Annotated in this window: 57 protein-coding genes, 2 pseudogenes and 1 other annotated feature (1 of these 60 cut by a window edge); of the genes and pseudogenes, 24 read left to right on the top strand and 35 right to left on the bottom strand. The window is 56.1% G+C overall.

Annotated elements, in window-relative coordinates; all coding sequences use genetic code 11:
* From AB5Y90_RS18180 to AB5Y90_RS18160, 5 genes are all read left to right on the top strand, one after another.
* Positions 1-1,020 carry the 3' portion of a diguanylate cyclase gene (locus AB5Y90_RS18180; protein ID WP_245094816.1) on the top strand. The gene continues 597 nt to the left of window position 1, outside the view, so the window shows 1,020 of its 1,617 coding nt (coding positions 598-1,617); the start codon falls outside the window, past its left edge; the stop codon is at positions 1,018-1,020.
* Positions 1,021-1,168: 148 nt separating this feature from the next.
* On the top strand, positions 1,169-2,524 hold the full coding sequence (gene ppnN, locus AB5Y90_RS18175; RefSeq protein ID WP_019445906.1) for a nucleotide 5'-monophosphate nucleosidase PpnN: 1,356 nt from the start codon (positions 1,169-1,171) through the stop codon (positions 2,522-2,524).
* Between the two features lie 135 nt (positions 2,525-2,659).
* Positions 2,660-3,460, top strand: a complete 801-nt coding sequence (gene xni, locus AB5Y90_RS18170; RefSeq protein ID WP_368167468.1) for a flap endonuclease Xni — start codon at positions 2,660-2,662, stop codon at positions 3,458-3,460.
* A 159-nt stretch (positions 3,461-3,619) separates the two neighbouring features.
* Positions 3,620-4,627: an isocitrate dehydrogenase gene (locus AB5Y90_RS18165; protein ID WP_139477602.1), complete on the top strand. Its 1,008-nt coding sequence runs from the start codon at positions 3,620-3,622 to the stop codon at positions 4,625-4,627.
* Positions 4,628-4,744: 117 nt separating this feature from the next.
* Positions 4,745-5,203 (top strand): hypothetical protein, encoded by a 459-nt coding sequence (locus AB5Y90_RS18160; RefSeq protein WP_139477601.1) that lies wholly within the window; start codon positions 4,745-4,747, stop codon positions 5,201-5,203.
* Between the two features lie 82 nt (positions 5,204-5,285).
* Here the strand turns inward: AB5Y90_RS18160 and rlmM are convergent, their stop codons facing one another.
* From rlmM to dinB, 6 genes are all read right to left on the bottom strand, one after another.
* Complete coding sequence (rlmM, locus tag AB5Y90_RS18155) at positions 5,286-6,380, bottom strand: 23S rRNA (cytidine(2498)-2'-O)-methyltransferase RlmM (RefSeq protein WP_005338617.1); 1,095 nt, start codon at positions 6,378-6,380, stop codon at positions 5,286-5,288.
* Positions 6,373-6,759, bottom strand: a complete 387-nt coding sequence (locus tag AB5Y90_RS18150; RefSeq protein WP_064337113.1) for a DUF423 domain-containing protein — start codon at positions 6,757-6,759, stop codon at positions 6,373-6,375. Before AB5Y90_RS18150 ends, rlmM begins: the two co-directional genes overlap by 8 nt.
* A 51-nt stretch (positions 6,760-6,810) precedes the next feature.
* Complete coding sequence (locus AB5Y90_RS18145) at positions 6,811-7,440, bottom strand: alpha/beta family hydrolase (protein ID WP_064337114.1); 630 nt, start codon at positions 7,438-7,440, stop codon at positions 6,811-6,813.
* Positions 7,433-8,353 carry a transcriptional regulator GcvA gene (locus AB5Y90_RS18140; RefSeq protein WP_005338622.1) on the bottom strand — a complete coding sequence of 307 codons (921 nt, stop codon included), beginning with the start codon at positions 8,351-8,353 and terminating at the stop codon, positions 7,433-7,435. Before AB5Y90_RS18140 ends, AB5Y90_RS18145 begins: the two co-directional genes overlap by 8 nt.
* Positions 8,354-8,637: 284 nt before the next feature.
* The gene (locus AB5Y90_RS18135; protein WP_368167465.1) at positions 8,638-10,779 is read right to left on the bottom strand and encodes a methyl-accepting chemotaxis protein; all 2,142 of its coding nucleotides are present in this window, start codon (positions 10,777-10,779) and stop codon (positions 8,638-8,640) included.
* Between the two features lie 66 nt (positions 10,780-10,845).
* Complete coding sequence (gene dinB, locus AB5Y90_RS18130) at positions 10,846-11,901, bottom strand: DNA polymerase IV (RefSeq protein WP_368167489.1); 1,056 nt, start codon at positions 11,899-11,901, stop codon at positions 10,846-10,848.
* Between the two features lie 131 nt (positions 11,902-12,032).
* Here dinB and AB5Y90_RS18125 point away from each other — a divergent pair, with 131 nt between their 5' ends.
* Positions 12,033-12,239, top strand: a complete 207-nt coding sequence (locus tag AB5Y90_RS18125; RefSeq protein WP_019445898.1) for a hypothetical protein — start codon at positions 12,033-12,035, stop codon at positions 12,237-12,239.
* A 110-nt stretch (positions 12,240-12,349) separates the two neighbouring features.
* Here the strand turns inward: AB5Y90_RS18125 and AB5Y90_RS18120 are convergent, their stop codons facing one another.
* Both AB5Y90_RS18120 and AB5Y90_RS18115 read right to left on the bottom strand, forming a co-directional pair.
* The gene (locus AB5Y90_RS18120) at positions 12,350-12,910 is read right to left on the bottom strand and encodes a DJ-1 family glyoxalase III (RefSeq protein ID WP_194496556.1); all 561 of its coding nucleotides are present in this window, start codon (positions 12,908-12,910) and stop codon (positions 12,350-12,352) included.
* Between the two features lie 37 nt (positions 12,911-12,947).
* The gene (locus AB5Y90_RS18115; protein ID WP_257690592.1) at positions 12,948-13,901 is read right to left on the bottom strand and encodes a ketopantoate reductase family protein; all 954 of its coding nucleotides are present in this window, start codon (positions 13,899-13,901) and stop codon (positions 12,948-12,950) included.
* Positions 13,902-14,101: 200 nt separating this feature from the next.
* Between AB5Y90_RS18115 and AB5Y90_RS18110 the strand changes: the two genes are divergently transcribed.
* Entirely contained in the window at positions 14,102-14,584 is a 483-nt protein-coding gene (locus AB5Y90_RS18110) for a YajQ family cyclic di-GMP-binding protein (protein WP_005338634.1), read from the top strand.
* 107 nt (positions 14,585-14,691) lie between these two features.
* Here the strand turns inward: AB5Y90_RS18110 and AB5Y90_RS18105 are convergent, their stop codons facing one another.
* The 5 genes from AB5Y90_RS18105 to AB5Y90_RS18085 all read right to left on the bottom strand — a co-directional run bounded on the left by AB5Y90_RS18105 (position 14,692) and on the right by AB5Y90_RS18085 (position 19,556).
* A complete protein-coding gene (locus AB5Y90_RS18105; protein ID WP_047435495.1) occupies positions 14,692-15,522 on the bottom strand; it encodes an outer membrane protein OmpK in 831 nt (276 codons plus the stop codon).
* Positions 15,523-15,678: 156 nt separating this feature from the next.
* Positions 15,679-17,058: an MFS transporter gene (locus tag AB5Y90_RS18100; protein ID WP_041202292.1), complete on the bottom strand. Its 1,380-nt coding sequence runs from the start codon at positions 17,056-17,058 to the stop codon at positions 15,679-15,681.
* A 172-nt stretch (positions 17,059-17,230) separates the two neighbouring features.
* Entirely contained in the window at positions 17,231-17,818 is a 588-nt protein-coding gene (locus AB5Y90_RS18095) for a peptidylprolyl isomerase (protein WP_042053243.1), read from the bottom strand.
* A 2-nt stretch (positions 17,819-17,820) separates the two neighbouring features.
* Positions 17,821-18,405 (bottom strand): YajG family lipoprotein, encoded by a 585-nt coding sequence (locus AB5Y90_RS18090; RefSeq protein WP_368167487.1) that lies wholly within the window; start codon positions 18,403-18,405, stop codon positions 17,821-17,823.
* A gap of 17 nt (positions 18,406-18,422) precedes the next feature.
* Complete coding sequence (locus AB5Y90_RS18085; protein WP_270816821.1) at positions 18,423-19,556, bottom strand: methyltransferase; 1,134 nt, start codon at positions 19,554-19,556, stop codon at positions 18,423-18,425.
* A gap of 204 nt (positions 19,557-19,760) precedes the next feature.
* Between AB5Y90_RS18085 and AB5Y90_RS18080 the strand changes: the two genes are divergently transcribed.
* The 9 genes from AB5Y90_RS18080 (at position 19,761) to nqrM (ending at position 27,620) form a co-directional block, all read left to right on the top strand.
* Positions 19,761-20,075, top strand: a complete 315-nt coding sequence (locus tag AB5Y90_RS18080) for a BolA family transcriptional regulator (RefSeq protein ID WP_064337123.1) — start codon at positions 19,761-19,763, stop codon at positions 20,073-20,075.
* 434 nt (positions 20,076-20,509) lie between these two features.
* Entirely contained in the window at positions 20,510-21,853 is a 1,344-nt protein-coding gene (locus tag AB5Y90_RS18075; RefSeq protein ID WP_005349684.1) for a Na(+)-translocating NADH-quinone reductase subunit A, read from the top strand.
* A gap of 3 nt (positions 21,854-21,856) precedes the next feature.
* Positions 21,857-23,086: an NADH:ubiquinone reductase (Na(+)-transporting) subunit B gene (locus AB5Y90_RS18070; protein ID WP_005338642.1), complete on the top strand. Its 1,230-nt coding sequence runs from the start codon at positions 21,857-21,859 to the stop codon at positions 23,084-23,086.
* Positions 23,076-23,864 carry a Na(+)-translocating NADH-quinone reductase subunit C gene (locus AB5Y90_RS18065; protein ID WP_005338643.1) on the top strand — a complete coding sequence of 263 codons (789 nt, stop codon included), beginning with the start codon at positions 23,076-23,078 and terminating at the stop codon, positions 23,862-23,864. Before AB5Y90_RS18070 ends, AB5Y90_RS18065 begins: the two co-directional genes overlap by 11 nt.
* Positions 23,857-24,489, top strand: a complete 633-nt coding sequence (locus AB5Y90_RS18060) for an NADH:ubiquinone reductase (Na(+)-transporting) subunit D (protein WP_005338644.1) — start codon at positions 23,857-23,859, stop codon at positions 24,487-24,489. Before AB5Y90_RS18065 ends, AB5Y90_RS18060 begins: the two co-directional genes overlap by 8 nt.
* Before the next feature lie 3 nt (positions 24,490-24,492).
* Positions 24,493-25,089, top strand: a complete 597-nt coding sequence (gene nqrE, locus AB5Y90_RS18055) for an NADH:ubiquinone reductase (Na(+)-transporting) subunit E (protein ID WP_005338645.1) — start codon at positions 24,493-24,495, stop codon at positions 25,087-25,089.
* 32 nt (positions 25,090-25,121) lie between these two features.
* Positions 25,122-26,345 carry an NADH:ubiquinone reductase (Na(+)-transporting) subunit F gene (gene nqrF / locus AB5Y90_RS18050; RefSeq protein WP_127006376.1) on the top strand — a complete coding sequence of 408 codons (1,224 nt, stop codon included), beginning with the start codon at positions 25,122-25,124 and terminating at the stop codon, positions 26,343-26,345.
* Positions 26,346-26,348: 3 nt separating this feature from the next.
* The gene (locus AB5Y90_RS18045; RefSeq protein WP_005358608.1) at positions 26,349-27,386 is read left to right on the top strand and encodes an FAD:protein FMN transferase ApbE; all 1,038 of its coding nucleotides are present in this window, start codon (positions 26,349-26,351) and stop codon (positions 27,384-27,386) included.
* 9 nt (positions 27,387-27,395) lie between these two features.
* Positions 27,396-27,620 (top strand): (Na+)-NQR maturation NqrM, encoded by a 225-nt coding sequence (gene nqrM / locus AB5Y90_RS18040; RefSeq protein ID WP_005338668.1) that lies wholly within the window; start codon positions 27,396-27,398, stop codon positions 27,618-27,620.
* Between the two features lie 73 nt (positions 27,621-27,693).
* On the opposite strand, the gene AB5Y90_RS18035 is transcribed toward nqrM, so the two are convergent.
* The 17 genes from AB5Y90_RS18035 to AB5Y90_RS17955 form a co-directional block, all read right to left on the bottom strand.
* Positions 27,694-28,233 carry a DUF3833 domain-containing protein gene (locus AB5Y90_RS18035; protein ID WP_181497534.1) on the bottom strand — a complete coding sequence of 180 codons (540 nt, stop codon included), beginning with the start codon at positions 28,231-28,233 and terminating at the stop codon, positions 27,694-27,696.
* A gap of 14 nt (positions 28,234-28,247) precedes the next feature.
* Complete coding sequence (locus tag AB5Y90_RS18030; protein ID WP_368167461.1) at positions 28,248-28,790, bottom strand: chalcone isomerase family protein; 543 nt, start codon at positions 28,788-28,790, stop codon at positions 28,248-28,250.
* Complete coding sequence (locus tag AB5Y90_RS18025; RefSeq protein ID WP_005338671.1) at positions 28,747-28,968, bottom strand: TIGR02450 family Trp-rich protein; 222 nt, start codon at positions 28,966-28,968, stop codon at positions 28,747-28,749. Before AB5Y90_RS18025 ends, AB5Y90_RS18030 begins: the two co-directional genes overlap by 44 nt.
* On the bottom strand, positions 28,965-29,441 hold the full coding sequence (locus tag AB5Y90_RS18020) for a DUF2878 domain-containing protein (protein WP_368167460.1): 477 nt from the start codon (positions 29,439-29,441) through the stop codon (positions 28,965-28,967). Before AB5Y90_RS18020 ends, AB5Y90_RS18025 begins: the two co-directional genes overlap by 4 nt.
* A 2-nt stretch (positions 29,442-29,443) precedes the next feature.
* Entirely contained in the window at positions 29,444-30,700 is a 1,257-nt protein-coding gene (locus AB5Y90_RS18015) for a cyclopropane-fatty-acyl-phospholipid synthase family protein (RefSeq protein WP_064337129.1), read from the bottom strand.
* Complete coding sequence (locus AB5Y90_RS18010; protein WP_158112034.1) at positions 30,700-31,482, bottom strand: DUF1365 domain-containing protein; 783 nt, start codon at positions 31,480-31,482, stop codon at positions 30,700-30,702. Before AB5Y90_RS18010 ends, AB5Y90_RS18015 begins: the two co-directional genes overlap by 1 nt.
* Positions 31,479-32,738: an NAD(P)/FAD-dependent oxidoreductase gene (locus tag AB5Y90_RS18005; protein ID WP_201932758.1), complete on the bottom strand. Its 1,260-nt coding sequence runs from the start codon at positions 32,736-32,738 to the stop codon at positions 31,479-31,481. The genes AB5Y90_RS18010 and AB5Y90_RS18005 overlap by 4 nt, the downstream gene beginning before the upstream one ends.
* Positions 32,735-33,469: an SDR family NAD(P)-dependent oxidoreductase gene (locus AB5Y90_RS18000; protein WP_368167457.1), complete on the bottom strand. Its 735-nt coding sequence runs from the start codon at positions 33,467-33,469 to the stop codon at positions 32,735-32,737. Before AB5Y90_RS18000 ends, AB5Y90_RS18005 begins: the two co-directional genes overlap by 4 nt.
* Positions 33,466-33,894 carry a nuclear transport factor 2 family protein gene (locus AB5Y90_RS17995; protein WP_043819061.1) on the bottom strand — a complete coding sequence of 143 codons (429 nt, stop codon included), beginning with the start codon at positions 33,892-33,894 and terminating at the stop codon, positions 33,466-33,468. The genes AB5Y90_RS18000 and AB5Y90_RS17995 overlap by 4 nt, the downstream gene beginning before the upstream one ends.
* 1 nt (position 33,895) lies before the next feature.
* A complete protein-coding gene (phrB, locus tag AB5Y90_RS17990) occupies positions 33,896-35,317 on the bottom strand; it encodes a deoxyribodipyrimidine photo-lyase (protein WP_368167455.1) in 1,422 nt (473 codons plus the stop codon).
* Entirely contained in the window at positions 35,314-36,201 is an 888-nt protein-coding gene (locus AB5Y90_RS17985) for a MerR family transcriptional regulator (RefSeq protein WP_368167453.1), read from the bottom strand. Before AB5Y90_RS17985 ends, phrB begins: the two co-directional genes overlap by 4 nt.
* Positions 36,202-36,270: 69 nt before the next feature.
* Entirely contained in the window at positions 36,271-37,218 is a 948-nt protein-coding gene (locus AB5Y90_RS17980) for a DUF523 and DUF1722 domain-containing protein (protein ID WP_005343644.1), read from the bottom strand.
* A 179-nt stretch (positions 37,219-37,397) separates the two neighbouring features.
* Positions 37,398-38,039, bottom strand: a complete 642-nt coding sequence (locus AB5Y90_RS17975) for an autotransporter (protein ID WP_368167451.1) — start codon at positions 38,037-38,039, stop codon at positions 37,398-37,400.
* Between the two features lie 189 nt (positions 38,040-38,228).
* The gene (locus tag AB5Y90_RS17970; protein ID WP_368167449.1) at positions 38,229-38,801 is read right to left on the bottom strand and encodes a DUF3157 family protein; all 573 of its coding nucleotides are present in this window, start codon (positions 38,799-38,801) and stop codon (positions 38,229-38,231) included.
* Positions 38,802-38,907: 106 nt separating this feature from the next.
* Positions 38,908-39,744 (bottom strand): hypothetical protein, encoded by an 837-nt coding sequence (locus tag AB5Y90_RS17965; RefSeq protein WP_368167447.1) that lies wholly within the window; start codon positions 39,742-39,744, stop codon positions 38,908-38,910.
* Positions 39,745-39,823: 79 nt separating this feature from the next.
* Positions 39,824-40,102: a DUF6482 family protein gene (locus AB5Y90_RS17960; RefSeq protein ID WP_069554313.1), complete on the bottom strand. Its 279-nt coding sequence runs from the start codon at positions 40,100-40,102 to the stop codon at positions 39,824-39,826.
* Between the two features lie 18 nt (positions 40,103-40,120).
* Positions 40,121-40,732, bottom strand: a complete 612-nt coding sequence (locus tag AB5Y90_RS17955) for an HAD family phosphatase (protein ID WP_279497581.1) — start codon at positions 40,730-40,732, stop codon at positions 40,121-40,123.
* Between the two features lie 170 nt (positions 40,733-40,902).
* Positions 40,903-41,024 (top strand) — a sequence feature (Phe leader region).
* Between the two features lie 38 nt (positions 41,025-41,062).
* Here AB5Y90_RS17955 and pheA point away from each other — a divergent pair.
* Complete coding sequence (gene pheA, locus AB5Y90_RS17950; protein WP_368167445.1) at positions 41,063-42,235, top strand: prephenate dehydratase; 1,173 nt, start codon at positions 41,063-41,065, stop codon at positions 42,233-42,235.
* Between the two features lie 77 nt (positions 42,236-42,312).
* Here the strand turns inward: pheA and AB5Y90_RS17945 are convergent, their stop codons facing one another.
* Together AB5Y90_RS17945 and AB5Y90_RS17940 are read right to left on the bottom strand one after the other, a co-directional pair.
* Positions 42,313-42,738: an LPP20 family lipoprotein gene (locus tag AB5Y90_RS17945; RefSeq protein ID WP_005349622.1), complete on the bottom strand. Its 426-nt coding sequence runs from the start codon at positions 42,736-42,738 to the stop codon at positions 42,313-42,315.
* A 10-nt stretch (positions 42,739-42,748) separates the two neighbouring features.
* Positions 42,749-43,369 carry a FlgO family outer membrane protein gene (locus AB5Y90_RS17940; protein ID WP_005338718.1) on the bottom strand — a complete coding sequence of 207 codons (621 nt, stop codon included), beginning with the start codon at positions 43,367-43,369 and terminating at the stop codon, positions 42,749-42,751.
* Positions 43,370-43,575: 206 nt separating this feature from the next.
* Here AB5Y90_RS17940 and AB5Y90_RS17935 point away from each other — a divergent pair, with 206 nt between their 5' ends.
* The 3 genes from AB5Y90_RS17935 (at position 43,576) to AB5Y90_RS17925 (ending at position 47,298) form a co-directional block, all read left to right on the top strand.
* Positions 43,576-44,730, top strand: coding sequence for a flagellar assembly protein FlgT (locus AB5Y90_RS17935; RefSeq protein WP_368167443.1), 1,155 nt, complete (start codon positions 43,576-43,578; stop codon positions 44,728-44,730).
* Between the two features lie 346 nt (positions 44,731-45,076).
* Positions 45,077-46,618, top strand: a complete 1,542-nt coding sequence (locus tag AB5Y90_RS17930) for a tyrosine-type recombinase/integrase (protein WP_139473999.1) — start codon at positions 45,077-45,079, stop codon at positions 46,616-46,618.
* 227 nt (positions 46,619-46,845) lie between these two features.
* Positions 46,846-47,298 carry an antitoxin Xre/MbcA/ParS toxin-binding domain-containing protein gene (locus AB5Y90_RS17925; protein ID WP_139474000.1) on the top strand — a complete coding sequence of 151 codons (453 nt, stop codon included), beginning with the start codon at positions 46,846-46,848 and terminating at the stop codon, positions 47,296-47,298.
* A gap of 464 nt (positions 47,299-47,762) precedes the next feature.
* Here the strand turns inward: AB5Y90_RS17925 and AB5Y90_RS17920 are convergent, their stop codons facing one another.
* Entirely contained in the window at positions 47,763-48,893 is a 1,131-nt protein-coding gene (locus AB5Y90_RS17920; protein ID WP_368167441.1) for a hypothetical protein, read from the bottom strand.
* 186 nt (positions 48,894-49,079) lie between these two features.
* Between AB5Y90_RS17920 and AB5Y90_RS17915 the strand changes: the two are divergent.
* Positions 49,080-49,496 (top strand): annotated as a pseudogene (locus tag AB5Y90_RS17915) (transposase); the annotation flags it as partial.
* Positions 49,497-49,972: 476 nt separating this feature from the next.
* Positions 49,973-51,829 (top strand): metallophosphoesterase, encoded by a 1,857-nt coding sequence (locus tag AB5Y90_RS17910; RefSeq protein WP_100654370.1) that lies wholly within the window; start codon positions 49,973-49,975, stop codon positions 51,827-51,829.
* A 206-nt stretch (positions 51,830-52,035) separates the two neighbouring features.
* On the opposite strand, the pseudogene AB5Y90_RS17905 reads toward AB5Y90_RS17910, so the two are convergent.
* Together AB5Y90_RS17905 and AB5Y90_RS17900 are read right to left on the bottom strand one after the other, a co-directional pair.
* Positions 52,036-52,381: pseudogene (locus AB5Y90_RS17905) on the bottom strand (IS66 family transposase); the annotation flags it as partial.
* Positions 52,382-52,687: 306 nt separating this feature from the next.
* A complete protein-coding gene (locus AB5Y90_RS17900; protein ID WP_368167439.1) occupies positions 52,688-52,846 on the bottom strand; it encodes a PT domain-containing protein in 159 nt (52 codons plus the stop codon).
* Between the two features lie 149 nt (positions 52,847-52,995).
* On the opposite strand from AB5Y90_RS17900, the gene AB5Y90_RS17895 reads away from it, so the two are divergent.
* Both AB5Y90_RS17895 and AB5Y90_RS17890 read left to right on the top strand, forming a co-directional pair.
* Positions 52,996-54,036 carry an IS481-like element ISAs19 family transposase gene (locus AB5Y90_RS17895; protein WP_100654372.1) on the top strand — a complete coding sequence of 347 codons (1,041 nt, stop codon included), beginning with the start codon at positions 52,996-52,998 and terminating at the stop codon, positions 54,034-54,036.
* Between the two features lie 245 nt (positions 54,037-54,281).
* The coding region (locus AB5Y90_RS17890) for a methyl-accepting chemotaxis protein (RefSeq protein ID WP_368167437.1) at positions 54,282-55,699 on the top strand (1,418 nt) is incomplete at its 3' end.

The following is a 55,699-nucleotide window of genomic DNA, read 5'->3' as shown; positions in this document are numbered from 1 at the left end:
ATCGCCGATGAGCTGCAGCGGCTTATCACCGAACTCGACTTTGCCGGCGCCATCGGCGAGAGCCTGAGCGACATTCGCCGCCAACTGCTGATCGGTATCAACCCTGCCCTGCTGGCGGAAACCTGCCTGCAGGTGATCGAGCTCATCATCGAAGGCACCCGTGAGGAGCGCAAAGCCTCCCGCGCCTTTCTCAGCTCCCTCAACGAGAGCCTCTCCGCGGTACATGTCGGCTTTACCGAATCCCTCGATGAGGGGCGTGCACTGCAAAACGAAACCCGAGAGACCCGCGAGGCGCTGGTCAACGAGTTGCAGGCGATCGATCACTCCCTGGCCAGCCATAACTCCATCGATGCGCTCAAGCGCGCCATCTCCGGCCATATGGGCGCCATCAACCTGCTGCTTCAAGAACGGGAAAGTACCGCAGCACGGGAACGTCACCTGCTCACCCGCCTCTCCACCATGGAGTCCAAGCTGCGCTTGATGAAGGAGGAGACCGCCGAGTACAAGAAGCGGCTGACCATTCAAAAACACAAGCTGTTCCTCGACAGCCTGACTCAGGTACACAACCGGGCAGCCCTCGATGAACGGCTGGAGCAGGAGTACAAACGTTGGCTTCGTTACCGCACTCCGCTCTGCATGGCGATCATCGACATCGATCACTTCAAGAACATCAATGACAACTACGGCCATATGGCGGGTGACAAGGCGCTGAAAGTAGTCGCCAAGGCGCTGCAAAGCGCGCTGCGTGATACAGATTTCATCGCCCGTTTTGGTGGAGAAGAGTTCGTGGTGTTGCTGCCCAACATCAATCCGGACAAGTTCCAGAAGCCGCTGGAGACCCTGCGCCAGACCATCAAGAGCATCCCGTTCCGTTTTCGCGATGCCAAGGTGGAGATCACCATCTCCATCGGCGCAACCCTGTTCAAGGATGGGGACAACCCGTCAGATGTGTTCGAGCGGGCGGACAAGGCGCTCTACCACTCCAAGCATACCGGTCGGGATCAAGTGACTCTGGCCTGACGAGCGGTCAAAAAAACAGCGAACAGTCGTCGCCCTATTTCCCTCCACCCTCTGTTACCACTACTATCGATCTCAGGGGATGCAACATAGCGTCCCCTTTTCTCCCCAGGGAAAAACACAACGATAACAAGTGAGTAAAGGGGAACCTATGATTACGCACATCAATCCCGTCGGCAGCATGGATTTGCTGTCACAGCTCGAGGTGGATCGCCTCAAGCAGACTGCCTCCAGCGATATCTATCAACTGTTTCGCAACTGCTCGCTGGCAGTGCTCAATTCCGGTAGCCATACCGACAGCTCCAAGGAGATCCTGGAGCGCTTCAAATCGTTCGATATTCATGTGATCCGGCGCGAGCGCGGGGTCAAGCTGGAACTGTTCAATGCCCCCGAGCACGCCTTTGTCGATGGCGAGATCATTCGCGGCATTCAGGAGCACCTCTTCTCGGTGCTGCGCGACATTCTCTATGTCTCCAATCAGCTCGAGTCCAACCGCCTGGTCAATCTGACCAACTCCACTCATATTTCCAACGTGGTGTTCGCCATCCTGCGCAACGCCAAGGTGATCCTGCCCGGCGCCGATCCCAACCTGATCGTCTGCTGGGGTGGCCACTCCATCAACGAGATCGAATACCAGTACACCCGCGCCGTGGGCAGCGAGCTGGGCTTGCGTGAGCTGAACATCTGTACCGGCTGTGGCCCTGGCGCCATGGAGGGGCCGATGAAGGGGGCCGCCGTTGGCCATGCCAAACAGCGGGTGCGCAACGGCCGCTACATCGGCCTCACGGAGCCTTCCATCATTGCGGCAGAACCGCCCAACCCCATCGTCAACGAGCTGGTGATCCTGCCGGATATCGAGAAACGGCTGGAAGCCTTCGTACGCCTCGGCCACGGCATCATCATCTTCCCGGGTGGGGTCGGCACCGCCGAAGAGCTGCTCTATCTGCTCGGCATCATGATGCACCCGGCCAACGAGCGGCAGCCGATGCCCATCATCCTGACCGGCCCGAAAGAGAGTGCCGACTACTTCCGAGCCATCGACGACTTCATCAAGGCGACCCTCGGTGAACCTGCGACCAAGCTCTACCGGATCATTGTCGGCGATGCGCCGGAAGTGGCCCGGGTGATGAAAGAGGCGATGCCGAAAATCCGCGAATACCGCAAATCGGTCGGCGATGCCTACTCCTTCAACTGGTCCCTCAAGATTGAGCCGGAGTTCCAGCTCCCCTTCGAACCGGATCACGCTAGCATGGCCAGTCTGGATCTGCACCGCAACCAGCCGCCCCAGTTGCTGGCCGCCAACCTGCGTCGAGCCTTCTCCGGTATCGTCGCCGGCAACGTCAAGGAAGGGGGCATTCGCGCCATCGAGAAGAAAGGCCCCTTCAAGCTGCACGGCGACAAGGAGCTGATGCACCTGATGGACAAACTGCTGGAGAGCTTCGTCAAGCAGCAGCGGATGAAGCTGCCGGGCAGCCAGTATGTGCCCTGCTACGAAATCGTCCGCTAGGATACAGATACATCATCGACAGAGGGGCGCATCGGCGCCCCTCTTTATTGGCTCAATGCCTTCCCGACCGCCATCAATCCCCCATAAGGCGAGCGGTTTGTTACAATGGGGCGTCCCGACCGCCAAGAGTGCCCCATGTCAACTATCCGGCCACACCTGCTCATCATCGATGCCCTCAACCTCATTCGCCGTCTGCACGCGGTACAGGCCCAGCAGGCACTGACCCCAGCCCAGGCGCTGGTTGCAACCCGCGCCAACCTTATCAATACCTGCCGCAAGCTGCTGGCCAATAGCGAGCCGACCCATGTCATTGCCGTGTTTGATGGCGAGGTGCATAGCTGGCGCAAGGAGGTCTATCCGGCCTACAAGGAGGGGCGAACCCCCATGCCCCCTGAACTGCGTGAGGGGTTGGCGACCCTGCAGGATGCCTTCTGGGAGTGCGGTGTCGATGCCCTGCTCTCCGAGACAGATGAAGCGGATGACCTTATCGCCACCCTCGCCAGCGGCATCGCCAGCCACGGCCATCAGGCGACCATCATCTCCACCGACAAGGGCTTCTGCCAACTGATCTGCCCGCAGATCCGGGTGCGCGACTACTTCAACAAACGCTGGCTGGATGCGGCCTTCGTCCAGCAGCAATATGGGGTAGCCCCTGCTCAGCTGGTCGACTTCTGGGCCCTGACCGGTATCAGCGGTTCCAATATCAAGGGGGTTCCGGGGATCGGCCCCAAGACCGCCACCCAGCTGTTGCAGCAATATGGCAATCTGGCAGCCATGCTCGAGGCCTGCCAGCAAGAGGACGCCGCCAAGCCACTGATCAAACTGCGCCAACATCAGGATGAGGCCCTGCTGGCCCAGCGGCTGGTGCACTTGCAGCGAGATATTCCGCTGGGATTCAACCTGCGGGACATCCGCTACCCGCCCCAGCCGGACTAAAGTGCCGAACAAAAATGCAGGTAAGGGCGTGAACCATGACGGGACTCACCCTCGCTGTTGATAAAAGTGAGTAGAATGTAAAGGAATGTGGTTGGTTTGCTGAGTAAATGCTATAAAGCAGCCCCATCCTCCCCTATACCCTGGAAGTGGAACCCTCTCATGTCCAAAAGAAAAATTACCGTGATCCCCGGCGACGGCATCGGCCCCAGCATCATAGAATCAGCCATCCAGATCCTGACCCATGCGGGTTGTGACTTTGAGTACGAATACGCTGATGCGGGTCTGGTTGCCCTCGAGAAGCATGGCGAGCTGCTGCCCCAGGCTACCCTGGATCTGATTGAGAAGAACAAGGTGAGCCTGAAAGGGCCATTGACCACACCGGTCGGCGGCGGTTTTACCTCCATCAACGTCTCCCTGCGCAAGAAGTTCAACCTCTACGCCAACGTGCGTCCGGTCATCTCCTTCAAGGGAACCAGAAGCCGTTACGACAACATCGACATCATCACAGTGCGTGAAAACACCGAAGGGATGTACTCGGGTGCAGGTCAGAAGCGCAGCGATGACAACAAGAGTGCCGAGGCGATGAGCATCATCACCCGCGAAGGGGCCGAACGCATCGTCAAGTTTGCCTTCGAGCTGGCCCGTCAGGAAGGGCGCAAGAAGGTCACCATCATCCACAAGGCGAACATCCTTAAGTCGACCTCCGGCCTGTTCCTCGAAGTGGCACGTGAAATCGCCAGCCACTATCCGGATATCCAGAGCGAAGAGATGATCGTCGATGCCGCCTGCATGAACTTGGTGATGTACCCGGAGCGTTTCGATGTCATGGTCACCACCAACCTGTTCGGCGACATCCTCTCGGATCTTTGCGCCGGTCTGGTTGGCGGCCTTGGCATGGCGCCCGGCGCCAACATCGGCGATGGCGCGGCCATCTTCGAAGCGGTCCACGGCTCTGCCCCCGACATTGCAGGCAAGAACATTGCCAACCCGACCTCGGTGATCCTCGCCTCCATCCAGATGCTGGAGTACCTCGGCATGCAGGATAAAGCAGAGCGGATCCGCGAGGCAGTACGAGACACCATCGAATCTGGTGATCGGGTCACCCGCGATCTGGGCGGCACGGCTTCCACCAGCGAATTCACCCAGGCCATCATCGATCGTCTGTGAGTTAATTCATTGATTTTAAAAGGGAGCTTCGGCTCCCTTTTTTATATTTCCGAATCCTTTGCCACTCCCCGAACAGCAACTATGTTCAATAGAGAAGAAGAACAGGGAGTGTTTTTCATGAAGGGATACGGGTGCTATCTGGTGTCGGGTCTGATGCTGGTGTGTGGTACTGCAAGTGCCTTCGAACAGGCTCAATCAACCCAAACAGCCAAACTGCCGCAGCAGGAAAAACGGACTGCCACCGAGGTATGGCGCTCGAGCCTGAATACCAACGACCTGCTCAAGGCACCCAAACCCCTGTCGTTTGGTATTGAAGTCTCCACCGACAACTTTGGCAATCAAAAGATCACCTCCTACCCGCAGCTCAATCTGACCCCGGAAAAGAGCATCAGTCTGTCGATTGAACGCTTCAGACCCAAGGTCAAATTCAAAGCCGGTGGACTGCATACGGCAATCAGACTGAGAGGGGATGGCATCAAAATGCAGTTCAATCCGGTCGACAAAACCATCCCGCTGCAGATCGAGATCAAGGTGACTGACGACGAATCCTCCCTGCGCCTCGATTACCGTTTCTGATATTTTCCGGCAGCCGAATAGCAAAAGGCCGACAGGTTTCCCTGTCGGCCTTGGTATTTATCGTACGGGCAGAACTGCTACATCACGCCTTGGGCTCGAGTTTGGAGACCCAGTACTTGTTGTAAACATGTACGGTGATCTCTTCTCGATCGTGATAGAGCTGCTTGGCCTGGATCACGAACGCGTTGTCGATCTCCTTGAGCATCTCGCGCAATACCTCGATATTGTGCACCGACTCGGCATAACGCTTCTTCATCGGCAGCTTGAGGTTGAACATCGCCTCCTGGCAGTCGCCCTCACGGAACCAGTCCGCAATCATGTGAACGACCCGCGCCGGTTTATCGACCATATCGCACACCAGCCAGTAGGTGTTCTTCTTGCTCGGACGCCAGACGAAACCGTCATCCCGGATATGCTTGACCTGACCGGTATCCATCAGGGATTGGGCCATCATGCCGTTGTCGACCGCCGTCACCATCATGCCACGACGCACCAGCTGATAGGTCCAGCCACCCGGGCAGGCGCCCAGATCCACCGCCTTCATGCCTGAGCAGAGACGCACATCCCACTCTTCCCGCGGCACGAACACGTAAAACGCCTCCTCCAGCTTGAGGCTGGAGCGGCTCGGCGCATCGGCCGGGAAGCGCAGGCGCGGGATCCCCATGTGGAATCCGGAGTTGTTGAACGAGTAGGAGTAACCCAGCAACACGTGATCATTAGCCATGAAGAAGGCGTGGAACACCGGACGGTTCGGCGTCTCCTTCTTGGTCAGGATCTCGTTGCTGCGCAGCGCCTGACGAAGCGGCACGGTGAACTTGCGGCAGAAGGCCGACAGCTCTTTAGCTTCGTTGGTATCCGCGGTTTCGACCCGCAGATCACCGCAAATGGTGTAGTCACTCACCGCCTCAAGTATGGGGGAGATCCTGTCCGCGACATCCAGATCCTTCAGCTCATGGGTGACCACCAGCATCTGGCGGATAAAGATGAGCTCCCGGAACGGCAGCTTGCGAGCCAGCAGGTCCGCCTGCTCCTCGTCATACAGTTCGAAGATCACATAACCGCTGTCGTCCTTGACCCGGGCGAAACCGTAGCACTGCATGTTACCGGCACGCTCGGTGATCTCTGCAGCCGCCTCTTTCTCAAAACCGGGGCGGCAATAAAGCAGCAGATTATTCATTTTTTCCTCCAAGACGACAGCCAGCCCAGATCAGGGCCGCCCATCCCAACATAAAACAGAGGCCACCGGCCGGAGTAATCAACCCCAGCCCCTTGCTGCCAAGCAGCACCATGGCGTAAATACTGCCGGAGAATCCGATGATCCCCAGCACAAAAGCGGTGCCAGCCAGGTGGATCACCCTGCTGCGCACACCACACCAGCCCAGAACCAGCAGGGCCAATGCGTGAAAAAACTGATATTGCACGGCCGTACTGAACGCCGCCAGACGCTCGGGCGTAATGCCGGTCGCCGCCAATCCATGGGCGCCATAAGCCCCCAGCATGGTGGCCGTCAACCCGAAGAGACCGGCCAGTATCAGCCAATGTCGATGGATCTGCATCCTCACTCTCCCTCTTTCATCGAGGCTGGCAATAAAACCAACCCTCCCGTGCTATCCGTGCCGGACCACAAAATGGCTGATGGCCGCCGCTGCATGCTGCATATTATCCTGCTCACTCACGCCACTGGCTTTTCGCGGTTTGAAACCATGATCACCATCGGTCAACCAATGGACCGATACGGCGGGTGAGAAGGGGAAATCGGCCAGTTCGGCGCGACTACCGAAGGTATCGCGCTCCCCCTGCAACAGCAGGGTTGGCACTGCAATATGTTTGAGTACCTCGCCTCGCCAGCTGTCGGGCTTGGCCGGAGGGTGGAAAGGATACCCGAGAATGAGCAATCCTGCAGCATTCATCTCACCCTCGCCTTCACGATAGAGTTCCGCCGCCATCCGCCCGCCCATCGACTTGCCCGCCAGAAACAGCCGTGGATGGGCAAACTCACGGATCATGTCGCGCCAATGGGCGAGCAGCACAGGTGCTCTGTCCGGCGGGCGGCGCTTGCCATCCTGTGCTCGCTTGGTCATGTAGGGAAAGTTGAAGCGCACCACTTCGATGTCGGGGCCAGCCAGCAGGCGTGACAACTCGGCAAGAAAGACATGATCCATCCCCGCACCTGCCCCGTGGGCCAGCAAAATGCGAACGGGGGCATCAACAGCCCCCTCGCGGATCACATCAGGCATCGGCGAGCCTTGCCCTACGGCGGGCCTCTTCCTGCTCCACCAGCTCCAGCATCCAGTCGCGGAAGGCTACGATCTTGCCCTGATCAGACTGCTGCTCCTGACAAACCAGATAGAAGGCATTTTTGCTCACCAGCACCTGCTCGAACGGACAGATGAGGCGGCCGGCCTCAATCTCGGGCTGAGCCAGCACGCTGTGACCAAGCGCCACCCCCTGGCCGTGGATCGCCGCCTGGATCACCATGGTGGAGTGGCTAAAGATGGGCCCCTGATTGACGTTGGGTGCATCGATATCGAGCTGGCGGAACCAGGCCTTCCAGTCGCGACGGGAGGTATCGTGCAGCAGGGTATGAAGAGTCAAATCTTGCGGCGTACGCAGCGGTTTGGGCCCGGTCAGCAGCAAGGGGGAGCAGACCGGGATCAGGTATTCGGTATGCAGCTTGTCCGAGCGCAGACCCGGCCAGTTGCCGCGCCCGTAATAGATAGCCACATCCACATCATCGGTAAGCGACCCTTCGTCGAGATCGACCGCCTTGATCCGCACGTCGATATCGGGGTGGCGCTCGCTGAACTTGACCAACCGCGGCACCAGCCACTGGATGGCGAAACTCGGCTGCAAACTGACAGTCAACGCCCCCTTGGCACTGCGGGCCAGCAGCTTGTCGGTCGCCTCAGAGATGGAGGCAAAGATGTCTTTGATATCCAGGAAATAGCCCTGCCCCTCTTCGGTCAACAACAAGGAGCGATTTTTGCGGCGGAACAGCTTGATGCCAAGATACTCCTCCAGCGCCTTGATCTGGTGACTGATGGCAGCCTGAGTCACAAACAACTCTTCTGCTGCGCGGGTAAAGCTTAAGTGACGAGCCGCTGCTTCAAAGGCCTTGAGGGCATTGAGCGGGGGTAAACGACGAGACATGACACCAGCCGACGATGAGTTTTTCTAATGGGGCGCATTATAATTTGTCGGTTGCGGGTCGACCAGTGAATAAACATAATTCGCCCAGCAATCAGTCGTCATATGGCTCACATTTTCTACTACGTGTTGGTTTACATGTGTTTTTAGTGAGTCTTTCGACTGCGATTGTGGTGTTGTGTTTCTTCCTCTGCGGGAAGAGGGGCTCAAATCTCACCGGTTTGACCCAGTCTGTCATCTGAATGTGTTTGGCGCCTCCAGCTGGATGGCGCCTTTTTTCATCCCTTCTATACCTTGAACTGCCCCACCAGCTGCTGCTGTTTATCCGCCAGCGCAGAGAGCTCGCGACCATTTTCGGCGGAGGTCGCCGCCTCGGCCCGAATGGTGTGGCTCACATCGCGAATGTTGCTGACGTTGCGGTTGATCTCGTCCGCCACCCGGCTCTGCTCCTGCGCCGCCCGGGCAATCTGCTCATTCATCTGATGGATGGTGGAGACTGACTGGATAATCTGCTCCAGCACCTGCACCGAGAGATCCACCTTGGCGAGGGTCTCGTCAGCCTGTCCATGACCATCGCGGATCGCCTTGACCACGGCGCCGGTACCGGATTGCAGTTGGCTGATCAGAGTCTGGATCTCGACGATGGCATTCTGGGTGCGACCGGCCAGATTACGCACCTCATCGGCCACCACGGCAAAGCCACGGCCCTGCTCACCGGCCCGAGCCGCTTCAATAGCCGCATTCAGCGCCAGCAAGTTGGTCTGCTCGGCAATTCCCTGGATCACGGTGAGAATGTCATTGATGTTGTCGCTGTTGGCGGAGAGTCGCTCCACCACCGGCTGGGCATCGTTGATGATGGTCATCAGCTTGCGCATCGCCTCCTGGGTGTCGGCAACGACATATTTGCCCTCTTGCGCCGCGGCATCAGTGGTGTTGGCGGCAGCCACCGCCGAGCCGGCATTACCGGAGACCTGCAACGCCGTGGCGCTCAGCTCTTCAAATGCCGTCGCCACCAGATCGATCTCCTGATACTGGGCCTGCATGCCGCTGCTGGTGCGCTCGGCCACCTGCGCGGCTCGCTCGGCACTGTTACGCGTACCGGAGACAGTATCAATCACCTGACTGATGGTGGATTGCAACTTGTTGAGGAAGCTGTTGAACCACTTGGCCAGCTCGCCGATCTCGTCTTGCCGCTGGATCTCGATACGCTGGGTCAAATCCCCCTCGCCGCTGGCGATATCCTTGAGACGGGCAACTACAGCGCGGATGGGCGCCACAATCTGGCGCGCCATCAACCAGATAAAACTCAGGGCCACCAGCGAGATCAGCACCCCGATTGACAACTGCGAGAATACGCTGCGATTGGCCTCACTGGCCAGCTCATCTTGCAGTTGCTGGGCCGAGGCCAGTACTACGGCCCGTGGCAATTCAATGTAGATGCCCCATTTACGGTCGGTGCCACGCATGGATACCGGGACAAAGGTCTGCAACAAGGTGCCATCGCTGCTCCAGCGAGTCAGCTCCTGACCCTGACTGAGCCAGCCTTTCAGCTCGTTGGCCAACCCCTGGTACTTCTGATCCAGCCCGCGCCCCATGGTAACATCGAACTCATCGGCTCCCGCCACGCGCCCCTCGTGACTGACCAGCAAGATTCTGCCCTTGCCCTCATAGAGCTCCTTGTCCATGGCGCTGACCAGACTCTGCAAAGTGGCCAGCGAGATATCGACCCCGACCATCCCCAGCAAGGTCTCCTGCTCCAATAGCGGGACCGTCACCGAGGTCATCAATATCTGTTTATCGCCCACATCGTCCAGATAGGGCTCCAGCAGGCAGAGGGCACGGGTGCGAATGCTGCAGCGATACCACTCGTTTTCGATTCCACCTGCCTCGGTCGGGCTCTCATCGGCCAGTACATCCTCATTCTGCACCTCCGGCTCTATCTTGCCGTTGTCATAGGCCCAGTAACTGGAAAAACGCCCCTTGTCGTTGGAACCCAGCGCCGTTGAGCCCTGATAGTTGCTGTCTTCCCCATCCAGCTGATCAGGCTCGAACACCGCATAGACACCAAGCAGATTGGTCGATGAGGCAACGGCATCGTGCAGTTGCTGATTGACGGCGCTGCGCAGCGCCTCCGAATGGACAAAGTTCTCGGCCGCATTCTTGCGCTGGAACAACACGCTCTCCGCCAGCAAACTGGCGCGGAAATAGGCCTCATCGAGATAGCTGGTCACCTTGGCCGCCTGCTCCGAGCCCATCGCCTTCATCCAGTTCTCGGCAGACTGCTGCGCCTCGTGCATGGTGGCTTGCCGCACCTGCTGTTGCATCTTGTTCGCGTTATAAATCGAAGAGGCAACCAGAGCGGCGGCTGTCACCAACAGACAGCAACCGGCGATCAGGGTAATCCGACCCTGGACAGAAAGAGCGCTCATGCCAATATTCCTACGTCATACAGATATGGATAGATTATCGACTTTATAAACAAAAACTTCACTCTCTCACAGCAAATCCAGCGAGAGTTGATTAACTTCACCCTCTCTTGGCAAACCCACCACCAAGCCCAGCAGGCGAACCGAACGCCCTTGCGCCCGCTGTAACCCCTCTTTGAGCAGGGGAACGAACAAGGCTGGCTGATAGCCACCCTGACTGCGATAGACGGTGGTCTGGTGGAAGTCGGCAAACTTGAGTTTAATCCCCTGCCCCATCACTTGCTCGGCAGGGCACGCCAGCTGAAATCGCCGCTCCAGCTCCGGCAGCAGTTGCTGCAATACCGTCAGGCAGGCGGCTTCGTCACAAACATCGCTCGCCAAAGTGGTCTCCACCCCGATGGTTTTGCGGATCCGGTGCGCCTGCACCGGCTGTTCATCCAGCCCCCAGATCCGGGTCGTCAGCATCTCCCCCAGCTTGCCAAAACGGCTGCACAGCTCTTGTGCCGACAAGGCCCGCGCATCCTCACAGGTGTAGAGCCCCTGCGCCTCCAGCCGCTCGGCAGTCTTGCGCCCCACCCCGGGCAGTTTGCCGAGGGGCAACTGGCAGACAAATTCGGCCACTTCGTCGGGACGAATGACAAACAGACCATCAGGCTTGCGCTGCTCCGAGGCGAGCTTGGCGAGAAACTTGTTGGGGGCCACTCCGGCCGAGGCGGTCAATCCCAGTTCGGAGACGATGGCTTGCCGGATCTCTTGTGCCATCAGGGTGGCGCTACCGCCACAACAGCGACTGTGGGTCACGTCGAGGTAAGCCTCGTCCAGTGACAGCGGTTCAACCTGATCGGTATAGCGCAGGAAAATGGCCCTGAGCTGACGGGAGATATCCTTGTACACCGTCATTCGCCCAGGGATCAGTACCAACGGCGGGCAGAGTTTTTTCGCCAGCGCGCTCGGCATGGCGGAGCGCACCCCGAACCGGCGCGCCACATAGTTGCAGGTCGAGATGACACCGCGCCGCTCGGAGGCCCCACCGATGGCGAGCGGCACCTCCCGCAACGCCGGATTGTCCCGCATCTCCACCGCGGCAAAAAAGCAGTCCATGTCGATATGGATGATCTTGCGCATACCACTGTATAAATAAACAGACATGGCATCATCTTACCCCAAGGATAACCGCAGCTCTATCTCTCTCGTTGCGGCTAAAATAGTAGACTCCAAGGAGACCTTTACTACCACAATGACAAGGAGCGTTCGGGATGAAATATCTTTGGCTGGGACTCTGTTTGCTGCCGTTGACCGGCATCGGCAAGAACAACCCGACGGCAGAGTGCCGCTGGCTGTACGACCGGATTGAGATACTGGAACAGGCCATCAAGAAAGGGGACACACTCGGCACAGAGCAAGAGTTGTCACGCTGGCGTGAAGAGTTTCGCAAGAAGAAGTGCAAACAGTACGACTACTGAGCCGGACAAGATGGCGTGACCGACAACGGCAGATAACAAGCGGGCCCCGATCAAGATGACCGGGGCCCGTTTTCAAAGCATGACCAGCTTAATTCTGCAGCAGAGTGCGCTCAAGGCAGCACCATAGGGCCAGCGACAGTGGCCGCCACCTCATCCCCACGCAGCATCCGGATCAGTTCAAGCGCAAACTCGATTGCACTGCCCGGCCCCTGACTGGTGATAAGGCGATGAGCCTCATCCCTGACTACCCGCTCACTTGACAGCTGCGATGTCGGTAGTCGGGACTGAAAGCCGGGATGACAGGTGACGATGGCATCACCCAGCAGAGCATGATGTTGCAACACCACCACAGGGGCGGCGCAGATGGCAGCGCGCCAGCGACCAAGAGCGGCCTGCTCTTTGAGCAGATCAATGGCCAGCGGGGTATCGCGGATCACTTCGCTGCCGGGCAGACCACCGGGTACCACGATGGCTTCAAAGTCCCGACGGGTCAGTTCGTCGATATGACAATCGGCCACCAGCTGTACCCCGCGTGACGCTTTTACCTGCCGGGATCCGGCAGGGCAGCAAGAGGCCAGCACCACCTCAATACTTGCGCGCACCAGGGTATCGACAATCGCGACCGTCTCTATCTCTTCCGACCCGGGGGCCACCAGCACCAGTACACTCACGTTCGCCTCCTTGCTGCTTGCTCTACCATGTAAAAGATCAGACGGCCTGACTCTTCTCTTTGATCGCCTGATAGAGACCCTGATTGACCGGTACGGCAATGCCATGCCGGGCAGCCTTGGCCAGCAGGAAGCCGGTGATGGCCTCAATCTCGGTCTCGCGTCCCAGCTCCATATCCTGATGCATGGAGGAGTAATTGTCAGCGGTCAGCTCCACCACTGTCAGCACCCGACGCTGCAACTCCTCTGCCGCGGTCGCAATCCCTTCGGCGCACATCACATCCGCCACTTCCACGCAGATCTGCTGCAGGGCATCGGCAAAACGGGGGCCCGCCAGCTCGCCATTTTTCAGCTTGTAGAGGGCCGTCAGGGGATTGATGGCACAGTTGATGGCCAGCTTTTGCCACTGGCGCGTCAATACCTGTTCATCCCAACCAGCCTGACCCAGTGCCAGCGCCAGCTCGTCCGCGAGCGCGGCATGGGCCTTGGCGGCATCGTTGATCGGGCCAAGCCAGGTTTCACCCTTGCCAGTATGACGGAAGACAAAATGGCCGCACTGCATGGCACCATGGCTGGTGACACCGGCAATCACCGGATTGTGCGGGAACATCTCGACCACCTGCTCGGCAATGCCCATCCCGTTGTGCAGCAGCACGATCGGCACGCCGGCATCCAGCTTACCCACCAGCGGCGTCAGTGCGGCAATCACCTGACTGGCCTTGGTCATCACCAGCAGACGCTGGATCTTGCCGGGTTTGCTGACAAATCCGCGCTCGATATTGAGCAACTGAACATGCCCCTCCAGCGAGGTGAAATCGATCCCCGGATGGAGCGTGGACTTATGATGTTCGCGCAACAAGACACGGGTGGATTGACCACTGATGGTCAACAGGGAGGCAAAAACGCCGCCGAGGGCGCCACAACCCAACAGTGACCACTTCGGAGTAACGGGTGGAATAACGGGCTGTCGGGAATTTTTTAATCCGCTTGGCATGGTGTGACTCTGTCAGGGTAAGGGTTGCAATCCTCTCAACCTGTTACCGGGGATAAGTGAAGATGTCGCTGGTGGACACTAACGGGTCCACCCGTCCTGTGCGCAGGGGATTCTAGCAGAGCAACCCCATCAAAATCAGCAAATTTGCCCGTTTTCTGGTAGATTTGCCCCCCGATAACGCAACATGAGGAGCTCCGGCTATGCCGTCATTCGATATTGTCTCTGAAGTCAAAATGAACGAGGTGTTGAACGCAGTCGACAACGCCAATCGTGAACTGGCCACCCGTTTCGATTTTCGTGGGGTAGAAGCCAGCTTCGAGTTGAACAAGGAAGAGGTAAAGCTGGAAGCCGATGCTGATTTCCAGCTCAAGCAGATGGTCGAAATCCTGCGCGGCGCCCTGCTCAAGCGCAACATCGAAAACAGCTCCATGGAAGTGGGTGACTCGGTTCACTCCGGCAAGCGTTTCCACCTGACCGTCAAATTCAAGCAGGGGATCGAGAAAGAGATCGCCAAGAAGCTGGTCAAGCTGATCAAGGACTCCAAAATCAAGGTACAGGTCGCCATCCAGGGTGATGAAGTACGTGTCACCGGCAAGAAGCGTGACGATCTGCAAGAGACCATGGCACTGGTCCGTGGCGCCGAACTGGGTCAACCGATGCAGTTCCAGAACTTCCGCGACTGATTTATCCACTCAGCCGTGGCGCACTTGATGACTCGCGCCACGCTATCTAAATCACGGCCATAAAAAAACCGGAGCAGATGCTCCGGTTTTTTGTACCCCAAGTCTTATTAGAACTTGTAGGTAACGTCGAAGTAGTGACCGAAGCCTGTAGTTTTCAGGTGCAAATCAGGCTTGTCTGTCGGGTCAGGCTGGTAACCATTTTTGATGCCGTACACATCATGGAAGTATTTCAGACCATAGCCAACAGCAAAGCGGTCATTGTGCCAGTAGATACCGTTAAACATGTTGGTACCAGTACTGGAGCTGTCTTTGGCATCAAACAGGTGATCCAAGTAACCCTGATAGGCAACAAAGCTGCCGTTGGAGAAGGTGTAGAAAGGCTTGAACCAGTTCACGGAGAACTGATAGCCATTCCAGCCTTGCTCACCGCTACCTTCATTAACATGACGAGCGTAAAGGTTCATGCCCATCTTGCCGAACCAAGGTACCATCACATCAGCGCCCAGACCGGTCATAGCTTCAAACTGGCCATCTGCACCGCCAACGTTAATAAGGTTAGCTACGTACAACTCTTGAACCGGACCAAACGAGAGATCTTTACCAGTCATACCATCGATAGAGATACGCGGAGCGAACTTGATAAACATGTTTTCGCCGTTGTGCTTATCGCTATGGCTGCTCTGGAAAATATCGAATACATCGACATAACCATACAGATCAAAAATACCGGAACGACCACCAAACTCCATTTCAAAATAAGTGTCGTTGAAATCTTGTCCATCAGCATGCGGCATCTGATCGATGGTATGCATGACGTTGAACTGGAACCATTTGAAGTCATTCTTGTGGATATCACCGCTGTAGTCAGCAGCGAAGGCCGGGGTAGCGGCAGCAGCCAGCAGACCGGCAGCGATCAGAGTCTTGGTAAATTTGGCCATTTTATTGGTCTCTTGTGCGTTAGTTGAGGTTTTCCGTAGCCTGCCCACAAGGAGCGAGAGGGATTCTAATCAAATAAAATTGGGGGTGAAACAACTTCTCGGGAACTTTATCCGGAAGTGTGAATCTAATCACCCCCGATTCTACGCAAACGCTTGCTATTTGTCAGCCGTTGAGAGCAACTCACTCCCTTTTCTGGCGACAAGCACAATCAACAACAACACGGGCAAGCCCAGTAAACTGGTTCCGACAAAGAAGGCACTGTAGCCAATCTGCTCCACAACCTGCCCGGAAAAACCGGCCAGCAACTTGGGTAGCAGCAACATTACCGAGCTGAACAGGGCGTACTGAGTGGCCGAAAATGCGACATTGGTCAGGCTGGAGAGATAGGTCACGAAGGCTGCGGTAGCGATACCGGCACTGAGGTTATCCAGCGAGATAATCAGGGTCAGCAGTTCCAGGTTGTGACCAACCTGATTGAGCAGGGCAAACAGCAAGTTGGTGCTGGCAGTGAGCAGCGCCCCCAAGAACAGGATGCGCAGCGTACCGAAGCGCATCACCAGCACGCCCCCCAGCGCCGCCCCCACTAGCGTCATAATGACGCCAAACACCTTGGTAATGGTGGCAACCTCGGTCTTGCTGAACTGCATATCCACATAGAAGCTGTTGGACATCACCCCCATCACCACATCGGCAACCCGATAGCAGGCGATCAGAGCCAGGATCAGCAGCGCCGAGCTGCCATAGCGACGAAAGAAGTCGGCAAACGGACACCAGACGGCCTCATAGCCCCAGGCCCCCGCACTCGCCAGCAGCGCAGGCCACCCTTTTTCCAGGAGCTGCGCCTTGCGTTCGGCCTGTTGTTTGCCCTGCTCGGCCAGATCGATATCCGGCTCGTGGCAAAACAGCGTGGTGATGACCCCGAGTGACATCAGACCCGCCATCACCAGATAGGTAATCTGCCAGCCACGATAGTCATAGCCACTATTGCTACCAAACCATGCTGCCAGCGCCAGCGCACCGGCGCCCGCCATGATCATCGCCAGTCGGTAACCGGTCATGTAGGAGGCCGCCATCGCCGCCTGTAGCCGCTCGGGAGCAGATTCGATGCGATAAGCGTCGATAACGATATCCTGAGTCGCCGAGGCAAAGGCCACCAGCAGGGCAAACATCGCCAGCTGGGCCAGCTCGGTCTTGGGATCGCAGAACGCCATGCCGACCAGCGCGGCGGCAATCAGCAGCTGGGAGAAGAACATCCAGCTGCGGCGACGCCCCAGCAGCGTGGAGAGCAACGGCAGCGGCATGCGATCCACCAGCGGCGACCACAGCCATTTAAAGCCATAGGCGAGCGCCACCCAGCTCATATAGCCGATATCGGTCAGGCTGACATCGGCCTCACGCAACCAGAATGAGAGAGTACCGAACACCAGCAGCAGCGGCAGACCCGATGAAAAACCCATGGCAAAGAGAATAAACACCCGAAATTCGAGATAGACGGCGAGGGACTCTCTCCAGCTTGGTTTGCGGATCATGTTCAACTACCTGACGACTTTGGAAAAGTGCGTCATTTTGGCAGGTTGATGGCAGATAGCCAAGGCGAGCAAAGAGATAGGTCAAAGAAGCCCGGATAGAGAAAAGGCCCATCCCGAACGGGATGAGCCTTGTATTGTGACCTGACGAGGCGAGGTGACGAACCGAGTCCGGCGAGAGTTACTTGCCCGCTTTCTTGTCGACTTTCTTGTCTGCCGGAGTTTCTGCCAGCAAGACCACCTTCTTCAGAATGATGGGACTGGTCGGCACATCGTTGGCACGCAAAATGGGGCTGTAACCGGTCTGTACCTGAGCCAGTTTGTCCAGCACCTCCATCCCCTGCACCACCTGACCGAACACGGTATAACCCGCAGAGCCACCGGCGTTGAGGTTATTGTTGTCGACCAGATTGAAGTAGAACTGGCGAGTAGCGCTGTCGACAGCCTGGGTGCGAGCCATAGCGATGGAGCCACGCTTGTTGGGCAGACCGCCACGCGACTCGTTGACCACAGGCTCATAAGTCGGCAATTGCTGGAACTGCTGGTTGTAGCCCCCACCCTGCACCACGAAATCCTGGATCACCCGGTGGAAGATGCTGCCGTCATAGCTGCCATCAGCCACGTAGCGCAGGAAGTTCTTTACCGTCTGGGGCGCCTGCTTGGACGCCAGTTCCACCACGATATTGCCGTGGTTGGTCTCCATTCTGACTTTCGGGCCTGCGAACGCCAGCGGGGCGATCAGCATGGCCAGCAACCAAAGTTTTTTCATCATCAGACCCCTGCACCGTTCGGTTGACCGTTCAGGTAACCGCGCAGCGCATCATCCGCCATGATCTGCTGCAGCACGCTACCCAGTTGCAGGTTCAGTGTAGACTCCAGGTCGGCCATGCTTGGCTCGCTCGGGCTCTCCTTGCTGGAGGACATGTTGAACTGCTTGGTCAGACGGTTGCCCTGGAAATCGGCGATAACCTGCAGGCTGACGCGGGACTTGGTGACATAGGTAAAGGTCTTCTCTTCCACATTGACTGCGGCGTTGGAGATCACCAGCGTCAGGTTGGTGGTGCCACTGTTGCCCACTTCCAGACCCTGGCTGCGCAGACCTTCGGCCAGCCGCTCGGCCATCAGCAGGTTGAGCGGACGCTCGCTGTTGACCAGCACGGGGGCTTTCTCTTTATGTTTGATGGAGAAGACGTAGGCAGCCTCACGCTTGTCTACCCCTTCCATGGTGATGCGATTGCCAGAGTAGTATTGCTGGTTGGCGGGGATCACCTGCGGATTGAGCAGCGCCGTCTCCGGCCAATGAGTGGCACACCCGCCCAGCATCAGGGCGGCCAGCAGCAAGAGTGACTTTTTCATCATGGTTTCCTTTGGCTTTAGCGTTTGATGGCTTTCAAAATAACGAATTTGCTGTTCGACGCAACGACTTGTGCGTTGGCAAACAAGCGCTTGAGTTTGTTGTGATAGTCCAGATGACGGTTGCCTACTATCCAGAGTTCACCCCCTTGAGGCAACACCCGGTGCGCATCACTGAACATCTGCCAGGCGATATGATCGGTGATCGCCTGCAGCTGATGGAAAGGAGGGTTGCAGAGGATCCGATCCGCCGAGCCGACCGCCACCCCGTCGAGACAGTTATTGACCATAAAGCGGGCACGCGGCAGTGCGTCAGGCAGATTGTGCTCGACGTTGAGCTGTGCCGAGGCGACCGCCATATAGGATTCATCGATAAAGGTCACCTCCACCTCGCTGTCTTTGGCGAGCAGCGACAGACCCAGCACCCCGTTGCCACAGCCCAGATCGATCACCTTGCGGGCACTGTGGATGGGCAGGTTGTCCAGCATAAAGCGGGCACCGATATCGAGACTGGTGCGCGAGAAGACGTTGGCATGGTTGTGGATGAGCATGCCACTCCCCTCCAGCGGCCAGACAGTCGGGAAGGGGTTGGCCAGCGCGGGACGTTCTGCCTGCGGCTCGCAGTGAATGAGGCGCGCCTTCTTCCAGGCCAGCGAGGTACGGGTAGGCCCCAAATACTTCTCGAACAACTTGAGGGTGGAAGTATGAATATCCTTCGCCTTGCCGGCAGCAATAACGCGGGTTGCCGGTGTCACTACCGCACGCAATGCCAGCAGTTGCTGCTCCAATAGAGCCTGATATTTGGAGACCTTGATCACCACAAGTGCTGGGGCATCGGGCAGCGGCGCCAGCGCATCCTGCAAGCGGATACCACCCGCATCCAGTCCGTTTTCGGCCAAATTGGCCAGGGTCGCCCGCTCACTGATGTAAGAGTCGGTGACGCAGCAGGGGGAGTACGGATGCAGATAGGCCGCCAGCGCGCCAAAGCCATCATTCATGATGATGACGGGGCCCGCCTGCTCGAGGGGAGACTCCGCCAGGGTGTTGATCAGGTATTCGTCAGCCGCATCCCAGGCTTGCAGGGTCTCCTGACTCTGGCGCGGATAGCGGTAGAGCGTGAGCTGGCAATGGGGAGTGTCGAGAAGGGTTTGCATAGGAAGAGTCCAACCTCGGCTTGATTCGTGTATACAGGCGCCAGGGGCGACGCAAAGTGGCGCTATTCTAGCGAGGAGCAGGAATTTCACCAGTTCGATGCGCATCAAGGGGGCAACTGACGGGTGATTTCCCTCTTCCGGGGGCTTATTCCATCCCGCGACTGCCGATAGAATGGCCCGACATTCACTCTGGAAGCCGATCCGATGACCATCCAACAACTGATTGAAGCCAAGCTGACCGCCGCCCTCTCCCCCACCGTGCTGGAGGTGATCAACGAGAGCCACATGCACCGAGTGGAACCGGGATCTGAAAGCCACTTCAAGGTGGTGATCGTCAGCGAGCAATTTGCAGGGCAGCGGCTGCTGGCCCGTCATCGTCAGGTCAATGCGGTGCTGGCCGACGAGCTGGCCGGGGCCGTTCATGCACTGGCACTGCATACCTACACAGAGAGCGAGTGGCAGGAAAAAGGCCATGCCCCACGCACCCCGAGCTGCGTTGGCAAACCGTCACTTTCCTGAATCCGGTTGTACCACAGGATTTCCCTCGAGAACCTGCCAACAAAAATTAAACAAATTTCCCCCATTGGCCCCGAAAAGGCTACATCGAAGGGGGTATATTTCGACATCAAGGCTTTTTGCTGATAGTGGAGGCAACGGCAAATACCCCCATCGAGGTATCGAAATAAAAAAACCTTTAAAACCACTACTTACAAGGTGTCAGGGGCTTATTCATTGCAGGTTAATTTTGTGATGGCACGGGGATTTTGCCCATTTGGCATGGCAGAAAATGCACCTTAAGTGGTAAACTCAAGCGCTTTTGAGTGAGCCTGCATGTTGAATAATTGTTGAGCCTGCCCACCTGGCACAACCACAACATCGACTCATTCAACCACCCGTCGTGATGTATTTCTCGGCGCTAACCAACCTCTCCCGTAACGGTAGTGCAAGTAAGTATGATTACAATCAAAAGAGGACTGGACATCCCCGTGCTGGGTGCGCCAGAGCAAGTAATCTACGATGGCCCCGCCATCACCCGTGTTGCGACACTGGGCGAGGAGTTTGTGGGGATGCGACCTACTATGTTCGTCAAAGTAGGTGATCGCGTCATCAAAGGTCAGGATCTTTTTGAAGACAAGAAGAATCCGGGCGTTAAATTCACAGCTCCTGCCACCGGTGTGGTTTCAGAGATCAACCGTGGTGCCAAACGTGTTCTCCAGTCTGTGGTCATCGACCTCGACGGTTCCGATGAACAGGTGACGTTTGAGCATTTTGCCTCTGCCGAGCTGGCCAAGCTCGAGCGCAGCAAGGTGCAAGAGATCCTGGTCGCATCAGGTCAGTGGACTGCGTTGCGTACCCGTCCGTTCAGCAAAGTCCCCGCGGTAGCGTCTGCCCCGCGCGCCATCTTTGTGACTGCAATGGACACCAACCCGCTGGCAGCCGATGCCGAGCTGATTATCAAGGAACAGCCGCAGGCCTTCCTCGATGGTCTGGCCGTATTGACCCGCCTGACCGACGGCGCCGTCTACGTCTGTAAAGGCGAAGGCAGTCTGCCCCACTCTCCGCTGGCTCAGGTCAAGGAAGAGATCTTCGTTGGTCCGCACCCTGCCGGTCTGCCGGGTACCCATATCCACTTCCTGGATCCGGTCAGCAGCACCAAGGTGCAGTGGCACATCAACTATCAGGATGTGATTGCATTCGGCAAGCTGTTCACCACCGGTCAGATCTTCACTGACAAGGTGATCGCGCTGGCTGGCCCGAACGTGCTCAAGCCGCGTCTGTTGCGTACCCGTCTGGGCGCCTGCATCAGCCAGCTCACCAACAATGAGCTGCGTGCCGACGAAAACCGTATCATCTCCGGTTCTATCCTGAGTGGTGCCAAAGCCGAAGGTGTTCACGACTACCTAGGCCGCTACCACAATCAGGTTTGCGTGCTGGGTGAAGGTCGCGAGAAAGAGTTCCTGGGCTGGATCAACCCCAGCGCCAACAAGTTCTCTATCACCCGTACCACCCTCTCTCATCTGATGAAGGGCAAGCTGATCAACTTCACCACCACTACCAACGGTAGTGACCGTTCCATGGTGCCTATCGGCAACTATGAGCGGGTGATGCCACTCGACATCCTGCCGACCCTGCTGCTGCGGGACATGGTCTCCGGCGATACCGACGGTGCGCAAGCACTGGGCTGCCTGGAGCTGGATGAGGAAGATTTGGCGCTCTGTACCTTTGTCTGCCCTGGCAAGACAGAGTACGGCCCGATCTTGCGTGAGTGCCTGACCAAGATTGAACTGGAAGGTTAAGCGATGAGTTTCAAGCAACTTCTTGAAAATATGGAACACCACTTCGAACCGGGTGGAAAGTACGCCAAGTACTATGCCCTGTTCGAAGCGGCGTACACCCTGTTCTACACCCCGGGTAGCGTTACCCGCAACGCCTCCCACGTTCGTGATGCGCTCGATCTGAAGCGCATGATGATCATGGTGTGGCTGGCCGTTTTCCCGGCCATGTTCTGGGGCATGTACAACGTTGGTAACCAGGCGATTGCCGCCATTGCCCACATGGGCTCGGCTGCTGGTGCCAGCAGCTGGCAATATGCCCTGGCTACCATGCTGGGCGCCTCCCTCGATCCGGCTGTTGCCGGTATCGGCAGCAAGATGCTGATTGGCGCCACCCACTTCTTCCCAATCTATATTACCGTCTTCTTTGTCGGTGGTTTCTGGGAAGTGCTATTCGCCATGGTGCGCAAACACGAGATCAACGAAGGCTTCTTCGTAACCTCAATCCTGTTTGCCCTGATCGTGCCGCCCGAGCTGCCCCTGTGGCAAGCTGCGCTTGGTATCACCTTCGGTGTGGTGATGGCCAAAGAGGTGTTCGGTGGCACCGGCAAGAACTTCTTGAACCCGGCGCTGGCTGGTCGTGCGTTCCTGTTCTTCGCCTACCCGGGCCAGATCTCCGGTGACGCCGTATGGGTTGCCGTTGACGGCTTCTCCGGCGCGACTGCCCTGAGCCAGTGGGCCCAAGGCGGCCAGATGGCGCTGATCAACGGTGCAACCGGCCAGGCTATCAGCTGGATGGACGCTTTCCTGGGTAACCTGCCTGGTTCCATCGGTGAAGTCTCTACCCTGATGATCCTGCTGGGTGCCGCCATGATCGTCTACATGCGCATCGCCTCCTGGCGTATCATCGCCGGCGTGATGATCGGTATGATCGCCACCTCCCTGCTGTTCAACGTCATCGGTTCCGATACCAACCCCATGTTCAACATGCCGTGGCACTGGCATCTGGTACTGGGTGGCTTCGCCTTCGGTATGGCCTTCATGGCGACCGACCCTGTCTCCGCCGCCTTTACCAACAAAGGCAAGTGGTGGTATGGCGCCCTGATCGGCGTAATGGTCGTGCTGGTTCGCGTGGTCAACCCTGCGTTCCCGGAAGGCATGATGCTGGCCATTCTGTTTGCGAACCTGTTTGCTCCCCTGTTTGACCACTTCGTCGCTCAGGCAAACATCAAGCGGAGGATTGCTCGTGGCGTTTAATAAAGATTCAACCCTCGGCACCGTCAGCGTGGTCACCGGCCTTTGTCTGGCCTGTTCCATCGTGGTATCCGTTGCCGCTGTGGGCCTGCGTTCTACCCAGCAGGAAAACAAGGCGCTGGACAAGCAGAGCAACATTCTCGCCGTAGCCGGTGTGGATGTGAGCGAAGTGGCCAAGCGCGACCTGGCCAAACTGTATGGCGAGAAGATCGAAGCGCGTCTGGTGGATCTGGCAACCGGTGACTTTGTTGACGGCGATGCCGACAACTTCGACACCAAGCAGGCAGCCAAAGATCCGGCCCGCAGCATCCGTCTTGCCGCCGCTGACGACAAGGCCAGCCTGCGTCAGATCTCCAAGCAGATCCCGGTATTCTTCGCCAAGGATGCCGAAGGCAAGATCGACAGCATCATCCTGCCCATCTACGGTCAGGGTCTGTGGTCGACCATGTATGCCTTCGTCGCCGTTGCCGCTGATGGCCAGACCATCAAGGGCATCACCTACTATGACCACGGTGAAACCCCGGGTCTGGGTGGCGAGATCGAAAACCCGGCCTGGCAGGCGCTGTTCAAGGACAAGAAACTGTTCGACCAGAATGGCATGCCGGCGCTGCGCGTCATCAAGGGCCATGCTCCGGCGGGCTCCGAGCACGAGATCGATGGTCTCTCCGGTGCCACCCTGACCGGTAACGGCGTACAGCATACCTTCGACTTCTGGATGGGTCCCAAGGGCTTCGGTCCTTTCCTGGCCAAGGTTCGTGCAGGAGAAATCAACAATGGCTGACAAGAGCGAAATGAAGAAGTTGCTGTTGACGCCTGTGCTGGGCAACAACCCCATCGCCTTGCAGGTGCTGGGTGTCTGTTCTGCACTGGCGGTTACCAGCCAGATGAAAACTGCGTTTGTAATGACCCTCGCGGTCATGGCGGTCACCGCCTTCTCAAACCTGTTCATCTCCCTGATCCGCAACCAGATCCCGAACAGCGTCCGGATCATCGTGCAGATGGCGATCATCGCCTCACTGGTTATCGTGGTTGACCAGGTGCTCAAGGCATACGCCTATGACATCTCCAAGCAACTGTCGGTCTTCGTGGGTCTGATCATCACCAACTGTATCGTAATGGGCCGCGCTGAAGCATACGCCATGAAGAGTGCCCCGCTGCCCTCCTTCCTGGATGGTATCGGCAACGGTCTGGGCTATGGCGCCATTCTGCTGAGTGTCGCGACAGTGCGTGAACTGCTGGGCTCCGGCACCTGGTTCGGCATCGAGCTGCTGCCGCTGGTGAACAACGGTGGCTGGTATGTGCCCAACGGCCTGCTGCTGCTGCCGCCGAGTGCATTCTTCATCATTGGTCTGATCATTTGGGGCGTGCGCACCAAGGATCCCAAGCAGGTGGAGGCGAAGGATTAAGGTATGGAACACTATCTGAGTCTGTTGATTAAATCGATCTTCATCGAAAACCTGGCACTCTCCTTCTTCTTGGGGATGTGTACCTTCCTGGCGGTGTCCAAGAAGGTAAAGACCTCCATGGGTCTGGGTATTGCCGTTATTGTGGTGCAGACCATCGCGGTTCCTGCCAACAACCTGATCTACAACTACGTGCTTAAAGATGGCGCTCTGGTATCCGGTCTGGATCTGAGCTTCCTGAGCTTCATCACCTTCATCGGTGTGATTGCAGCACTGGTACAGATCCTGGAGATGGCGCTGGACAAGTACTTCCCGGCACTCTACAACGCGCTGGGTATCTTCCTGCCGCTCATCACCGTGAACTGCGCCATCTTCGGTGGCGTCTCCTTCATGGTGCAGCGTGACTACAACTTCATGGAGTCTGTGGTCTACGGTGTGGGTTCAGGGGCAGGCTGGATGCTGGCGATCGTTGCGCTGGCAGGTATCCGCGAGAAGATGAAGTACTCCGATGTTCCGGAAGGCCTGCGCGGTCTGGGCATCACCTTCATCACCGCCGGTCTGATGGCGCTGGGCTTCATGTCCTTCTCTGGTATCTCCCTGTAATCGGCTTTCCTGCAATCAGAAAGGAACGATAGATGGAAATTATTTTGGGTGTGGTCATGTTTACCGTGATCCTGCTGGCTCTGGTGGCAGTCATTCTGTTCGCCAAGTCCAAGCTGGTGACCGCGGGCGACGTGACAATCAGCATCAATGGTGACCCGGCCAAGGCTGTGACCAGCCCGGCCGGTGGCAAGCTGCTCGGCGTGCTGGCTGGCAGCGGTATCTTCGTCTCCTCCGCCTGTGGCGGCGGTGGCTCCTGCGGCCAGTGCAAGGTACGGGTGAAATCCGGTGGCGGCGACATTCTGCCGACCGAACTGGATCACATCAGCAAGGGCGAAGCCCGTCATGGCGAGCGTCTGGCCTGTCAGGTCACCGTGCGTGGCGACATGGACATCGAACTGCCGGAAGAGATCTTCGGGGTGAAGAAGTGGGAATGTACTGTTATCTCCAACGATAACAAGGCCACCTTCATCAAGGAGCTCAAGCTGCAGATCCCCGATGGCGAGAGCGTACCGTTCCGCGCCGGTGGTTATATCCAGATTGAAGCCCCGGCTCACCACGTGCACTACAAGAACTTCGATATTCCCGAGGAGTATCGCGGTGACTGGGATCGCTTCAAGATTTTTGAGCTGGAGTCCAAGGTCGATGAGCCAATCATCCGTGCCTACTCCATGGCCAACTATCCGGAAGAGTTCGGCATCATCATGCTGAACGTGCGTATCGCGACCCCGCCGCCCAGCAACTGGACTGCCCCTCCGGGACAGATGTCCTCCTACATCTTCAGCCTGAAGGCTGGCGACAAGGTGACTATCTCCGGTCCGTTCGGTGAGTTCTTCGCCAAGGACACAGATGCCGAAATGGTATTCATCGGTGGTGGTGCAGGTATGGCGCCGATGCGTTCCCATATCTTCGACCAGCTGCGTCGCCTGAAGTCCAAGCGCAAGATGAGCTTCTGGTACGGTGCCCGTTCCAAGCGCGAAATGTTCTATGTCGAAGACTTTGACATGCTCGCCGCCGAGAACGAGAACTTCACCTGGAACGTCGCCCTGTCTGATCCGCAACCGGAAGACAACTGGGACGGCTACACCGGCTTCATCCACAACGTGCTCTACGAGAACTATCTCAAGAACCACGAAGCACCGGAAGATTGCGAGTTCTACATGTGTGGACCTCCGGTGATGAACGCTGCCGTCATCAACATGCTCAAAGACTTGGGCGTTGAAGACGAAAACATCCTGTTGGATGACTTTGGTGGTTAATCCATGCACAGTGTTGTAAAGACCTGGCTAGCCTTCGGGCTAGCCTTTTTCTTGACTGGGTGCGGTCAGGAGACGGTCCAATCCAAGCCGGAGATCCACATCACCGGTAGCACCATGGGCACTTACTACTCCATCAAGGTGGCGGACAGCGCCATCACCGATCCAGCCAAGCTTCAAGCTGAGGTGGATGTCTTGCTGGAGCGGGTCAACGATCAGATGTCGACCTATCGCCCCGATTCCGAACTGTCGCGCTTCAACCAGAGCCGTGACAACAAACCGGTAGTGGTCTCCCGCGATACCGCACGAGTCGTCACAGAGGCCATTCACATTGGCCGTGAGAGCCAGGGGGCGCTGGACGTCACCGTTGGCCCCTTGGTCAATCTGTGGGGCTTTGGCCCGGACAAGAAGCCGACCAAGGTCCCTTCCGACGAGCTGATCACCCAGACTCGCCAGAAGACCGGTCTGGGCAACCTGCACGTCATCACCTCGGTGGATGCCGACACCCTGCAAAAAGATATTCCGGATCTCTACGTCGATCTCTCCGCCATCGCCAAGGGCTTTGGTGTGGACAAGGTAGCCGAGTATCTGGAGTCACTGGGTGCGCGTAACTATCTGGTGGAGATTGGCGGCGAGCTGCGGATCAATGGCGTCAACGGCAAGGGTCACCCCTGGCGCGTGGCCATCGAGAAGCCCACTGCAGGCACCGGCACGGTGCAAGAGGTGATCGTGCCCGGTGACAACGGGGTAGCCACCTCCGGCGATTACCGCAACTACTATGAACTGGATGGTCAGCGCTTCTCCCACACCATAGATCCGCGCAGCGGCAAGCCGATCCAGCACCGTCTGGTGTCGGTCACCGTGATCCACCCCTCCTGCATGACCGCAGACGGGTTGGCCACCGTGTTTATGGTGATGGGGACCGAGAAGAGCCTGGCCTATGCCAACGAGCGCGGCCTGGCGATCTTCGTGATCACCAAGACGGACAACGGCTTTGAAGAGGCTTACTCCGATGCCTTCAAGCCCTATCTGGTCAAGAAGTAAGAGGTAGAGATGCAGATTTTTCTGATCACCTTCGGGGTATTCATGCTGGTGATAGCCGCCATGGCTATCGGTTACATCTTCCAGAAGAAGACCATCTCCGGCTCCTGTGGCGGTCTGGGTAGTGTCGGCATCGAGAAAGAGTGCGATTGCCCGGAACCCTGTGACAACCGCAAGAAGAAGATGGCCAAGGAAGAGGCCCGTCGCAAGATGCTGGAAGAGAACCGCATCATCTGATGACTCTGGTTTTTCGGTAAACAAAAGCGCGCCATCGGCGCGCTTTTTACTGGCCGTTATCTTGCGTTAACGGTCAGGGCTGACGTTCGATATAGAGGATCACTTCACCCAGATGGATACCGAACTTGCTGATCTCGGCACGATTGATCAGACGATCTTCGTCCAGCAGGTACATCCAGTCATCGAAGCTCACCCGCACAACCTCGCCATCCGGTAGCGCCAGATCGAGCTGATAACGCCAGTTGAGGGCGAACCCTTCGCTTTTACCCACCGCCTCTCCCACCACATCGGAAGCAGTACCTCGCCAGTGACCGTCAACCCCCTTGCTCAGATACCAGGTACGGGTCTGCTGGCGGCCATCGTCAAAGTAGAACTGCTCGAACAGCTCTCCCTTGCCATCCTTCCAACGACCCACCATCTCGACCCGAAAGCGACTGGTCACTTCGCCGCTGCGGTCGGTTACCAGGCCGTGAGCCACTAATTTACCGTTGAAGAAACGGGCGAGATCCCAGTTTGGCCCCTGCCCCCGATAGTCATCGAGACTGGCACCACAGCCGCTCAGCAGCAAAAAAGGGAGCAACAGCAACCAGCGGTATGCACGATAGAAAAACATTGGAAACTCCATGTTCAGGGTTGGCCACGCAGGCGGCGGGTAAGGGCGGGATCGCGGCTGTTGTCAGCCAGCCAGATGGCGAGAAAAGCGGCCGAGAATTGCGGATCGGCCAGAGTGCCGAGGGGTTTTTCTTGCCACCAGAAGTGGCCTGCCCCGCCCTTGTCGACATAGAAGGTGAGCTTGTCGCCTGCCTGCACATCGGGCCAGAGTGCAGCGAGCTGGCCGAGCCAGCGCTGACGCTCGGCGTCAGAGCCAAGACCGAGTCGCTGCCACTCGGCAGCAGTGGCGCTCAGCAGATCTTCCCGCTCGATGGCTCTGGCATAGGTGAGGGTCAGTGCCTGTGGATAGTGACCGGGCTGATAGTGCCCGCTCGCACTGTAGAGGGTGGCATCGTAGAGCTTGAACCAGAGCCAGTTCATCTCCCCCTGCCCGACCGGGCGCAGCTGCTGCCAGGGGGCAGCAGAAGCCTGCACCGCGGTTGCAGCCAAGAGCGTAAACGCCAACAGTAGCGAGTTAATTCCACCCCATATGCCAGTGGTTGGGGTCTTCCAGTTCATGCCAGTCCATCTCCTGTTCCTGCAGGGTGTTGATATCCTGCATCACCACCTGCACCAGCTGCCCCTGCGCATCCCGCTGGCAGGCAACCACCAGATAGAAGCGATCAGTCAGCTCATGCTGGCTCTCTTTGGTCCATTTGGAAAAAAGCAACGAGTCGGTCGAAAAGGTGTTTGTCATGACTCACCCTCCAGCTTGACCATTACCCACAGGAGTACGGGTAACCACCACATCCAGATCACTGCCAGCAGCGCCGTGCTGATCCAGATGCCCCAGGGTAAGTTTACTGCCCCCATGGCGGCCCCCGCCACATAGGAGGAAGCACCGCCAAATACGCCAAACAGCGCCTGCTGCCAGCGAGGCAAGCGCAGCAGCCAGCGCATACCGTGGGCCAGCGTCAGGGCAAAACCGAGCCAGAGCAGCACCAGCCAGAGGGGAAAACCAGACGGGAACCGGAACAGGCCGAGCTGCCAGAGCAGGGCATCCAGCAGACAGCCGGCGACCGCGATGGGGAGCAGCCGCCAGTCACGCTGGCGACTGGGTGAGAAGAGAAAGTGCAGCAGCAACATTGCCAGCAGCGGGCCCGGCAGCTGCCACTTCACCGCCAGCAACCAGTAGAGGTTGAACCCCAGCAGGTGAGCCCACTGCCACATGGTCAGTGACCGCTTACTGGCACATCACCCGACCAGCCCGCCGGTCCCGGCTTGGCGGCCTCCAGCTGCACCAGACTGATGGTGCGCTCCCAGAATCCCCCCTCGCAATAGGCGAAGTAGAAGTGCCACAACCGGATGAAATCCTGGCTGTAACCGAGCTTGGGCAGCTCGGGCGCCAGCGCCAGAAAGCGATCGCACCAGTGAGCCAGGGTGCGGGCATAGTGATGGCCGTGATCGTGCAACCGCACCAGCTGCATGTCGGTCTCCCGCGCCAGCAAACCCGCCATCTGGGAGACGCTCGGCAGGCAGCCACCGGGGAAGATGTAGCGCTGGATGAAATCGACTCCGCGCAGATACTGGGCATGGCGCTGATCGGCGATGGTGATGGCCTGGATGAGCAGGCGACCACCGGGCTTGAGCAGCCGTGACAACTGGCGGAAATAGTCGGGCAGGAAGGCGTGGCCCACCGCCTCGATCATCTCGATGGAGACCAGCTTGTCATACGTCCCCTCCAGCTTGCGGTAATCCTCCAGCAGCAAGGTGATACGATCCCCCAGCCCCTCCCGCGCAATCCACTCCTTGGCATAGTCATGCTGGGCCCGGGAGATAGTCGTGGTAGTCACCCGGCAGCCATAGTGGCGGGCGGCATAGACAGCAAGGCCGCCCCAGCCGGTGCCGATCTCCAGCAGATGATCGTCAGGCCCCAGCTCCAGCCGCTCGCAGATAGTGCGCAACTTCGCCTGCTGCCCCTCTTCCAAAGTGGCCTCGGCGCTCGGATAGATGGCGCTCGAGTACTGCATATGGCTGTCGAGAAACCCCTGATAGAGGGTATTGCCGAGATCGTAGTGGGCGGCGATGTTGGAGCGCGAACCGGTCAGAGTATTGCGGTTGAGCCAGTGGCGCACCTTGTTGAACGGGAAGCTGAGCCAGCCGAGGCGCCGTTCGAGGGAGTCGAGCAGGGTCAGATTGCGGGCCAGCAGCCGCACCAGCGCCACCGGATCCGGGCTAGTCCAGAGCCCCTCCACCCAGGTTTCTCCGGCGGCAATGCTGCCCCCCAGCAACAGGCGACGATAGAAGGCCGGATCCTGCACCACCAGTTCGGCATGCAGATCGGTACCCGCGACGCCAAAGCTGTGGCGCTCACCGCCATCCCGCAGCAGCAGCTGGCCATGTTCGAGGCGACCCAGCAGATTGAGCAGCAGTTGTCTTGCCCCCTTGTCGATGAAAGAGGCAGAGAGGGTTGATTGAGCAAGTTCCATTAGCGGCTCTCCGGATGGGTAAAAATCGGGGTTCGTTTGATAAATAGACGCAGGGCCTGCCAGTAGATCCCGAGCAGCACCTTCATGGTCATCCAGGGCCAGCGGGCCAGCAGGGCCACCAGCCCCTTGCGCGACAAGGGTTCGCGAGTGAGCGCCAGGGTTGCGTCAAACAGTTTGGCTTCACCGGATACGGGATGACTCTCGATGTGGATCAGTGTCTCCTGTGCGGGCGGCCTGATCCGCCAGTGATAACGCATCGCCAGCCCCATAAAGGGGGAGACGTGAAAATCCTTGTCATGGGGTGCCAGCGCCGCCAAATCCAGCAGGTAGTAGTGACGCTCGTTCCAGGGGGTGTTCGACACCTCTGCCAGCAGATAGCGCGCCTCGCCCTGCCGGTAGCAGAAGTAGAAGTTGACCGGGCTGAAGTAGAACCCCAGACAGCGCACATTGCCGAGCAGCAGTACCCGCCCCTCGGGCTCGGCATCTCCACCCAGTTCGCCCACCTTCTGCCACACCGCCTGCTTGAGGCTCCCCTCACTCCCCTTGAGATAGTCATGGCGGTGAAACGAGAGCAGCCCCGAACGCTCAACTCCGAACCAGCGCCCCTGATCGAGCTGCGGCAGCTCGTCGAGATCCAGTCCCAGCATAAAAAGGCTGTAGGAGAAGGCGTGAGCCCGCGGTGCGAAACGGCGGTGGCGTACCGAGCCCTGCCAGATGGCGCTGGTGACGCCAGCCAGTTCGTCGGCACCCTCATGTTCCGTGGCCACGGTAGCGCCGTTCATAGCTCGGCTCCGAAGCGCCTGGCGACATCCAGCGCGCTGCGCACCCCATCCTCATGGAAGCCGTTGTACCAGTAGGCGCCGCAGAAGTGGGTGTGCTGCTGGCCGCAGATCTCCGCACGCCGCTGCTGGGCGGCGATGGAGGCCTGATTGAACACTGGATGGTGGTAGACGAAGCGGCGCAGTACCTTGCTCTCATCCACCTTGCCCTTGGGGTTGAGGCTGACGCAGAAGGGCTCCGGCGAGTTCACCCCCTGCAGGATGTTCATGTTGTAGCTCACCAGCGGCCGCGCCTCGTCATTACCATCGAGCTGATAGTTCCAGCTGGCCCATGCCTTGCGGCGGGTGGGCAGGCAGCGCGCATCGGTATGGAGCCAGACATCATTGGCCTGATAGGGCATGTCGCCGAGAATAGCCTGCTCCCGCTCGCCGGGGTCCGCCAGCAGCGCCAACGCCTGATCGCTGTGGCAGGCGAAGATCACCTCGTCAAACCGCTCCTCGCCGTAACTGCTCTGGATCACCACGCCATCCGCGTCACGCCGTACGCTCTGCACCGGACAGGCGAGGCGGATCTGCGACAGCCAACCCGCGGTAAGGGGGCCGATATATTCCCGCGAGCCACCCGGGATCACATACCACTGGGGGCGATTGGCCACATCCAGCAGGCCGTGGTTGGCAAAAAAGCGCAGGAAGAAGCCAAGGGGGAAGGCGCGCATATCGGCCAGGGTCGATGACCAGATTGCCGCCCCCATCGGCAAGATGTAGTGGCGAGCGAAGTAGTCGCTAAACTCCCCCGCCAACAAAAAATCCCCCAGAGTCAGCTCGGGACCAGCCCCCTGATGCTGACCATCCGCCAGCCAGGCCCGCGCCTCCCGGTTGAATCGCAAGATCTCGGCGACGAAGCCGTAGAAACGGGGGCTCAACAGATTGCTGCGCTGGGCAAACAGGGTGTCGAGATTGTGACCGTTATACTCCAGCCCCTCTGGACTTTTCACCGAGAAGCTCATCTCGGCCGGTTGCCGTGCCATGCCGATCCGCGCCAGCAACTTCAAGAAGTTGGGGTAGGTGCGATCGTTGAAGACGATAAAGCCGGTGTCGATGGCATAGCTGCGGCCAGCCTGATTCACATCGACAGTGGCTGTGTGCCCCCCCAGAGTCGGCGCCGCCTCAAACAGGGTAATGTCATGGAGTTTGTGGAGCAGAAAACCGGCGGTGAGCCCCGAGATCCCTGAACCGACGATGGCGATCTTTTTCTTCATGAATGGCTTCCTTTCGATACGAGTGCGCGGCCAAGGCGCAGCCAGAGCCCCACCGGCAGCGCACCAAGCAGGCGCAGCAACCAGATGAAACGGCGGGGAAAGTGGATCTGGTGACGACCAGCGGTCAGCCCGTCCATGATGGCGCGGGAGGCCTGCTCCACCGTCACCAGACAGGGCATGGGAAAATCATTTTTGGCGGTGAGCGGCGTCTGGACAAAGCCGGGGCGGATCAGGGTCACCCCAATCCCTTTGCTGGCCAAATCGAGGCGCAAGGTATCCGCCAGATAGTCGAGGGCCGCCTTGGAGGCGCCATACGCCTCGGCTCGCGGCAGCGGCAGCCAGCTCACCGACGAGCTGACGATGGCCAGCCGTGACCCAGCCCCGAGCAACGGCAAGAAGGCGGCTAAAGCATGGCCGGTGGCGGTCAGATTGGTGTCGATGACACGGGCAAACAGCTCGCTGTCAAACCCCTCGCCGACATCCATGTACTCGCAGTTGCCTGCGTTGAGGATCAGCAGATCGAGGAATGGCAGCGTAGCAGCCACCCCGTTCATAGCTGCCAGATCACGGGCATCGAACTGCAGCGGCGTGATGCCGTGCAGCCCCAGCTCCTGCAGCCGTTCACCATCGCGGCCACAGCCCCACACCTGCCAGCCTGCCCGCCGGTAATCCAGCGCCAACTGGCGACCGATGCCGGAAGTCGCGCCTGTAATAAGCACCCGGCCGCTCATGCGCCAAGCCTCATCTTGATAGTGCGTACCACGGGCCCGAGCAGCGGCAACTGCTCGTAGAGCATGGCGCCCAGGTCAAAATAGTCCCGGTGCTGGCACACCTTGCCCGCCTCGTCGAATTCGAGGCGGGTGGCCCCCTCCACCGTCACCGGCTCACCACCACGCAATCTGGGGTGCGAGAAGGTCATAGTCCAGCCGAGCCAGGCCTGAGGCCCTTGCTGCTGCTGACTGGTGATGACGAAGCGGCAGTAGGCGAGGCGCTGATAGAGGGCGGCAAAATAGTCGCCAAGGGCCGCCAGCCCCTCAATGCGGTGAGCCGGGTCGGTAAAGACCACCTGTTCGGCATAGACCTCGGGCAAGCGGTGCAACTGCTGTTTGTCCAGTTGCTGATAGAGGCCAATAAAGCGGGCCAGCGGCTCGTTCATCCTATTTCTCCAGAGAGCGAAACATCTCGATGGCTCTCACCCGGGCAACGGCGTGATCCACCATGGGTGCCGGATAATCCTGTCGCCCCTTGAGTCGCAGCCAGTCGTGGGGCTGATGCACATAAGCGGCGGGAATATCGGCCAGTTCAGTTACCCAGGTACGGATAAACTCCCCTTGTGGATCAAATCGTTGCCCCTGAGTGGTGGGGTTGAATACCCGAAAATAGGGCGCCGCATCGGCGCCGGTGCCCGCCGCCCACTGCCAGCCGCCGTTGTTGGCCGCCAGATCCCCATCGATGAGCCGACTCATGAAGTAATCCTCCCCGAGCCGCCAGTGGATATGGAGATCCTTGGTGAGAAAACTCGCCACGATCATCCGCAGCCGGTTGTGCATCCAGCCGGTGGCGTTGAGACAGCGCATCGCCGCATCAACGATGGGGTAGCCGGTACGGCCCTCGCACCAGGCGGCGAAGGCATCCGGGTCCCAGCTCCACGGCAAGGCCGCCGTCTCCGCCTTGAAAGGGCGATTCATCGAAAGAGTCGGGATCAGCACCAGCAGGTGGCGATAGAACTCGCGCCAGATGAGTTCATTGAGCCAGACAAAGCCGGGCTGGGCCTTGGACTGGGGCCGATAGCCAAGGCGCTGCTGGAGCGCCGCCACACACTGACGCGGGCTGATGATGCCCGCCGCCAGATAGGGGGAGAGCACGGACGTGCCCGCGATGGCAGGAAAATCCCGGGTCTCGCCATAGTCGAGCACCGCCTGCTCCAGAAAATCGTTCAAACGGCGCCGGGCTTCCGCCTCCCCCACTGGCCAGCGTGGATCAGGCGTCAGCTCGCCGAGCGCCTCATCAACCCACGCCCGCTCGGCCAGCGGCTGCCACGGCAGTGGCTCGCCCCGTGGCGCAGGAGCGCGATGAATGACAAACCCCTCCTCATCGAGTGCCTTGAGCCAGGCTCGGCTGAAAGGGGTGAAGACCTTGAACATCTCCCCCGACCCGGTCAGCACCCGCCCCGGCGGCAATACGCAACAGCCGTTGAGCCAGTGGCAGCCCACCGCCTGCTCTGCCAGCGCGGCGCTGACGGCATGATCGCGACGCTGCTCGTCGATCTCGATAGCCTGATTGGCATAGAGCTGGGTCACCCCCTGCTCGCGGCAGAGGCCTGCCAACGCAGCGGGCACCTCGGCAAAAGTCTCCACTCGCAGCAGATGGAGCGGGATGCCGAGCGCCGCCAGCTCGCGTCCCAATTCATCTACCTGCGCCAACATAAAGCGCTGACGAATCGGGGCCATTTTGTGCTGCCGCCATTGGGTAGGAGAGATGATAAAGAGCGCTGCGACCGGTCCATCACCGGCGCAGGCATGCCGCAGCGCGGGGTTGTCGGCAAGGCGCAGATCATTGCGAAACCAGACCAGCTTCATGATTTTTTCCTCCCGCGTCCGTTGGCGCCAGCCGCAGCAGGTGTATCTGCCATCAGCTCGGCAAGGCTCGCCTGCCAGCCATGGGCTTTAAGCCACTCATCGTCGTAGAGGCGCCCCAGTTCGCCAAACAGGCGTGTGCCTGCGGGCCACCCGGCGGCCAGCTCCTGCTTGCCAAGCCCAGCCCCCAGCAGCACCAGCCAGGGGGTAACGGCACGTCCTTCCAGCAAGCTGGCATGGCGTGGCTCCACCGCCCCCAGCAGTTGCACCTCATAGCCCTGGCCGATCAGCTCGTAGGCGACCCAGACCAGATCGAGGGGGCCAACCTGTCCCCAGCTCGCCAGCGTGATCGGCACGCCCTTCTCCTGCTCGATCAGGTGGCGGGCGAAGCGGGTATGGAGCCAGCCCAGCCACACCTGTTGCAGCAGCTCGCCATCGGGCCGTTCACGCCACAGCCCCAGCAGCCGCTCCACCAGCGGTTGCAGTACCCGGCTGCGCACCAGCTCGAACGGGTAGCTCGCCAGCAGGTCGTTAAGCTCGGACTCCGCCTTGCGCTGGTTGAAGGCAAGCAGCGCCTGACTGAACTGCTCCTGAGTCTGCTGCCAGTGATCGCTCACCAGCTCGGAATGGGGTTCGCTCAGGAGCCCCTTCACCTGCCCGATACTCACCCCCCGCTCCAGCCAGCTCAGGATCTCGCCGATTTGGCGAATATCCTGCTCGCTGTAGAGGCGGTGGCCCTTTTCGGTGCGGGCCGGTTGCACCAGACCGTAGCGGCGCTGCCAGGCACGCAGGGTCACGGCGTTGACGCCGGTGAGCCGGGAGACCTCGCGAATGGGGTAGATCCCCTCATCAGCGAGAGGAGCAACTTCTTGCGATAAATCAGACATGACAACGTCCATCAAACAGAGGGGTAAGGCTCCCCGGCGCAAACCATGCGCCGGGGCAACAGAACGGATTCAGAGCCCGTAACGCAATTTGAGCGTATCGGGGTGCGGATTGAGATAAACCTGCTCGGCGAGATAGGGATTGGGGTACTCGCGCAGGTAGTGGCGGATCAGGGTCAGCGGCACCAGCAAAGGGAAGATGCCGGTGCGGTACTTGTCGATGGTATCGGCAAGCTCCTGCTTCTGGGCCGGGGTCAGCACCCGCTTGAAGTAGCCCTGCAGGTGCATCAGCACATTGGTGTGGCTGCGGCGGTTGGCTCGCAGGGTCAGCGCCGTCATCAATCCCTTGATGTAGTTGTCGGCCACCTCCTGCAAATTGGTGGACTTGCCCAGATTGCCAAGCAGCTTGCCGAGCGCTCGGTAGTGGGTGGTGGCGTGGGAGAGCACCAGATACTTGTAGCGGGAGTGGAAGCGGATCAGCGCAGAGGCAGTGATGCCGCGGGCGCAGAGCTGCTGCCAGTCGTGGTAGGCGAAGACCCGCAGCACGAAGTTCTCCCGCAGGATGGGGTCGCACAGGCGGCCATCCTCTTCAACCGGCAGCAGGGGGTTGGCCTCCATCAACGCCTTGGCAAAGAGGCCGATCCCCTCCTTGGCGCTCCCCTCGTTGTTGGCGCCATAGACCTTGACCCGCTCCATACCGCAGCTGGGTGATTTGGCACAGAGGATATAACCGGAGATGAAGTCGAGCTGGCGTGCCTTCTGCTCGCTGAAGGCAATCAGCTTTTCGGTGACATCGAAGCTGCCGTTGCTCGCCTCGGCACGGATCTCGCCGTTGCGCTTGACCAGCCGGATGGCGGCGCGAGGCGCCCCTAGACCAATGGCCATCTCGGGACAGACGGGGTGATAGTCAAAGTGAGCGCCAAGATCCCGTTCGCAGAAGCTGGAGCGCTTGTGGCCCCCATCGAAACGTACCTCTTGTCCCAGCAGGCAGGCACTGATACCGACTTTAATCTTGTACATGATGACGCTCCTTGTATAAGCATTGATTCAGTTATAGCAGTTATACAAAAAAATGAAAGTTGTATAACTATTTGCGACTGATACGACACAAGGAAAAAAAGGGATCACCGGAAAAAGAAAAAACCCATGGCGAACGCCATGGGTAAAAATCAAGACACTACGGACTACGGGAAGGGGGATTAGAAGCTGTACTTCACACCCAGGCTGGAGATGGAACCTTTTTGCAGATCCCAGTTGCGATAGGTGTAATCGGCAGTCAGCGCCCAGTTCTGGTTGAGCTTGTAGGCACCGCCCACCTTGAAGTCGTGCATATCGTCGGTCATGTTGGCGTAGCGATAAGCGGTAGAGAGCTCGACATTGCCGATGTCGTAGCGCAGACCCACTTCACCGTACATGCTGCCGCTATCTTTGCGAGCAACAGCATCCCACCCTTTGTTAGCGATATCGCTGGCAAGTTCACGCTCCAGCATGTAGCCGGTCACACCGGTTTCACCGTAGAGGTTCAGACCCGTGCTGAGCGGGGTAAATACACCGACACCGATGCTGGAGATCGACATGCTGTCGTTGCCGTTGCTGCGAGAGGTGTATTCAGTGCTGCCGCGACCATAGAAATTGGAGCCGAAGCTCTTGGAGAGATCCAGGCTCAGACCGCCAAAATCACGGGTTCCTTTGCTGTCATTGCTGAAGGTACCGTTGAGATAGTCGGATTTGGTGTGCGCCCAGGTAGCAGCGCCCTTACCGTAGCTAAAGGCATCCTGCGCCATGACGGAAGTAGAGGCAAACCCGGCCAGAACCAGAAGAGAGACTGTTGCTTTTTTCATGATGATAACTCCATGTGATTGGGCCCGTTGCTAGCGAGCTGGTATGGAGTCATTGTGCGGTCAGGTTCCCGGCTTGCCGAGCTGCAAGCTGTTGCAGAACCATGTCAGATGTAAGCAGATATTGCAGGGGGTGTCAGCGGCAACAAGTTGCCGGCCCAAGCGGTGTGCATGGGCCGGAACAACGCCAAATCAGCGGAAGACCACCTTGTCAATTTCGACCCGCACCAGCGGCTGACCAGTCAATCCGGCAGGACGGGGGATCTCGAGGGCCAGTGACGGACGGGCTTGCCCCTTGCGCAGATAGGTTTCCGGCAGGCGGTTCTCGGCAACCCAGAAGCGGGCCTCCTGACGGCTCAGCTGCACCCCGTCAGCACTGAACAGGGTCACCAAGCCACGTACCCCGACTACATTGCGGGTGCCGGTATTGCTCACCATAAAGGTCAGCACCAGCGGGTCAGATCCCTCGATCTTGTCCAGCTTGACCACCACACCGTCACGCGCCATCTGGGCAAGCAGTTCCGGATTGGCCTTGGCCTGATCGGTCAGCACCGGAGCAGCGACGGCCACCACGGGCTCAGCCTTCCCATCAGCAGCCACGCCCTGTACGGGCTCGGCCGGTTTGACCACCAGATACTCCCAGGTGAAGTCGTCGTTGAGCTGAACCTGCCGACCATCGGGCAGCGTCACCTGAGAAAGAGGGGCAGCCTGCGCCAGTACGGGGGAGAGGCACAGGGCAATCAGCAGACGGGAGAAGGGTTTCATAGGGCGAAGCTCGGTAACGGGTGAAAGGGCGACAGTATAAACAGTCCCGTCGCCCCTTGCCTATGACAGCACTCACGTTCTGGCACCCGCATCGCTTGCCCGCAGGCTAGATGGCGAGATCGTGCCGCTCTTTCTGTGCCATATCCAGGGTCACCAGATGGAACTTGCTCCCCTTGAGGGCGGACAAAATATCCGATTGCATATCAAAGGCCTGCGCACGCTGATGCTCGGGCAGACGCACCCGGGCCAGGGTGGTGGAGCAGTCGCACAGGGTATGGAAAAAGACCTGTGCCTCGTCCAGCCCCATGTCGGCCAGCATCTGCTCGGCCTGATCCACCATTCGCAGATAACGCTGCTCAAGCTGCCGTGGATTGGTGAAGCGATTGCTGAGGCAACCGTTGCTCCCCTTGCCCCAACGACCGAGCTGACGCTTGTTGAAGCCGTAACGATAATCGCGGCGCATCAATCCGTTGTCGGCAAAAAACCAGATTGAGTTGGCAGGCAGAGACCCGAACTGAGCAAGATAATCATCACGCTCCTCCACCGCTGCCGGAACCAGCAACGGCAGATGAGTCCACTCCGGACGAGTCTGCACATACTCACCAATGCGGCGAACCGGGTCGATCAGCCCTTCAATATTTGGCAGGCGATCGCAAAAGACGATCTCGTCACTCTTGATGACCCAGTGATCGATGTCATAACGCTGGCAATAACGGCGGGCTCGGGCCACTTCGCTGCGACTGCGGGTCGGATTATCGAGGGTAATTGCGTGGATTTTCACACCGGCAGCGCGGCACAGCTCGATGCTGTAGCAGGATTCCAACCGTCCCGAAAAAGAGACAACCAGCTCGTCAAAACTTGCCAGTCGCTCAATCAGCAGCTGTTCCCTGGCTTGAAAAGAGTGATCATATCCCTGATTCAGTACAACTACATTGGCACCCATTAAACAGCTCCGGATGATGAACAGGTGCAGTATTGTGCGGCAAACAAACTGAATAGACCCTTAAAGAGTCTGGTTAAAATTAAAACTTGATGATTATTTCCTGTGATTCTGCTGCTAAATCTTCATTTTGGGCGTCATAAATTCGTAATCTTGCTTGGTGAACCCGATGGGCTCGCAAGAAACCCTGTGCCTGATCCAGCGAGGTGAAAGTCAGGCGCCCTCCCTCACTGTCGGTCAGGCAGAGGCACTCCCCTTCCGCCTCAATGCAAAGCTGATAACCGCTGCCATCCTTGCAGGCGATGATCAGGGTCGCCTCGGGATAGTGACTGAGCCAATTGCGAAACCGGCCATGCTCCATAGTGCTCCTACAGGGGCATCACCCCTTGCCGGTGGCGGGCAAACAGCCCAGCTCACCCAGTTGCTGGCGGCAACTCGCCGCGTCGGTAAAGACGATCCCCCTGATACCGAGGGCCTCGGCGGCCGAGATGTTGGCGGGACTGTCATCGATGAAGAGACACTCTGCCGGTTTCAGATCGAACGACACCAGCAGATAGCGGTAGATATCCGGCTCCGGCTTCATCATCCGCACCCGCGCCGAGACCACCTTGCCGCTAAAGAAGCGCCAGAAATCCTGATGCTGTTCCAACCAGTCGATGCTGGCATGACCCATGTTGGAGAGGGCATACAGGGTGTGCCCCGCCCCGTGCAGCTCGGCTATCAGGGTTAGCATAGCGGGATCTGGCTGCAGGGAGGCGGGAACTGCCTGTAAAATGGCCAGATTCTGTGCCGCCGAGAGGCCGGTGCGCGTTTGTGCTTCCCGGGCCATGGTGTGGAGCGACATGGTGCCTCTGTCCACCTCCAGCCAGTCCGGGTGGTCAAAGAGCTGCTCAGCCAACTGTTCGGCCCCTTGCGGGCCACGCACCGAACGCACTATGCCTACCGGATCCCAGCTCACCACCACCCGTCCCAGATCGAAAATAATCGCCATCGTCTTTACCTCCCCCACTGGGTTTCAGTCATAAAAACAGAGTCAATAGAACATCGCTCATACGCCATTTTCTTAACCGGATACCCTGCCCCCATCCCCGCCCGCGGGCAAGTTTTACTTGCATCAGGCCGACAAATCCCTTAATGGTTATGACGTTACTTCAAGGACACACCTATGCACGCACCATTCTTCTTTGCTTTCTCGTTTATCCGGCCCGCTTGAGGGAAGGCCTGTCGTCGTGTGAACAGAAAGCAAAGACGAATCGAGCCTCCCCTAGCGGAGGCTTTTTTTTGCATTAATATCAATCGATTACTTGGATAGGGAACAATCATGGCAACGCTCGACGAGATCAGACAAGACATCACCCGGTTGGATCAGGAGCTGCTTGCCCTGCTGGCGAAACGCAAGACCCTCAGCATCGAGGTCGCCCGTGCCAAGCAAGCCAACCCGCGCCCCATTCGTGACCACCAGCGGGAGCAGGAGCTGCTGGTTGCCCTGATCCAGAAAGGACGCGTGCTTGGGTTGGATGCCCAGTACATCACCCGCATCTATCACACCATCATCGAAGACTCTGTGCTCTCCCAGCAGGCCTATCTGCAGAGCCTGCTCAACCCGGAGCAGCAGGAGCCGATGACCAGCGTCGCCTACCTTGGGCCGCGCGGTTCCTACTCCAGCCTGGCCGCACGCAAATATCTGGCGCGCTTCAAGGATCAGGTGATCGAGGTGAACTGCCAGAACTTCCGCGAAGTGCTGGATGCGGTGGAGTCAGGCCGCGCCGCCTTCGGCGTGCTGCCCATCGAGAACACCAGCTCTGGCTCCATCAACGAAGTCTATGATGTGATGCAGCACACCAGCCTCTCCATCGTCGGCGAGCTAACCTACCCCATCGAGCACTGCATCCTCACCGCCGTGCCGACCGAGCTGAGTCGCATCAAAGCCTTCTATGCCCACCCGCAGGTGTTCCAGCAGTGCTCCCACTATCTGAGCAAATTGGAAGGGGCACGCCACGAGATCTGCGACTCCTCCTCCAGTGCCATGATGAAGGTGAAAGAACTGGCCAGCTCGGAGGCCGCCGCCATCGGCAGCGCCGCCGGTGGTGAACTGTATGGTCTGGACGTGCTGGCCGAGCAGCTCGCCAACCAGAAAGAGAACTACAGCCGCTTCATCGTGGTGGCGCGAAAGCCCATCGACGTGGCGCCGCAGATCCCGGCCAAGACCACCCTCATCATGTCCACCTCCCAGAAGCCGGGTTCGCTGGTCGAGGCGCTGCTGGTACTGCGCAACCACGAGATCAACATGACCAAGCTGGAGTCCCGTCCGGTGCAGGGCAACCCGTGGGAAGAGATGTTCTATCTCGATGTCTCCGCCAACCTGCAGACCCCGGCGATGCAGGCCGCACTGGTGGAGCTGACCAAGATCACCCGCTATATCAAGGTGCTTGGCTGCTACCCGAGCGAGGATGTGAAACCCACCGCAGTGCCGCCGGTGCTGATGGGGAGCTAACCAGCCCACAACGACAAAAGGCGAGCACCCTGCTCGCCTTTTGTTTTGATGCCGGTTTTCACGGCAAGCCCATCAACTCAGAACTGACCGGCCATCAGCTGGTTGATGTTGTAGAGGGCACGGGTATCGAGCTCCATCTCGGTGGCATAGGTGTTGCCGCGCGGATAGGAGGCAACCACCCGGGCACCACGCACCACACCAGCGACCGACACATCCAGCGAGTTGGAGGTCTGGGTCAGGTCACGGTAGCTGCTCTGACCGCGCACCTGCTGACCATTGAGCTGCTCTGCCAGCTCGCGATAAGCATCCATCTTGGAAGCGCGAATGGCTTGCAGCATCTTCTCCGACTGGGAAGGGCCAGGCTGGATGTCGATCACCGCATACCCCACCGCCTTGAGCACCGGAAAATCATCGGGCTTGCCACCCTGGGTGTAATCCACCACCCGGTTGTAGCTGCAACCGGTGAGCAAGAGTGCCAACAGGCAACCAAACAGGATCTTCATGACTCGCTCCTCACGGGGTCAGGTTGACCAGATGACCGCCCGGCCGGGCCTGACTGTCACGCATCAGATAACCGCGATTGATCGATGCCCGACCAAACGAGTTGTTGGCACCGAACAGATATTTTTGCGGGATCAGGCTCTGGGCTGTGGTCTCCACCATCTTGGTGCGCATGTCGATAACGCGGGCGTTGACCAGGATCCCCTTGCTATTGCGGCTGAAGGTGCCGACCAGAATGCGGGAGATCGGCAAACGGGAAGAGAGCTCCTTATAGTTGCGGCTCAGCACGAAGTCCCCCTGCGGCGTCACCTTGATGCTACCGGTCAGCTTGAAGTCCACCACCACCTCGCCGCGGCGGTTGAGCTCGTAGATAAAGCTCTCCTCAATCTGCTGCCCCATCCAGTTGGTATCCTGCAGGGTGTCGAGATCGACGAAAGAGGCCACCGCGATGGGCTCGGTCAGGGTGGTCAGCGATTTGCGCTCCATCAGCTGATCGGTCATGCGCGCCACCAGCCAGTTGAGTTCCATCCCCTGCGCCGCCTGGCGGGGGTCACCCTGATCCCGATTGATAGGGTCGGAGCCACACCCGGTCAATGCCAGGGCAAGCGCCAACGCCGTGATGAGTTTGTTCATGGATACCTTTCCTGTATCTGCACCTGACTTATTATCGGACGCGCCGGACAAAGCTTGAGCCGGGAATGAGGCATGATTCTTGCTTTTTAATGGACATCGTCAGCGCCAACGTGCGCTGCCACTTGGAACATGTTGTGATCCATGTCGGCCAGCAGGCGCCATTTCCTCAACATGGCTCGGCGGCCCGCCAACTCAAGGTATCTGCTATGAAATTACCGCTGCTGTTGACCCTGCTGCTGGCCAGCCTGAGCGCCCGAGCCGAGATTATCGAAGCGCAGGGCAGCGCCGCCATTCTGGGGGGCGATGAGGTCTATGCCCGCGAGCAGGCGACCCGCGACGCCCTGCGTCAGGCGCTGCTGGCCAGCGGCGCCGCAGTCTCCAGCGTGCAGCGTCTGGAAAATGGCAGCCTGCGATCCGAGCAGATCCAGATCCGCTCCGGCGGCGACATTCGCCAGTACCGCCTCAAACGGGAAGAGGTGCGCAATGGCCGCATGTATATCACCCTGGTGGCCGACATTCAGGCCGAACGCCAGATCTGCCAGACCCAGCACTTCGCCAAGGATTTGACACTGGTCAGGCTGCGCCTGCGCTACCCTGATCAGGCCAGCTACGGCGCCATGGACGACATGCCGGAAAACCTCTCGCGCCGGCTGTTCGAAACCCTCGCCAACGCCCCGCAAGGAGTCGCGGTGCGCCAATGGCTGGACGAAAACCTGCGCATCGACCCGCTTCATCTGCAACAAGGGGATCGCAGTGCCCTCGAAGAGATCAAGGCCCTCAGCCTGCGTACCGACAGCCAGTATCTGGTGCTCGGCAGCATCGACGATCTCTCCATCGAGCCGCAGGGCAACCAGCTGACCAGCTGGTATGAGGATCCCGTACGCAACTTTCGCATGCAGCTCTACCTGTTTGACGGCATCAATGGCAGCCTGGTCAACCGCAAGGTCTACGAAGGGCGCGCTACCTGGACCTTTGGCAAGCGGGAACAGGTGGGCAGCAGCAGCGGCCAGTTCTGGCAGTCAAGTTACGGCCAGGAGGTCAACTACCAGTTGCAGCAGGCGGCTCAGGATCTGGTAGCCCAGCTCACCTGCGCCCCGGTCACCGCAAGAGTGGTCGGCCAGAACGAACGCGGCCCCTACATCAATCTGGGACGGCGCAACGGCGTCAAGCTTGGCGACCAGTTCCGCATCCAGCACAACGCCGACTTCATCGACCCCTACGGCAAGTCGCGCATGATGCGCAACCCGGCCGATGGCCTGTTCGAAGTGGTGCAGGTATTCGACGATGGCGCCATCATCAGCAGCCAGAACAAATATTCGCCGTTTAACATACAGAATGGGGATTTGGCAGTATTGGAATAAGAATCAAGGGTTTAAAAGGGAGTTGCTTCTTGTATAATGCCCGCCACACAGCTCCCGTAGCTCAGCAGGATAGAGCGGTCCCCTCCTAAGGGATCTTTATTGCTTAAAAATCTATCTAAACAGGCCGTTATAAGATTTTTTAAATATTAGGAATTATAAATATTTCCTTTAAAAACATAGCTTTATAGCTCAAAAAGCATTCATAAACAACCGAGCTGCTTGTTTTGTGAGCGGCGCAATCGATGCCTGTTTTGCGCTATTTAAGAGCTATTCACGCCACTCAACTCTACTTTTGCGCTATTTTGCCGCTATAATGTCTCAATAGAACATTTTTCGGTGGTACCCAATGGCTCCCAAAAATCCGGCTACATCCATACGCAAAGAAGAGTTCGATCTTAAGACGCTGCTCCAGGGTCACCCTGCGGCCATAATTAAAGGGAAATTCTCATTTACCTTTAAAGACCAGTACATAGATAGTCTTCCATTTATTAATGATAAAAATAAATGTGTTGAATTAACGCACTATAGTTCTGACGATGAAAAATATAATGAAAAGAACAAACCAAGATTAAAACTAAGAATCGGAAACAGTGTTAAGACATTCTATATTGTTTACGATAAAAATCGGAGGCAGAAAATTGGCAATTGGACGCCTCGCACTAAAAGTGGACATTACCAAAAAGGGTTTTTTAGCGTTACACAGGCTAAGGAAGAGTTTAAGAGATTAGTTAGTGATGCTGAAAAGATTAATCCAGAAAAGTGGAAATATCAGTCTTTTACATTGAGAACATATCTTTTAGAGCATTATAAAAACGACCGTGAAAATAAATCAAACAAGAGAAATTCATTAAGCCCTGTTACCGACAAAACAATAAGGGAAATCTCATCTGCCTTTGAACCATGGTTAGACCTAAAGCTATCTGAATTTAATGAAGATCATCCAGTAATATTCAAAAAGTATTGGCAGAACAAAGAAACGCCAATAACATCAGAAACAATGAGGAAATACTATTCCTTATTAAACAGCTTGTTTAATATGTGTGTTACGTGCACCTATTTACCAAAGAATAAAATTGATAGGCATATTTTTCTGTTCCCAAGAAACCCTAAGAGGCCTGTCACAACATATACTGACCCCACAAATGAAGTAGTGGAATTTATTTTTAATGAAGACACTCCAGGTGGTGGGGATTCCAAGATCATAGTTGCAACCATGTTCCTATGCGGGGCAAGAAACTCTGAAATATATAGAAACACAAGCAACAATTTTAATATTAATGATAGAACCATACGTATTCCTGAGCACATTAGTAAAAACAAGGCTGCACGCATTGTTGCTATTGAGTCAGACTCATACTGGAATTATGTAGCGAAATACAAAATTCTAAAAAGCTTGAGTGATCGAGAGGGTGAGTTAATGTTTCCTTGTTGTCGCGACGCAAAGGCCCCCCATGTAACTTCGAGCCTTTATCAGAAAACTTGGCAGGCAGTTAAAAAAGAGTTTAATTTTCCTAAGATAGGCCGACTATATGATGCCAGACATACTTTTGCCAAAAAAGCACTAGAAAGCGGAGTGCCTATTCAAGATTTATCTAAGATCACTGGACACAGCCTCGAAACGTTGATGAATTACTATATTGACAACAATATCAGCCAAGCTACAAGAGAAAAGTTAAGGAGTGCAACCAATTCTAATGCAGCTATAAAGGTGCAACAGGAAACGAATTTCCCTCCATCTGTTAATAGCTTATATGAAAGCTATGTTAGGAGATGTATAAAGAAGAATATAAAAGATGAACTCTCTACTTTCGTACAAGAAATGAAAGATTTGGGTGACCAAAACCAACTAAATGCAGAGCAAATTTTTTGGCTTAAAGAAATGCTGTAGCTTGAATATAAAGCCTTTACTTTCTTGAAATGGATTTGCTGAATGAGGCCATATTTCTAGGTATAGGCCATGAACATGATTCAGTTCGTTCATTTGCTAATGGAGGGGGCGGGTGCCCTCCATATCAGCAACATCAACAATTATAACCAGTGAGGTAACTGTCAGAAAATCTGAACATGGAGTACGATGATGAGAACAAATCATTGTCAATACTGGAACAGTAAAATATGTCACTTTCAGTTTATCAACCCAGTACGCAGGCTAGTTCAGCCCACACCCTTATGACGACTCTCAACATCCCTCAAGATCCACTGAGTGCACATCTCTGGATCGTAGCTGGCGTAGCTCCTGGCATCATTCATCGACTAGCTGAATTGATGAACACAGACTCAGGTTTGATATGCCGCTTAGCAGGCATTAGCCGGAGCACTGTTGCTCGCAAGCTGAGGATTGAGGCTCCCCTATCAATCTCGCAGGGTGCCAGGGTATACGGCGTTGTACAGGCACTCGAAGCTGTTCTCTTCCTCCACAGAAACAATACCGCCAGAGCATTGTCATGGTTACATCGCCCAGCTTGGGGCTTAGGTGGTAAACGGCCAGCAGAGGTGCTGTCGACAGCTTTAGGGGCTCAGGCAGTAATAGTACTTGTAGGACGAATCCAACATGGGGTGTGCACCTAGAGCGAGGTAGCTGATAGGCTAACCCCCCCTTAAGAACGCTTCAAAAATAACCAACCTCATCTTTTTTCGAACTTTTTTCATTTACCCCACTTGAAAAAATCGAAAAACTGTCCATTTACTATTATTGAGAACAATTAAAAAATTTAAGAATTTCAACATTCCGCTGCTTCGCAGCGAAGATAATCCAGATTTTTAATTCCTTCGAGCTAGCTTTCCTTAAAGGAAGAAAATTGCACTTACAATAAGAAATTACTAGAATATAGTGTGTCAACACTCATCTTTTGAGTGAATTATCTTTTATTAAAGTAATTAGCACACCTAACTCAGCAAGATCTAAATGTAGTGCGTGAGAGGCAATGATTATTTTCACGTTTTAACACGCCTCTCACACTGTCGACAGCTGTCGATTACAAATAAAAACTCAACACAAAAGATAAAAAATATCTTTTCTAGTTAATTCCGCCTTAGTCATATGAGCCGTGATCTTCAAATACGATTCCATCATCAAAATGTTCTTGACATAGCTTATCTACGACTCGCTGAGCCTTGTGATGCAAGACCATCTCTAGAGCTGGTAATGTCAGTGCAGGAAAAGTCTGCCCTTGGATAGTGAATGTATGCTTGTCACTACCCGCATGCATATCATAAGTTGTGGATGTATCGACCTCATTTAGGAGATCATACCCAATACTCTCTGCAAGAAGTACCCATATCCAACAACGATATAAGTCTTCCTTTTCATAGTTGCTAATCAACTTGTGCATTGCGTTAATAGACCCTTGTAATGCAGCTCTAATCCACCAGTAATATGCATGTTGCATATACCCAGCATCTTCGCATTTGACTGCTACATTTTCATGATACGTGTAGTCTTTTAATTCATTTGCATATAAAGAAACATCAAGCCGATAGGTTGACAATAACTCTATAGCCTCTATGTCAAATCTCATAGCTGATTTTTTCAAGTGCTGGAGCCAAAGCGAGTATCGTTCTCTATCATTATCAACTAATCCGCCTACATCTGTATCATTAAACTCACCAGCCAGTTTATAAAACTCTTGATGAAGCTCGTATTGTGGGAACGATGAAGCATTTCGGTCTGCAAATGCACTTAACTGGACCAACCCCTGGTGTACTAATGGCGAGTTAAATTCATTCTGTTTAAACATACTCATTAATTCCCCAGCATAATGGTCTGAGGAGCTAAAGCGGCTAGCAGTAGTCGAATTAGGAGGAATTTGATTACTCTTAATATAAAGCTGAGTAATGTAATCGTCGTTTAGGCGATTCCTCAAAATCTCTTTTACGCGTAGGCTTATAATACCCGCCTGCACTAACAATGTGGCCAACTTCTGAGCGATAAGCTCAGGAATACTAATACCCAGAATATTAGCTCTAGCCTCAATTGCACTTACATCCAACGCAACCTGCCATTTCGTATTACTGAGCAGAATCGCATCAGCTTGCAATGACGCGTAAGTACTGTAGCCATAGGCCGCAGCAATCATCTCGTAGATATGACTACGTTTGAGGGAGATGCCTAGTACATCTTTGAGCTCAAGTTGGGTTGTGTGGACGAACGCTTTGATGGTCATGATCCAATCTCCTAGTCCTACCCTGGGGTATACATCGCACGTTTAATCCATCCAAGGTGAGGATTTGAGGTTGAGATCATGTGGCTTGAGAGTAGTAACCATTTTGACTCGTGCGAAAGTCTGGCTGGTCAGCCGCGACAAATCATATCCGAATTGACAGAACAGTCCAAGAGAATCATGGACTACGGGCGTAGCCAGTTCTACACCGATCAGATCATCGTCACTTTCCTGATGGTTAAGGGGATTTTCAACCTCACTATGCGGGCTACTCAGGGACTATACGACTCCCTGTTAGAGCTGATGAATGTGCCACTGTTCACAACGGGTATAGCTATGTCAGCAGGCTAGCACGCACGGTGACGGTGGCTTATCGACAAGCCGCATTACCGTCTTGGTTATCGACTCAACCGGGTTGAAGGTGTTTGGTGAAGGCGAGTAGAAGATCAGAAAACATGGTGGAGAGTCTGGCGCAAGTTGCATCTGGCAGTAGACCCGGTGACCCACGATATCGTGACGGCGGAAGTCTCGTTGGAAAATGTCCATGATGCCGAGGTGTTGCCCACCTTGCTCAACCCTCTGCGGCGGCGCAAGCTGGGGCGTATCAAACACCTAATGCACTCCCCATGAGACAACTCCTTGCAACCCCAGCAGGGGCAATCAACAGGCGGATAGTAAGAAACCACGAACAGGCGGAGCAGTTTCAGTCCTGACACTGGAGGGGGCTCGGGAGAATTGCCGCTGTGCTGGTTGAAGCGATCCTCCAACTCAGTAATACGGCCTGGCAGCTTATTTATGAACTCGTCGGTCTGCTCGAGGGCCAGAGAGTTAACTGCCTGTGTCGGATGCTTTATGGTCATGCCAGAAAGCAATACGGGAGGGACCATCTGCAAGCAGAATACGCCGCCTTCCCAATATTGTTACTTTTTCCATCGTCGCTAATTACAAAGCTGACTGTGAGCTGAATGTAACTCATATTTATCGGCAGTTATAAACACGCTACTCCACTGTGTAATAAAAACTTAAGATTGCAGTCTTATTCTCGCACTCACCAAACCAAAATTAATCATCAATGAGTAATTATGTTGCATTTTAAAAAACTAGCATTGAGTGTTGTAGTTAGCTCCATTTTATTAGCAGGCTGTAATGACAATCACAGTCAAACTGACCAATATATTGACAGCGAAAATGTTCAAACATTAAAGATTTCGATTGTTACCGATACACATCTATATGATGGTAGTATGGGGGATGATATTAATGGCGAGATGTTTCAAGCCGCTATTAGTAGCGACCGCAAGGCGTTTTTGCAAAGTCAAGAATTACTTGATCATGCAATTCAAGAAATGATTAAAAACGGTACCAACGTTATTTTAGTACCAGGTGATTTGACCAAGGATGGGGAACGAATTAACCATAAAAAAGTACGTACAAGCTTGCAGCGTGCTAGAGAACAAGGAATCAAAGTCTATGTGGTGCCGGGTAACCACGATATGAATAACCCCTATGGTTATAAAGAATCCCTGACCCAAACCCTGACCGCCAAAGGAGCTGTCTATCTGGAAGGAAATGAGCAGAATGTTGTCCCTGGCAGCATGGCGCCGCATATGACTAACACCACTGGCGAACCTATGTTTATGGAGAACTGGGATAATTTCTACCAAGATTTTGGTTTTAATGAAGCCATTGCCCGAGACCCTAACTCTTTCTCCTTTGTTGCCGAACCAACAGAGGGCGTGCGAATCCTCGCAATAGACTCCATTACCTCCTCCATCAAAGATGTGCAACAGCACTGGCAAGCTAATAGTCCGGATTATAGTAAAACTGGCGGATCTCTGCTGACGCCTGAGCGTTTGAGCACTCTGGAGTGGATTAAACAGCAGGCACAGGAAGCCAAAGATCAAGGAAAGATATTGCTGGCAATGAACCATGCTGGTGTTATTGAACATTTCCCTAGCAAGAGTGCTTTAATCCCTGGTTATGTCATCGATGGTGAAAAAACCTCATTTCATGATAGTATCGATGTACCCACCTATATAGAAGAATTTACCAACACATACACTGGTAAGAAGAGCAAAACCCTCTATACCAGCACCAGTGAGTATATATCAAAAATCTTGGCGCAAGCAGGTGTGAACATTGTGTTTACTGGTCACTTCCACGCTAATGATATTACCAAACGTCAATATGAGGATGGTAGTTGGATCTATGATATTCAAACAGGTGCCTCAGTGAGCTATCCCGCACCTTATCGCTCGGTATTGGTCGATATTAAAAACAAATTGATAACCACAGATGTTGACAACACAACGGTTATGGAATCAGTTCCTGATGCAAATTTAGTTGGTTTGGTCGATGGTTTGAGCCAAAATATTTTCGCGGCACTCGGTGTTGATATTGATGGACCATTGCTGGAGATCCTTGACAATTCACTAACAAAAAAACCTGTGGCCAAAACCATGCTGGATGTCTATAAGCGTGAGAATTGCCAAAAATTTATCTGTCAAGATTCGGAATGGCAACCCCTGTTTGAAGCAGATGTGTTAGCTGATTCAGGGCTTACCTGGAATGAGCTGTATAAGACAACCCTCAGCCAGTTGATCGGTGCGGTGCTCAAAGCCCATTACCATGGTGATGAAGAGAACTCAGAACAAATCGATGATAAAATGCGCTTTGTTTTAAACTGGGCTCGTGAATATGGCCAAAAACATAATGTTAGCAAACAGGAATTGGCAGACGAAGTCACCAAACTCAAGACTTTGACGCTTTCCCAAGAGTGGGACCCTAGCAAGGATCTCAGCAACCTCCTTGGCGATAAAATGCTGGCGCCAATTTATGGCCTACTAGGTACCGTCGGTGAAGGGATTATCTATGATCCGGTACCAGACCTGAATATCCAGATTGACATGACAAACGGCCAATTTGAAAACCTAAAATAATTAGGCCTATCGTACCAGCCGAACCGCTCCCCCTTATGGTGAGCGGTTTTTTTATTAACTGTGGCCATCAAACACAATGCATAAGTGTAATACTCATTATTAATCTGCTATTTGGACACAACACTGATGTCCATACTACCTATTTATGCCGAACTACTCTTCCTACTATTTGTCTTGCTGAACATTCGTATAATCCACACCCACCTTCATGTTAATCGTTCACCGACCGGGGCTTGACGCACACACTCGACAGATATGGGGTAATCCATTTCTCGATGCAGACACGGACGACAACGCGCAGCATCTCCTGAGGACAACGCCCCACTCGCTTGGCCAGCTCCACCAATGACAGTATTCGCTGGCGAAACAACTCCCCACGATGTGAGTATACCCCGCAGCCCCCTTTGTGCTTCAGCACATAGCCACGCCTAGCGAGCGCCCGGCCTCATTGTTGAGCAGCGGAATATCGTCATCGATCATAAACCGCCAAAGCATCTCATCATCCTTGATGAACAACTCGCAGCGGCCACGATAGCACTTGGGGCATAACATGGCCTATGACCACTATAAACTATTATTATCTACCCAATTGTAGGGTAAGATACATTCATACAGTCCGTGTTCAGCATTTTGATATAAAATGTCCGACCACTTTATACTAGATGTACCACATAGTTAGCTCAGTGAGAACTACAGACTTGAACAAAAATCCGCATGTATCAAATAAATTCGCTAAAGCTATAACCATATATCATACAGCATTATATATTTTTGCAATGATTATTATTGGGTCGACCTCTGGTTGAACTGATTATTACATTTAGATAATGTTACTCCATTGAAACATTGGTGATTACTTTACAAATTCCAACAACCTAAAAACAGGTTACACAATAACTTACTATATATAATTTCAGTCAATGAATGGTTGGTTGGTTGGTTGGTTGGTTGGTTGGTTGGTTGGTTGGTTGGTTGGTTGGTTGGTTGGTTGGTTGGTTGGTTGGTTGGTATAGGCAACCTATTGAACTTTGATAATTCAAAATTTTTTAAATACAGTCTGTATGGAGATGGTATTCACCTGACAGTTGCCCACAAAAGGGAGTGGTCATACGGCTTCAAACCGGATAACAAAACGGTACCCCTACCGTGTTATCTGGAGTCACCATATGACCACCAACGAGAAAGTAGCACGTCATAAACTCAGCCTGCTAGAGCTCGCCAAAGAGCTCAATAACGTCAGAAAAGCCTGCAAGCTCATCGGCTACAGCCGCCAGCAGTTCTACGAGATTCGCCGTAACTACCAGACCTATGGCGCCGAGGGCTTGCTCGACAAACTCCCCGGCTGTAAAGGCGCTCATCCCAACCGGGTCGCTCCCGAGATTGAGCAAGCCATCCTCGATTACTCTCTCACCAGACCAACCCATGGCCCGCTGCGGGTCGCGCAAGAACTGGCTCTGCAAGGCATCAACGTCAGTGCGGGCGGTGTGCGTGGCGTGTGGCAACGTCACGACTTGCTCTCCAAGCATGACCGCTTGTTGCGCCTCGAGAAAACCCATAGGGAACAGACGATTGAGCTCAATGACGAGCAGATCCGCCTGCTCGAGCGCTTCAGCCCCGAGTTTCGCGAACGCCAAATTGAGGTTCACTACACCGGGGAACTGGTGGCGGTCGACACCTTCTTCGTCGGCGCACTCAAAGGGGTTGGCAAGGTGTATCTGCAAACCGTGCTGGACTGCTACAGCCGCCACGCCTGGGGACGGCTCTACACCAGCAAGCTGCCGGTGACCTCGGTTCATGTGCTCAACGAAACGGTCCTGCCGTTCTTCGAAGCCCATGAGGCTCGGGTCTATACCATCTTGTCGAACAACGGGCGCGAGTTCTGTGGGCGCCCTGACCATCATCCCTACGAGCTGTTCCTGCAACTGGAGGGGATTGAGCACCGGACCACCAAGGTACGCAGACCGCAGAGCAACGGCTTTATCGAGCGGCTACATCGTACCCTGCTGGATGAACACTTCCGTATCAAGGGGAGGACAACCTGGTATGAGTCGGTAGAGCAGATGCAGACAGACCTGGATAGCTACCTGGAGCACTACAACATCCAGCGGCCACATCAGGGCAGGATGATGGAAGGACAGACTCCCTACAGCATGTTCAAAAAGGGTCTGAAATTGATACCGAAGGAAGTGCGCACTAAAGTAGCGTAAACAAGACACCGGTTTGAGGCCGGTGTCAGGTGATAACTAGATCTGTACAGCTCCGCTCAGTTCACTTGTCGCCTGACAGGGGATCTCCTGTTGGGACTTGCCCATCTGACTCTCTAGGTTGGTTGAGTCAGAGGATCAGCTCCCCGGATTCGCTGAAAATTTCGGATTTAGTCAATAACCCACTAAAATTCCACAATAATTAAATTTTTTCCTACACTCAGACTAACGCTCACAGGGATGTCACTATGAACTTATCCATTAAAAACAAGCTGGTCTTGGCTATCGGGATCATCATCCTGGTGATCACCGGCCTGCAAGTCTGGTACAACACCTCACAACTGCGCACTGAAACCCAGAGACTGGTCTGGAGCATCATTGACGAAAGCTCCATGGCCAACGTCAAGGGTATCTCCAACTGGGTCGATGCCCGCATCAGCATGGTCAGTACCACCAAGGAAGCATTCACCAAAGAAGATGAACCCATCAGCCATCTGGCCCAAGCCATGAATGCCGGTGGCTTTGAGGGGGTCTATGCCGGTACTGCTGACGGCAAGATGCTCGAGAGTACCCCCTCCGGCCTGCCAGCCGATTATGACCCCCGTCAACGCACCTGGTACAAGGATGCAGTTGCCGCCGGTAAACTGGTCATCACTGCGCCCTACGCCGATGTCTCTAACGGCAGTTTGATCGTCACCATCGCCGAGCCATTCCAGCGTGGCAACACCCAGGGGGTTATCGCCGGAGATGTCTCTATCAGCGCCCTTATCTCGGATATTCTGACGGTCACTACCGAGGGGACTTACGCCATTCTGGTCGACAGCAACGGCACCATCATCGCCCACCCCGATGCCTCCCTGAGTCTGAAACCCGCCACAACGCTAGCCCCCGAGTTGACCGCGTCTTACATCAATCAGATCGCTCATGACGGTACGATCAACGAGCTGGTGATCAGCGGTAAGAAAGAGGTCTTTGACTTTAACGCGATCCCCAACACCAATTGGTATTACGGCATGATGGTGGATGACGAAACCGCTTACCAGTCGGTACGCCGCATGGTCACCTCCTCACTTATTCAGGGACTTATCACCATATTGATCGTGGCTGGCTTCTCCTATGTCGCCATCAACGGCTCGCTGGCCCCTCTGAAAACCCTGGGCGAAGCGATTGCCGATCTCTCCCGTGGCAACGGCGATCTCACTCGCCGCATCAAGATTGAACGTGAGGATGAAGTAGGCGCGGTTGCCAAACACGTCAACACCTTCATCGAGCGGATCCATGTGATGGTGCAGGATATCTCCAACTCCTCCGGCCAGCTCAACCAGCAGGCCAAGTCCTCCCACAGCATGGCGGAGAAGGCCAATCAGGGGCTGGCACGCCAGCAAAACGAGATCTCCCAGATCGCCACTGCGGTACACGAGATGTCAGCCACCGCAGTCGAGGTCGCCAGCAACGCCGAGCAGACCGCCGAAGCGGCCCGCAGCTCCTCCAGCAGTTGCGAGCATGGCAAGCAGGTGATCGCCCGCAACCAGCGCTCCATCACCGATCTGGCCACCCAGGTGGAACAGGCCTCCAACATCATTCAGGAACTGGAGAAAAACGCTCAGGAGATCAACACCATCCTCTCCACCATTCAGGGCATCGCCGAGCAGACCAACCTGCTGGC

Origin of the sequence: Aeromonas sp. R4-1, assembly GCF_040908325.1 — a bacterium.
GTDB classification, from domain to species: domain Bacteria; phylum Pseudomonadota; class Gammaproteobacteria; order Enterobacterales; family Aeromonadaceae; genus Aeromonas; species Aeromonas veronii.
Note: the sequence above shows the minus strand (reverse complement) of the source record. Positions and strands in the feature narration are given on the sequence as shown.

Excerpts from the sequence above, each read along its gene's own strand:
- AB5Y90_RS18020 (WP_368167460.1), bottom strand. The coding sequence starts at position 29,441 with ATGTGGCAGTGGGCTCACCTGCTGGGGTTCAACCTCTACTGGTTGCTG.
- AB5Y90_RS18095 (WP_042053243.1), bottom strand. The coding sequence starts at position 17,818 with ATGAAAAAACTTTGGTTGCTGGCCATGCTGATCGCCCCGCTGGCGTTC.
- AB5Y90_RS17945 (WP_005349622.1), bottom strand. The coding sequence starts at position 42,738 with ATGAAGATCCTGTTTGGTTGCCTGTTGGCACTCTTGCTCACCGGTTGC.
- AB5Y90_RS18075 (WP_005349684.1), top strand. The coding sequence starts at position 20,510 with ATGATTACAATCAAAAGAGGACTGGACATCCCCGTGCTGGGTGCGCCA.
- AB5Y90_RS17920 (WP_368167441.1), bottom strand. The coding sequence starts at position 48,893 with ATGACCATCAAAGCGTTCGTCCACACAACCCAACTTGAGCTCAAAGAT.
- AB5Y90_RS18000 (WP_368167457.1), bottom strand. The coding sequence starts at position 33,469 with ATGAGCGGCCGGGTGCTTATTACAGGCGCGACTTCCGGCATCGGTCGC.
- AB5Y90_RS18030 (WP_368167461.1), bottom strand. The coding sequence starts at position 28,790 with ATGAACTGGAAGACCCCAACCACTGGCATATGGGGTGGAATTAACTCG.
- AB5Y90_RS18115 (WP_257690592.1), bottom strand. The coding sequence starts at position 13,901 with ATGCCAAGCGGATTAAAAAATTCCCGACAGCCCGTTATTCCACCCGTT.
- AB5Y90_RS18025 (WP_005338671.1), bottom strand. The coding sequence starts at position 28,968 with ATGACAAACACCTTTTCGACCGACTCGTTGCTTTTTTCCAAATGGACC.
- AB5Y90_RS17910 (WP_100654370.1), top strand. The coding sequence starts at position 49,973 with ATGTTGCATTTTAAAAAACTAGCATTGAGTGTTGTAGTTAGCTCCATT.
- ppnN (WP_019445906.1), top strand. The coding sequence starts at position 1,169 with ATGATTACGCACATCAATCCCGTCGGCAGCATGGATTTGCTGTCACAG.
- AB5Y90_RS17895 (WP_100654372.1), top strand. The coding sequence starts at position 52,996 with ATGACCACCAACGAGAAAGTAGCACGTCATAAACTCAGCCTGCTAGAG.
- AB5Y90_RS18085 (WP_270816821.1), bottom strand. The coding sequence starts at position 19,556 with ATGCAAACCCTTCTCGACACTCCCCATTGCCAGCTCACGCTCTACCGC.
- AB5Y90_RS17985 (WP_368167453.1), bottom strand. The coding sequence starts at position 36,201 with ATGTCTGATTTATCGCAAGAAGTTGCTCCTCTCGCTGATGAGGGGATC.
- AB5Y90_RS17975 (WP_368167451.1), bottom strand. The coding sequence starts at position 38,039 with ATGAAAAAAGCAACAGTCTCTCTTCTGGTTCTGGCCGGGTTTGCCTCT.
- pheA (WP_368167445.1), top strand. The coding sequence starts at position 41,063 with ATGGCAACGCTCGACGAGATCAGACAAGACATCACCCGGTTGGATCAG.
- AB5Y90_RS18105 (WP_047435495.1), bottom strand. The coding sequence starts at position 15,522 with ATGGCCAAATTTACCAAGACTCTGATCGCTGCCGGTCTGCTGGCTGCT.
- AB5Y90_RS18045 (WP_005358608.1), top strand. The coding sequence starts at position 26,349 with ATGCACAGTGTTGTAAAGACCTGGCTAGCCTTCGGGCTAGCCTTTTTC.
- AB5Y90_RS17995 (WP_043819061.1), bottom strand. The coding sequence starts at position 33,894 with ATGAACGAGCCGCTGGCCCGCTTTATTGGCCTCTATCAGCAACTGGAC.
- AB5Y90_RS17930 (WP_139473999.1), top strand. The coding sequence starts at position 45,077 with ATGGCTCCCAAAAATCCGGCTACATCCATACGCAAAGAAGAGTTCGAT.
- AB5Y90_RS17960 (WP_069554313.1), bottom strand. The coding sequence starts at position 40,102 with ATGGAGCATGGCCGGTTTCGCAATTGGCTCAGTCACTATCCCGAGGCG.
- AB5Y90_RS18010 (WP_158112034.1), bottom strand. The coding sequence starts at position 31,482 with ATGAACGGCGCTACCGTGGCCACGGAACATGAGGGTGCCGACGAACTG.
- AB5Y90_RS18090 (WP_368167487.1), bottom strand. The coding sequence starts at position 18,405 with ATGAAAAAGTCACTCTTGCTGCTGGCCGCCCTGATGCTGGGCGGGTGT.
- AB5Y90_RS18005 (WP_201932758.1), bottom strand. The coding sequence starts at position 32,738 with ATGAAGAAAAAGATCGCCATCGTCGGTTCAGGGATCTCGGGGCTCACC.
- AB5Y90_RS17970 (WP_368167449.1), bottom strand. The coding sequence starts at position 38,801 with ATGAAACCCTTCTCCCGTCTGCTGATTGCCCTGTGCCTCTCCCCCGTA.
- AB5Y90_RS18110 (WP_005338634.1), top strand. The coding sequence starts at position 14,102 with ATGCCGTCATTCGATATTGTCTCTGAAGTCAAAATGAACGAGGTGTTG.
- AB5Y90_RS18035 (WP_181497534.1), bottom strand. The coding sequence starts at position 28,233 with ATGTTTTTCTATCGTGCATACCGCTGGTTGCTGTTGCTCCCTTTTTTG.
- AB5Y90_RS18125 (WP_019445898.1), top strand. The coding sequence starts at position 12,033 with ATGAAATATCTTTGGCTGGGACTCTGTTTGCTGCCGTTGACCGGCATC.
- AB5Y90_RS18060 (WP_005338644.1), top strand. The coding sequence starts at position 23,857 with ATGGCTGACAAGAGCGAAATGAAGAAGTTGCTGTTGACGCCTGTGCTG.
- AB5Y90_RS17940 (WP_005338718.1), bottom strand. The coding sequence starts at position 43,369 with ATGAACAAACTCATCACGGCGTTGGCGCTTGCCCTGGCATTGACCGGG.
- nqrM (WP_005338668.1), top strand. The coding sequence starts at position 27,396 with ATGCAGATTTTTCTGATCACCTTCGGGGTATTCATGCTGGTGATAGCC.
- phrB (WP_368167455.1), bottom strand. The coding sequence starts at position 35,317 with ATGAAGCTGGTCTGGTTTCGCAATGATCTGCGCCTTGCCGACAACCCC.
- AB5Y90_RS18080 (WP_064337123.1), top strand. The coding sequence starts at position 19,761 with ATGACCATCCAACAACTGATTGAAGCCAAGCTGACCGCCGCCCTCTCC.
- AB5Y90_RS17955 (WP_279497581.1), bottom strand. The coding sequence starts at position 40,732 with ATGGCGATTATTTTCGATCTGGGACGGGTGGTGGTGAGCTGGGATCCG.
- AB5Y90_RS18135 (WP_368167465.1), bottom strand. The coding sequence starts at position 10,779 with ATGAGCGCTCTTTCTGTCCAGGGTCGGATTACCCTGATCGCCGGTTGC.
- AB5Y90_RS17965 (WP_368167447.1), bottom strand. The coding sequence starts at position 39,744 with ATGGGTGCCAATGTAGTTGTACTGAATCAGGGATATGATCACTCTTTT.
- AB5Y90_RS17925 (WP_139474000.1), top strand. The coding sequence starts at position 46,846 with ATGTCACTTTCAGTTTATCAACCCAGTACGCAGGCTAGTTCAGCCCAC.
- AB5Y90_RS18145 (WP_064337114.1), bottom strand. The coding sequence starts at position 7,440 with ATGCCTGATGTGATCCGCGAGGGGGCTGTTGATGCCCCCGTTCGCATT.
- AB5Y90_RS18160 (WP_139477601.1), top strand. The coding sequence starts at position 4,745 with ATGAAGGGATACGGGTGCTATCTGGTGTCGGGTCTGATGCTGGTGTGT.
- xni (WP_368167468.1), top strand. The coding sequence starts at position 2,660 with ATGTCAACTATCCGGCCACACCTGCTCATCATCGATGCCCTCAACCTC.
- AB5Y90_RS18165 (WP_139477602.1), top strand. The coding sequence starts at position 3,620 with ATGTCCAAAAGAAAAATTACCGTGATCCCCGGCGACGGCATCGGCCCC.
- rlmM (WP_005338617.1), bottom strand. The coding sequence starts at position 6,380 with ATGAATAATCTGCTGCTTTATTGCCGCCCCGGTTTTGAGAAAGAGGCG.
- AB5Y90_RS18015 (WP_064337129.1), bottom strand. The coding sequence starts at position 30,700 with ATGGAACTTGCTCAATCAACCCTCTCTGCCTCTTTCATCGACAAGGGG.
- AB5Y90_RS18070 (WP_005338642.1), top strand. The coding sequence starts at position 21,857 with ATGAGTTTCAAGCAACTTCTTGAAAATATGGAACACCACTTCGAACCG.
- AB5Y90_RS18140 (WP_005338622.1), bottom strand. The coding sequence starts at position 8,353 with ATGTCTCGTCGTTTACCCCCGCTCAATGCCCTCAAGGCCTTTGAAGCA.
- dinB (WP_368167489.1), bottom strand. The coding sequence starts at position 11,901 with ATGCGCAAGATCATCCATATCGACATGGACTGCTTTTTTGCCGCGGTG.
- AB5Y90_RS17935 (WP_368167443.1), top strand. The coding sequence starts at position 43,576 with ATGAAATTACCGCTGCTGTTGACCCTGCTGCTGGCCAGCCTGAGCGCC.
- nqrF (WP_127006376.1), top strand. The coding sequence starts at position 25,122 with ATGGAAATTATTTTGGGTGTGGTCATGTTTACCGTGATCCTGCTGGCT.
- AB5Y90_RS18150 (WP_064337113.1), bottom strand. The coding sequence starts at position 6,759 with ATGCAGATCCATCGACATTGGCTGATACTGGCCGGTCTCTTCGGGTTG.
- nqrE (WP_005338645.1), top strand. The coding sequence starts at position 24,493 with ATGGAACACTATCTGAGTCTGTTGATTAAATCGATCTTCATCGAAAAC.
- AB5Y90_RS17980 (WP_005343644.1), bottom strand. The coding sequence starts at position 37,218 with ATGTACAAGATTAAAGTCGGTATCAGTGCCTGCCTGCTGGGACAAGAG.